The organism is Rhodococcus sp. IEGM 1302, assembly GCF_030056935.1.
In the GTDB taxonomy this organism is placed as follows: domain Bacteria; phylum Actinomycetota; class Actinomycetes; order Mycobacteriales; family Mycobacteriaceae; genus Rhodococcus_F; species Rhodococcus_F qingshengii.
The window spans coordinates 1-56,123 of sequence record NZ_JASHKY010000006.1; the positions used below are offsets into that span (position 1 = coordinate 1).

Annotated in this window: 59 protein-coding genes, 1 pseudogene and 2 riboswitches (1 of these 62 running past the window's edge); of the genes and pseudogenes, 23 read left to right on the top strand and 37 right to left on the bottom strand. The window is 62.6% G+C overall.

Translation table 11 applies throughout. From position 1 onward, the window contains the following. The 6 genes and pseudogenes from QM609_RS12165 to QM609_RS12190 form a co-directional block, all read right to left on the bottom strand. A pseudogene (locus tag QM609_RS12165) lies at nt 1-294 on the bottom strand (acetate kinase); the annotation flags it as partial. Beyond that, a complete protein-coding gene (gene pta / locus QM609_RS12170) occupies nt 291-2,375 on the bottom strand; it encodes a phosphate acetyltransferase (protein ID WP_042452123.1) in 2,085 nt (694 codons plus the stop codon). The pseudogene QM609_RS12165 and the gene pta, both read right to left, overlap by 4 nt. A 146-nt stretch (nt 2,376-2,521) precedes the next feature. After that, nucleotides 2,522-3,535, bottom strand: coding sequence for a glucose-6-phosphate dehydrogenase (coenzyme-F420) (fgd, locus tag QM609_RS12175; protein WP_054186924.1), 1,014 nt, complete (start codon nt 3,533-3,535; stop codon nt 2,522-2,524). A 95-nt stretch (nt 3,536-3,630) separates the two neighbouring features. After that, on the bottom strand, nt 3,631-3,978 hold the full coding sequence (locus tag QM609_RS12180) for a YidH family protein (RefSeq protein ID WP_003944317.1): 348 nt from the start codon (nt 3,976-3,978) through the stop codon (nt 3,631-3,633). Further along, a complete protein-coding gene (locus QM609_RS12185) occupies nt 3,975-4,448 on the bottom strand; it encodes an RDD family protein (protein WP_003944375.1) in 474 nt (157 codons plus the stop codon). Before QM609_RS12185 ends, QM609_RS12180 begins: the two co-directional genes overlap by 4 nt. After that, a complete protein-coding gene (locus QM609_RS12190; RefSeq protein WP_054827564.1) occupies nt 4,448-5,182 on the bottom strand; it encodes a hypothetical protein in 735 nt (244 codons plus the stop codon). The genes QM609_RS12185 and QM609_RS12190 overlap by 1 nt, the downstream gene beginning before the upstream one ends. Before the next feature lie 115 nt (nt 5,183-5,297). Here QM609_RS12190 and QM609_RS12195 point away from each other — a divergent pair, with 115 nt between their 5' ends. Continuing rightward, nucleotides 5,298-6,239: an alpha/beta hydrolase gene (locus tag QM609_RS12195; RefSeq protein WP_054827563.1), complete on the top strand. Its 942-nt coding sequence runs from the start codon at nt 5,298-5,300 to the stop codon at nt 6,237-6,239. A 30-nt stretch (nt 6,240-6,269) separates the two neighbouring features. On the opposite strand, the gene QM609_RS12200 is transcribed toward QM609_RS12195, so the two are convergent. From QM609_RS12200 to QM609_RS29275, 16 genes are all read right to left on the bottom strand, one after another. Beyond that, nucleotides 6,270-6,767 carry a nucleoside deaminase gene (locus QM609_RS12200; protein ID WP_076948810.1) on the bottom strand — a complete coding sequence of 166 codons (498 nt, stop codon included), beginning with the start codon at nt 6,765-6,767 and terminating at the stop codon, nt 6,270-6,272. A 28-nt stretch (nt 6,768-6,795) separates the two neighbouring features. After that, nucleotides 6,796-7,938 (bottom strand): LLM class flavin-dependent oxidoreductase, encoded by a 1,143-nt coding sequence (locus QM609_RS12205; protein ID WP_076948809.1) that lies wholly within the window; start codon nt 7,936-7,938, stop codon nt 6,796-6,798. Next, nucleotides 7,935-8,759, bottom strand: a complete 825-nt coding sequence (locus QM609_RS12210; protein WP_042452128.1) for a DUF1684 domain-containing protein — start codon at nt 8,757-8,759, stop codon at nt 7,935-7,937. Before QM609_RS12210 ends, QM609_RS12205 begins: the two co-directional genes overlap by 4 nt. Then, entirely contained in the window at nt 8,756-10,126 is a 1,371-nt protein-coding gene (locus QM609_RS12215) for an NtaA/DmoA family FMN-dependent monooxygenase (RefSeq protein ID WP_058038522.1), read from the bottom strand. The genes QM609_RS12210 and QM609_RS12215 overlap by 4 nt, the downstream gene beginning before the upstream one ends. Before the next feature lie 24 nt (nt 10,127-10,150). Continuing rightward, nucleotides 10,151-11,269, bottom strand: coding sequence for an LLM class flavin-dependent oxidoreductase (locus tag QM609_RS12220; RefSeq protein WP_063314817.1), 1,119 nt, complete (start codon nt 11,267-11,269; stop codon nt 10,151-10,153). Then, entirely contained in the window at nt 11,256-12,878 is a 1,623-nt protein-coding gene (locus tag QM609_RS12225; RefSeq protein WP_076948808.1) for a dipeptide ABC transporter ATP-binding protein, read from the bottom strand. The genes QM609_RS12220 and QM609_RS12225 overlap by 14 nt, the downstream gene beginning before the upstream one ends. Beyond that, the gene (locus QM609_RS12230) at nt 12,875-13,765 is read right to left on the bottom strand and encodes an ABC transporter permease (protein ID WP_042925872.1); all 891 of its coding nucleotides are present in this window, start codon (nt 13,763-13,765) and stop codon (nt 12,875-12,877) included. Before QM609_RS12230 ends, QM609_RS12225 begins: the two co-directional genes overlap by 4 nt. Next, the gene (locus tag QM609_RS12235; RefSeq protein ID WP_003944382.1) at nt 13,758-14,756 is read right to left on the bottom strand and encodes an ABC transporter permease; all 999 of its coding nucleotides are present in this window, start codon (nt 14,754-14,756) and stop codon (nt 13,758-13,760) included. Before QM609_RS12235 ends, QM609_RS12230 begins: the two co-directional genes overlap by 8 nt. A 2-nt stretch (nt 14,757-14,758) precedes the next feature. After that, nucleotides 14,759-16,396: an ABC transporter substrate-binding protein gene (locus QM609_RS12240; protein WP_003944291.1), complete on the bottom strand. Its 1,638-nt coding sequence runs from the start codon at nt 16,394-16,396 to the stop codon at nt 14,759-14,761. A gap of 137 nt (nt 16,397-16,533) precedes the next feature. Then, nucleotides 16,534-16,638: a putative leader peptide gene (locus tag QM609_RS29210; protein WP_019749498.1), complete on the bottom strand. Its 105-nt coding sequence runs from the start codon at nt 16,636-16,638 to the stop codon at nt 16,534-16,536. Then, a riboswitch (SAM riboswitch) is annotated at nt 16,632-16,726 on the bottom strand. Its footprint overlaps the gene before it by 7 nt. Nucleotides 16,727-16,743: 17 nt before the next feature. Further along, on the bottom strand, nt 16,744-17,334 hold the full coding sequence (locus tag QM609_RS12245; RefSeq protein WP_054826010.1) for a GNAT family N-acetyltransferase: 591 nt from the start codon (nt 17,332-17,334) through the stop codon (nt 16,744-16,746). Between the two features lie 8 nt (nt 17,335-17,342). Continuing rightward, nucleotides 17,343-18,452: an FAD-dependent oxidoreductase gene (locus QM609_RS12250; RefSeq protein ID WP_064443279.1), complete on the bottom strand. Its 1,110-nt coding sequence runs from the start codon at nt 18,450-18,452 to the stop codon at nt 17,343-17,345. A gap of 10 nt (nt 18,453-18,462) precedes the next feature. Continuing rightward, nucleotides 18,463-19,434: an ABC transporter substrate-binding protein gene (locus QM609_RS12255; RefSeq protein WP_007726832.1), complete on the bottom strand. Its 972-nt coding sequence runs from the start codon at nt 19,432-19,434 to the stop codon at nt 18,463-18,465. Between the two features lie 34 nt (nt 19,435-19,468). Then, complete coding sequence (locus QM609_RS12260) at nt 19,469-20,254, bottom strand: amino acid ABC transporter ATP-binding protein (RefSeq protein WP_076948807.1); 786 nt, start codon at nt 20,252-20,254, stop codon at nt 19,469-19,471. Then, entirely contained in the window at nt 20,251-21,225 is a 975-nt protein-coding gene (locus QM609_RS12265; protein ID WP_003944440.1) for an amino acid ABC transporter permease, read from the bottom strand. Before QM609_RS12265 ends, QM609_RS12260 begins: the two co-directional genes overlap by 4 nt. Nucleotides 21,226-21,335: 110 nt before the next feature. After that, complete coding sequence (locus QM609_RS29275) at nt 21,336-21,413, bottom strand: putative leader peptide (protein ID WP_350318888.1); 78 nt, start codon at nt 21,411-21,413, stop codon at nt 21,336-21,338. 7 nt (nt 21,414-21,420) lie between these two features. Beyond that, nucleotides 21,421-21,515, bottom strand: a riboswitch (SAM riboswitch). Between the two features lie 199 nt (nt 21,516-21,714). Between QM609_RS29275 and QM609_RS12270 the strand changes: the two genes are divergently transcribed. The 9 genes from QM609_RS12270 to QM609_RS12310 all read left to right on the top strand — a co-directional run bounded on the left by QM609_RS12270 (nt 21,715) and on the right by QM609_RS12310 (nt 28,192). After that, entirely contained in the window at nt 21,715-22,482 is a 768-nt protein-coding gene (locus QM609_RS12270) for a sulfite exporter TauE/SafE family protein (RefSeq protein ID WP_003944404.1), read from the top strand. Nucleotides 22,483-22,519: 37 nt separating this feature from the next. Further along, nucleotides 22,520-23,335 (top strand): HAD-IIA family hydrolase, encoded by an 816-nt coding sequence (locus QM609_RS12275; RefSeq protein ID WP_003944345.1) that lies wholly within the window; start codon nt 22,520-22,522, stop codon nt 23,333-23,335. Nucleotides 23,336-23,625: 290 nt separating this feature from the next. Further along, the gene (locus tag QM609_RS12280) at nt 23,626-23,850 is read left to right on the top strand and encodes an alternate-type signal peptide domain-containing protein (RefSeq protein WP_179090794.1); all 225 of its coding nucleotides are present in this window, start codon (nt 23,626-23,628) and stop codon (nt 23,848-23,850) included. Next, a complete protein-coding gene (locus QM609_RS12285) occupies nt 23,772-24,182 on the top strand; it encodes an alternate-type signal peptide domain-containing protein (RefSeq protein ID WP_179090793.1) in 411 nt (136 codons plus the stop codon). Before QM609_RS12280 ends, QM609_RS12285 begins: the two co-directional genes overlap by 79 nt. 4 nt (nt 24,183-24,186) lie before the next feature. Next, complete coding sequence (locus QM609_RS12290; RefSeq protein WP_054186917.1) at nt 24,187-24,753, top strand: hypothetical protein; 567 nt, start codon at nt 24,187-24,189, stop codon at nt 24,751-24,753. Continuing rightward, a complete protein-coding gene (locus QM609_RS12295; protein ID WP_054186916.1) occupies nt 24,750-25,403 on the top strand; it encodes a signal peptidase I in 654 nt (217 codons plus the stop codon). The genes QM609_RS12290 and QM609_RS12295 overlap by 4 nt, the downstream gene beginning before the upstream one ends. Further along, entirely contained in the window at nt 25,387-25,989 is a 603-nt protein-coding gene (locus QM609_RS12300) for a SipW-dependent-type signal peptide-containing protein (protein WP_054186915.1), read from the top strand. The genes QM609_RS12295 and QM609_RS12300 overlap by 17 nt, the downstream gene beginning before the upstream one ends. Before the next feature lie 5 nt (nt 25,990-25,994). Next, a complete protein-coding gene (locus QM609_RS12305; protein WP_179090792.1) occupies nt 25,995-27,596 on the top strand; it encodes a S24/S26 family peptidase in 1,602 nt (533 codons plus the stop codon). Further along, complete coding sequence (locus QM609_RS12310) at nt 27,596-28,192, top strand: alternate-type signal peptide domain-containing protein (RefSeq protein ID WP_047269470.1); 597 nt, start codon at nt 27,596-27,598, stop codon at nt 28,190-28,192. Before QM609_RS12305 ends, QM609_RS12310 begins: the two co-directional genes overlap by 1 nt. Before the next feature lie 43 nt (nt 28,193-28,235). Here the strand turns inward: QM609_RS12310 and QM609_RS12315 are convergent, their stop codons facing one another. Genes QM609_RS12315 through QM609_RS12325 form a run of 3 tightly spaced genes read right to left on the bottom strand, consistent with a single transcriptional unit; the run spans nt 28,236 to nt 30,356 of the window. Then, a complete protein-coding gene (locus QM609_RS12315; protein WP_172403504.1) occupies nt 28,236-29,459 on the bottom strand; it encodes an O-succinylhomoserine sulfhydrylase in 1,224 nt (407 codons plus the stop codon). Then, the gene (locus QM609_RS12320) at nt 29,456-29,884 is read right to left on the bottom strand and encodes a rhodanese-like domain-containing protein (protein ID WP_007726822.1); all 429 of its coding nucleotides are present in this window, start codon (nt 29,882-29,884) and stop codon (nt 29,456-29,458) included. The genes QM609_RS12315 and QM609_RS12320 overlap by 4 nt, the downstream gene beginning before the upstream one ends. A 46-nt stretch (nt 29,885-29,930) precedes the next feature. Next, nucleotides 29,931-30,356, bottom strand: coding sequence for an Rv0361 family membrane protein (locus tag QM609_RS12325; RefSeq protein WP_007726820.1), 426 nt, complete (start codon nt 30,354-30,356; stop codon nt 29,931-29,933). Nucleotides 30,357-30,586: 230 nt separating this feature from the next. Between QM609_RS12325 and QM609_RS12330 the strand changes: the two genes are divergently transcribed. Continuing rightward, a complete protein-coding gene (locus QM609_RS12330; protein WP_003944405.1) occupies nt 30,587-31,984 on the top strand; it encodes an FAD-dependent oxidoreductase in 1,398 nt (465 codons plus the stop codon). Between the two features lie 109 nt (nt 31,985-32,093). Further along, entirely contained in the window at nt 32,094-32,933 is an 840-nt protein-coding gene (locus QM609_RS12335) for an amidohydrolase family protein (protein WP_223304639.1), read from the top strand. Here the strand turns inward: QM609_RS12335 and QM609_RS12340 are convergent. The 6 genes from QM609_RS12340 to QM609_RS12365 all read right to left on the bottom strand — a co-directional run bounded on the left by QM609_RS12340 (nt 32,837) and on the right by QM609_RS12365 (nt 37,302). Further along, nucleotides 32,837-33,319, bottom strand: a complete 483-nt coding sequence (locus QM609_RS12340; RefSeq protein ID WP_007726816.1) for a DUF456 domain-containing protein — start codon at nt 33,317-33,319, stop codon at nt 32,837-32,839. The genes QM609_RS12335 and QM609_RS12340 overlap by 97 nt on opposite strands. Beyond that, nucleotides 33,316-34,551, bottom strand: a complete 1,236-nt coding sequence (gene purT, locus QM609_RS12345; protein WP_003944342.1) for a formate-dependent phosphoribosylglycinamide formyltransferase — start codon at nt 34,549-34,551, stop codon at nt 33,316-33,318. The genes QM609_RS12340 and purT overlap by 4 nt, the downstream gene beginning before the upstream one ends. A gap of 40 nt (nt 34,552-34,591) precedes the next feature. Further along, nucleotides 34,592-36,097 (bottom strand): GGDEF domain-containing protein, encoded by a 1,506-nt coding sequence (locus QM609_RS12350; RefSeq protein ID WP_218960350.1) that lies wholly within the window; start codon nt 36,095-36,097, stop codon nt 34,592-34,594. A gap of 240 nt (nt 36,098-36,337) precedes the next feature. Continuing rightward, nucleotides 36,338-36,484, bottom strand: coding sequence for a hypothetical protein (locus QM609_RS12355; protein ID WP_007726811.1), 147 nt, complete (start codon nt 36,482-36,484; stop codon nt 36,338-36,340). A gap of 362 nt (nt 36,485-36,846) precedes the next feature. After that, entirely contained in the window at nt 36,847-36,969 is a 123-nt protein-coding gene (locus QM609_RS12360) for a hypothetical protein (RefSeq protein ID WP_019749478.1), read from the bottom strand. 210 nt (nt 36,970-37,179) lie between these two features. Next, on the bottom strand, nt 37,180-37,302 hold the full coding sequence (locus QM609_RS12365; protein ID WP_003944443.1) for a hypothetical protein: 123 nt from the start codon (nt 37,300-37,302) through the stop codon (nt 37,180-37,182). Nucleotides 37,303-37,622: 320 nt separating this feature from the next. Between QM609_RS12365 and QM609_RS12370 the strand changes: the two genes are divergently transcribed. The 3 genes from QM609_RS12370 to QM609_RS12380 all read left to right on the top strand — a co-directional run bounded on the left by QM609_RS12370 (nt 37,623) and on the right by QM609_RS12380 (nt 42,627). Beyond that, a complete protein-coding gene (locus QM609_RS12370) occupies nt 37,623-39,356 on the top strand; it encodes an ABC transporter ATP-binding protein (protein WP_021333951.1) in 1,734 nt (577 codons plus the stop codon). Further along, nucleotides 39,353-41,419 (top strand): ABC transporter ATP-binding protein, encoded by a 2,067-nt coding sequence (locus QM609_RS12375; RefSeq protein WP_003944426.1) that lies wholly within the window; start codon nt 39,353-39,355, stop codon nt 41,417-41,419. The genes QM609_RS12370 and QM609_RS12375 overlap by 4 nt, the downstream gene beginning before the upstream one ends. A 107-nt stretch (nt 41,420-41,526) precedes the next feature. Further along, nucleotides 41,527-42,627 (top strand): CaiB/BaiF CoA transferase family protein, encoded by a 1,101-nt coding sequence (locus QM609_RS12380; RefSeq protein WP_042924245.1) that lies wholly within the window; start codon nt 41,527-41,529, stop codon nt 42,625-42,627. A 60-nt stretch (nt 42,628-42,687) separates the two neighbouring features. On the opposite strand, the gene QM609_RS12385 is transcribed toward QM609_RS12380, so the two are convergent. Beyond that, a complete protein-coding gene (locus tag QM609_RS12385; protein ID WP_003944389.1) occupies nt 42,688-43,791 on the bottom strand; it encodes a class I SAM-dependent methyltransferase in 1,104 nt (367 codons plus the stop codon). 47 nt (nt 43,792-43,838) lie between these two features. Then, on the bottom strand, nt 43,839-45,314 hold the full coding sequence (gene yczR / locus QM609_RS12390; RefSeq protein WP_019749471.1) for a MocR-like transcription factor YczR: 1,476 nt from the start codon (nt 45,312-45,314) through the stop codon (nt 43,839-43,841). Nucleotides 45,315-45,375: 61 nt separating this feature from the next. Between yczR and QM609_RS12395 the strand changes: the two genes are divergently transcribed. Together QM609_RS12395 and QM609_RS12400 are read left to right on the top strand one after the other, a co-directional pair. Further along, a complete protein-coding gene (locus QM609_RS12395; RefSeq protein WP_283337285.1) occupies nt 45,376-45,606 on the top strand; it encodes a hypothetical protein in 231 nt (76 codons plus the stop codon). A 45-nt stretch (nt 45,607-45,651) separates the two neighbouring features. After that, entirely contained in the window at nt 45,652-46,122 is a 471-nt protein-coding gene (locus tag QM609_RS12400) for a 5' nucleotidase, NT5C type (protein WP_054186913.1), read from the top strand. A gap of 51 nt (nt 46,123-46,173) precedes the next feature. Here the strand turns inward: QM609_RS12400 and QM609_RS12405 are convergent, their stop codons facing one another. Next, nucleotides 46,174-47,463 carry an adenylosuccinate synthase gene (locus QM609_RS12405; protein WP_003944351.1) on the bottom strand — a complete coding sequence of 430 codons (1,290 nt, stop codon included), beginning with the start codon at nt 47,461-47,463 and terminating at the stop codon, nt 46,174-46,176. Nucleotides 47,464-47,746: 283 nt separating this feature from the next. Between QM609_RS12405 and QM609_RS12410 the strand changes: the two genes are divergently transcribed. The 3 genes from QM609_RS12410 to QM609_RS12420 all read left to right on the top strand — a co-directional run bounded on the left by QM609_RS12410 (nt 47,747) and on the right by QM609_RS12420 (nt 49,747). Continuing rightward, the gene (locus QM609_RS12410) at nt 47,747-48,421 is read left to right on the top strand and encodes a hypothetical protein (protein WP_080726714.1); all 675 of its coding nucleotides are present in this window, start codon (nt 47,747-47,749) and stop codon (nt 48,419-48,421) included. Next, nucleotides 48,418-49,188, top strand: a complete 771-nt coding sequence (locus tag QM609_RS12415; protein WP_076948804.1) for a site-2 protease family protein — start codon at nt 48,418-48,420, stop codon at nt 49,186-49,188. Before QM609_RS12410 ends, QM609_RS12415 begins: the two co-directional genes overlap by 4 nt. A 70-nt stretch (nt 49,189-49,258) precedes the next feature. After that, complete coding sequence (locus QM609_RS12420) at nt 49,259-49,747, top strand: GNAT family N-acetyltransferase (protein ID WP_007726792.1); 489 nt, start codon at nt 49,259-49,261, stop codon at nt 49,745-49,747. Between the two features lie 100 nt (nt 49,748-49,847). Here QM609_RS12420 and QM609_RS12425 read toward each other — a convergent pair whose 3' ends face one another. Then, nucleotides 49,848-51,086, bottom strand: coding sequence for an HNH endonuclease signature motif containing protein (locus QM609_RS12425; RefSeq protein ID WP_283337286.1), 1,239 nt, complete (start codon nt 51,084-51,086; stop codon nt 49,848-49,850). 92 nt (nt 51,087-51,178) lie between these two features. Continuing rightward, nucleotides 51,179-51,676 carry a winged helix-turn-helix transcriptional regulator gene (locus tag QM609_RS12430; protein ID WP_003944415.1) on the bottom strand — a complete coding sequence of 166 codons (498 nt, stop codon included), beginning with the start codon at nt 51,674-51,676 and terminating at the stop codon, nt 51,179-51,181. Between the two features lie 58 nt (nt 51,677-51,734). Here QM609_RS12430 and QM609_RS12435 point away from each other — a divergent pair, with 58 nt between their 5' ends. Both QM609_RS12435 and QM609_RS12440 read left to right on the top strand, forming a co-directional pair. After that, complete coding sequence (locus QM609_RS12435; protein ID WP_042452157.1) at nt 51,735-53,150, top strand: MFS transporter; 1,416 nt, start codon at nt 51,735-51,737, stop codon at nt 53,148-53,150. Further along, entirely contained in the window at nt 53,147-54,316 is a 1,170-nt protein-coding gene (locus QM609_RS12440; RefSeq protein WP_283337287.1) for a thiolase family protein, read from the top strand. Before QM609_RS12435 ends, QM609_RS12440 begins: the two co-directional genes overlap by 4 nt. Nucleotides 54,317-54,344: 28 nt before the next feature. On the opposite strand, the gene QM609_RS12445 is transcribed toward QM609_RS12440, so the two are convergent. Further along, nucleotides 54,345-55,001: a class I SAM-dependent methyltransferase gene (locus tag QM609_RS12445; protein ID WP_042452162.1), complete on the bottom strand. Its 657-nt coding sequence runs from the start codon at nt 54,999-55,001 to the stop codon at nt 54,345-54,347. 240 nt (nt 55,002-55,241) lie between these two features. Between QM609_RS12445 and QM609_RS12450 the strand changes: the two genes are divergently transcribed. Continuing rightward, nucleotides 55,242-56,123, top strand: partial view of a DUF808 domain-containing protein gene (locus tag QM609_RS12450; RefSeq protein WP_007726787.1) — the 5' portion only. The gene runs 60 nt beyond the window's last position; only the first 882 of its 942 coding nucleotides appear in the window; its start codon is at nt 55,242-55,244; its stop codon lies beyond the right edge, outside the window.

Genomic DNA, 56,123 nt, shown 5'->3' on the forward strand with positions numbered 1-56,123 from the left:
GATGTCACCACCGTGCACGACTCGGTGACCGACTGCGATGATTCCGGCCTCACTCAGCGGCCGCCCGACCTCGGCGACGATGTCGAGCACCATCTTCAGACCTGCGCGGTGATCGGCGATCGGAAGGCTCCGGTCTTCGACTCCGGTGCGGTGGTTGTAGACGATGTGGCCGTCGGGCTCACCGATGCGCTCGATGAGACCGTGCGCCACCGATTCCGCCGTATCCGGATGCACGAGTTGAAATTTGATGGATGACGAGCCGGAATTGATGACCAGTACGGTGCCGTCGCTCACGCTTGCGCTCCCTGTGCCTGTATTGCCGTGATAGCCACGGTGTTGACGATGTCCTGGACCAACGCTCCACGCGAGAGGTCGTTGACCGGCTTGTTCAGTCCCTGCAGAACCGGCCCGACGGCGATAGCACCGGCGCTACGCTGCACTGCCTTGTACGTGTTGTTGCCGGTGTTCAGGTCCGGGAACACGAACACCGTTGCTTTGCCCGCCACCAGCGAATCCGGCATCTTCTTGTCGGCGACACTCTGCTCGACGGCGGCGTCGTACTGAATGGGCCCTTCCACCAACAGATCCGGTCGACGCTCGCGCACCAAAGCGGTCGCGGTGCGAACCTTGTCGACGTCGGCTCCGCTGCCCGAATCGCCGGTGGAGTACGAGAGCATCGCGATGCGCGGATCGATCCCGAACTGCGACGCCGTCTGTGCGGACGAGATCGCGATGTCCGCCAACTGCTCCGACGTCGGGTCCGGAACCACGGCGCAGTCACCGTAGGAGAGAACGCGGTCGGCCAGGCACATCAGGAAGATGCTCGAGACCGTCGAGACACCGGGGGCGGTCTTGATGATCTCGAACGAGGGTCGAATCGTGTGAGCGGTGGTGTGGGCGGCACCGGAGACCATGCCGTCGGCAATTCCCAAGTGCACCATCATCGTTCCGAAGTACGAGATGTCGGCGATCACCTCGCGGGCCCGCTCGATGGTCATGCCCTTGTGAGCACGCAGCGCGGTGTATTCCTGTGCGAAGCGCTCGGTGTACTCGGACTGCGCGGGTGCGAGTACCTGCGCGCCGCTGATGTCGACGCCGAGTTCCGCTGCGCGTCGACGCACACTGGGTTCGTCACCGAGGATCGTCAGGTCGGCAACCTGGCGCTGCAGCAGCCGGCCGGCCGCGCGCAGGATCCGGTCGTCGTCACCCTCAGGCAGGACGATGTGCTTGCGATCGCGTCGAGCACGATCGATCAGCTTGTACTCGAACATCTGTGGGGTCACGACGGACGGGATCGGCAGTGCCAGTCGGTCCATCAGGACGTCGGCGTCGACGCGCTGTTCCATCAAGCTCAACGCGGTGTCGACCTTGCGCTGCGAACCGACTGCCACGCGTCCGCGGGTTTGGGCTGCGGCGCTTGCGGTGTCGAAGGTACCGAGGGTTGTCGTCAGGATCGGAAGACGCTGTTTGAGGCCGGCCATCAACGCCGCGATGGCCGGGTGCGGCGTGATCCCGCCATTCATGATGATGCCCGCGAGCGACGGAAATCCCTCCGCCTCATGCGCATTGAGCAACGCGAGCAGTACGTCCGAGCGATCGCCCGGTGCGATGACGACCATGCCCTCGACCAGACGCTCGAGGATGTGCTCGGCGGTCATGCCGCCCACCATCACCTTGAGCGCTTCGCGGTGCAGCAGTTCCGGGTCACCCGAATACAACTCGCCGCCGGTGGCCTCCATCAACTCGGCCATCGTGGGTGAGACGAGCAACGGAATCTCCGGCAGGCTCCACGTCGGAACACCGATGTCGGACAGCGCTGCGGTGACCTCGTCGAGCTTGTCGGGATCGCAACGATTGGCGACGACCGCGAGCAGATGAGCGTGGTTGGCGGCCAACTCGGCGGCGCATAGATGCGCGAGCTGGGCGACCTCCTCGACACTGCGCCGAGCGCCGCGTACCGCCAGCAGAACCGGCGCGCCGAGGTTCACGGCGATGCGGGCGTTGAAGCTCAGCTCGCTCGGGCTTGCTACGTCGGTGTAGTCACTTCCGATGATGACGACGGCGTCGCACTGCTCGGCCACGGTGTGGTACTTCGCGACGATGTCGGCCAGCGCGGCTTCAGGATCGGCGTGAACCTGCTCGTAGGTGACGCCGAGTGCGTCGGCGTAGGAGAGATCGGCGGTGGTGTGCTCGAGCAGCAGTTCGAGGATGTAGTCGGTTTCCTCGGTAGAGCGGGCGATCGGGCGGAAGACACCGACCCGGGCGACGGTCGCGCACAGCATCTGCAGCACGCCAAGCGCGATGGTGGATTTTCCGGTATCACCTTCAGGAGAGGCGACGTAGACACTCGACACGGCAGCGGGCGCTTCTGGCATGCCCAACAGCCTAGTGTGGGCCGCCGCCCACCTTGCCACTGATCGTGGTCACGCTCACGCTCGTGCCGACAACCGGCGGCTACGAGAAAGACGAACGGTGCCTGCCACACGTCGAGTGGCAGACACCGTTCAGTTGATCTCGAGGATCAGCCCAGAGCACGCAAGCGAGGCGCGAGGTCACGCTCGAACAGTTCGAGGAACCGGCGCTGATCATGGCCCGGTGCGTGGAACACCAGGTGATTGAGACCGGCATCGACGTAGGCCTTGACCTGCTCGACGGCGTCGTCCGGATCGGAAGCGACGATCCAGCGCTTGGCCACCTGCTCGATGGGCAGAGCGTCGGCAGCGGCTTCCATTTCGATCGGATCCTCGATGCTGTGCTTCTGCTCCGGCGTCAGGGACAGCGGAGCCCAGAAGCGGGTGTTCTCGAGTGCAGCCTCCGGATCGGTGTCGTAGCTGATCTTGATCTCGATCATCTTGTCGATGTCGGCGACGTCGCGCTCGGCCTTGGCTGCGCCCTCGGTAACGGCTGGAAGCAGCTTCTCGGTGTAGAGCTCCATGCCCTTTCCGGAGGTGCAGATGAAGCCGTCACCGGCACGTCCCGCGTACCGGGCGACAACGGGTCCGCCGGCCGCGATGTACACGGGAATGCCACCCTCGGGAACGTCGTAGATCGACGCGCCACGAGTGGTGAAGTACTCGCCTTCGAAGTCGACACGATCGCCCAGCCACAGCTCACGCATCAACCGCACGGACTCACGCAGCCGCGCGAAGCGTTCCTTGAACTCGGGCCACTCGCCCTGGAAGCCGGTGGCGATCTCGTTGAGAGCCTCACCGCTGCCGACGCCGAGCATGATGCGTCCCGGGTAGAGACATCCCATCGTCGCGAACGCCTGAGCGATGACTGCCGGGTTGTAGCGGAACGTCGGCGTCATCACGGACGTGCCGATCTGCACGCGCTCGGTGCGCTCACCGACGGCGGTCATCCAGGCGAGCGAGAACGGTGCGTGGCCACCGTTGTGGCGCCACGGCTGGAAATGATCGCTCACCGCAACGGAATCCATGCCGTGCTGCTCTGCCAGAACTGCCAGCTCTACCAGTTCGCGAGGGCCGAATTGCTCAGCCGATGCCTTGTATCCGAGCTTGAGTTCCTGCGCCACCGTGCACTCCCTTGTCGTCTGTTTCGTTTACTTCTCTGACATGCTTCACGTTCTTTGCAGACTATCCAGACACCGCTCGGACTTCTCTGCGTATCTCAGCGAGCGAGGCTGGTGACCACCGTTGCCACGCCGGCTGCGACGGCAACCCCGGCCAGTGCCAGTGCAAACAGCCACAATGCGTGCGGTTCCGGCATCGCCGCTCCGTCCTCGAGCGCCTTCTTCACCTGTAGCCAGCGTCGCATACCTACCAGTGCGGCCGCCGCCGCGAGTGCGATAAGGGTCAGACCGAGAGTCGTGCGAACCCACCCGGTACTCCATTCCGGTACCAACTGGACGACGGCGATGCCTCCGGCCAGCAGGGCGAGTGAGCTACGCATCCAGGCGAGGAAGGTGCGCTCGCTGGCAAGGGTGAAGCGCTCGTCCGGGCGGTTCGGTTCACTCATGCGTGCTCACCTCCGTGCGGTGCCACCAGATCCGGGTCCTGACGCCAGTCGTAGACGACCTCGGTGCGCAGAACGATGTCCTGCAACGAACGTCGTCGTCGATCGACCGCCGACCACAGCAATCCGAAGGCGAAGAGCACGCAGAGCACCGCACGGATGAAGGCCAACGGCCAGCGCACGAGGCGATGCCCGGACGTGATCACCCGCAGCCCCATCACGAGGGACCCGACGGTCCGACCGGTGGTCGCCCAGCAGGCGGTCAGATACGCCACCGAGACACCGAGAAATGCCGTCGTGGACAGGAAGATTCCCGGTTCCGAGAAAGTGAAACTCTGTGGCGAGAAGAGCAGTCGGACGAAGGCGAAGCCCACGTACACGGAACCCATCAGGAGCAGGACGACGCCCAGGTCGATCAGTCCGGCGAGTCCACGGGTGACGATGCCGGCTGGGCCGGAACTCTCCTGGGCCACTAGCGTTCGCCTGCGTTCGTCTTCGGATCGGTCTCTGTCGACGGTTTTTCTGGTGAAGGTTTATCTGATGACGGTGCGCTGTCGCGGCCGAAGAGTCGCCCGACGAAGCCGGCGACAGCGTCGTCCGCCTGCATGCCCTGCACTCGAGCTCCGTGCACGGCTTCCGTGGAGAGTGAACCGGTCGATTCACGAATCATCTGGGGCAGGTCGACGCCCTCGATGACCTGGTCGGCGATCTTGACGAGGTCGATGCGGTTGACCTGGCGTTCGAGGTCGACCGTGTCGACTATCCCGTCGAGATCGAGGCGATCGATCACCGCTTTGACGTCGAGGCGGCTTGCGATCTCGTCCACGTCGACCCGGTCGATGATCGGTTCGAGCGAGACCCGTTCGGCAATCTTGTCCACGTCGATGTTCTCGGCGATCTTGTCGATGTCCACGTGGTCGACGACGATCTTGGTGATGTCGACTTCGGACAGAGCAGCGTCGACGACAGCTTTGATCACCGTCCGCAAGGTCGAGTCGGCGAACTCCACGGTCGAGTGCATCGCTTCCGTGCCGCGAGTGGTGACCTGGGTGATCGCGCCGTCGAGTGCGTCACCGACGACAGGGATCCGCTGCACGGAATCAAGTGCGAGACCAGCGGTTCTGCGCGCCGCACCAGCCGTGATCGCGGCCAGCCCGAAGGCCAGCCGAATCACGTCGGATTCGGGGTGGTGCGACTGCGATCCCACGCAATTGTCTCCATCTTCTTATACGACTGTTACCCGGACATTCGTCACTCCTCTTCGCATTGTGCCACTGTTGGAAGGCACAAATACGCTGTCCGGCTTGCGCCTGGGGGGAAATATGAAGACACGTCGTTTCACGGTTCGGCTGACGATGGCGGTGGCCATGGCCGCCGGCTTTCTCGGCCTCAGCGCGCCGACCGCGAGCGCGGATTCCGTGGTCAGTCGCATCGACGTCTACTCCCCCTCGATGGACCGCTGGATCGCCAACGACGTGATTTCGCCGGCCGGAGGAGGCCCGGCCCCGACCTTCTATCTGTTGACCGGTGTCGGCGGCGGCGAGGACGGGATCTCGTGGTTCAACAACACCGGAGTTCGTGACTTCTTCGACGACAAACACGTCAACGTGGTCATGCCGGTCGGCGGCAAGTTCAGCATGTACACCGACTGGAACGCCGACGATCCGGTGCTGGGCCGTAACAAGTGGCAGACGTACCTCACCAAGGAACTACCGGCGGCGGTCAACGCTCGGTACAACACGACCGGTGTCAACGCACTCGGTGGTGTGTCGATGGCCGGCGGACCGGTTCTGGACCTCGCGATCCAGTCGCCGGGCACCTACCGCGCAGTCGGCTCGTACAGCGGCTGTCCGCGCGCCGGCGACCCGCTCGGCCAGGCAGCGGTGCGCTCGATGGTCGAGATACTCGGCGGCGGCAACGCGGCCAACATGTGGGGGCCGTGGGGTAGCCCGCAGTGGGCGGCGCACGACCCGTTGATCAACGCCGAGAGACTGCGTGGCACAGCGCTGTTCATCTCGACCGGCAACGGCCTCCCCGGCCCGGTGGACGGAATCAACTCGCTGGCGATGGCCGCCGGCGTCGTTCCCGGCGCGGTCCTCGAAGGCATCACCAACATGTGCACCGCTGCCCTGCAGGGGCGATTCGGTCAGCTCGGCATTCCCGCGACGTTCAGCTTCCGACCCGAAGGCACCCACACCTGGGGGCTCTTCGAAGCCGACATGCGCGCGTCGTGGCCGATGATCGCGGGCGCTATCGGGGCGTGAGCCTCACGGCCCTCCTTACAAGCCATGGCGTCAGGTGAGACTGCGCGCCCAGTCCCGCATCCCGGCGGGGCCAGTGCCTGTGGCGTATTCAGCGAACAGATTTCGCGCTTCGTCACGGCGGATGCCGCCGAGGACTTCACGCGGCTTACAGAAAAACGGAAGTTCCACAGGCGGCGCCCACAGCTGCACGAGTTCCGCCGCACCGTCGTTCGGGGATTCGAGAGCGAACCACACCCGGGTCACGCCGAGCGTGATCGCGGCACCCATACACATGAGACATGGTTCGAGATTGACCGCCAATGTCAATTCACCGGACGCTCGAGTGAATCCGAGAGCCTCGTCGGCCTGCAAGAGCGCTTGAAGGTCCGCATGGACTACCCGTCGGCCGAGTGCCCGTTCTTGCGTATACGCCCGCCCGAGCACACGGTCGTCGTCGAACACGACTGCGCCGATCGGCATCTCCCCGAGCTCCATGCCCTCACGCGCTACGTCAAGAGCAACCGCAAGGGCATCTCGAGGTGAAAACATCACTCGACACTAATGGACCAAGGCAAACTCACGCTGCCAGTAGTGCGGGTAGTCCCCATTCCTTGGCAAGCAGCTCGTACGAGCGCAGACGATCCTCGTGCCGATGGGTCACCCCGGTGATTACCAATTCGTCCGCTCCGGTGAGCTTCTGCAAACTGTCGAGCCTGTCGGCGACGGTAGACGGTGAACCGACGAACTGCGTGATCAGCCGATCCTCCACCACTGCTTTGTCGGCGTCGGAAAGTGGGAGCGCTGTCGCGGGATCGGGGTACGGGATGGCGCCGTGTCCGCTGCGAATGCTGTGCGTCCAGTGCGCGAAGGTCGACGCCAACTCTCTCGCCGTCGCATCGTCTTCCGCAGCAACAACATCCGCGGACACGACGACATACGGCTCCGACAGGACGTCCGACGGACGGAATGCTGTGCGGTATGCCTCGACGGCATCGAGCGTACTCGACGGCGCCACATGGTAATTCGCACCGAACGGCAATCCGAGTCGTCCGGCGAGCTCGGCACTGGGGCCCGCGCTGCTTCCGAACACCCACAGTTCGACGTCGGCATTCTCGCCGGGACTGGCGTGCAATTCGATGCCGTCGCGGGTTCTGTAGGTACCGTTCAGGAGCGAGCGTATGTCGTCGACCTGCTGCTCGAAATCGGGCGCCTGCGCGCCCGGAAACGCCAATGCCTCGAACGACGCCTGCAATCGCGGTGACGTGAGAAGACCGGTTGGATCGACGGGCGCCGGGATCACGACGCCGTCGCGTACGACGTTCTCTCGCTTCGATTCTGCCGGCGCAGGCGTTCCGGCAGCGACCGCGCGAAGTGCCTCCACCCGACGCTGTCCGCTGCGCCCGATGCCGAGATCGATACGACCCGGATACAACGCTTCGACGGTACCGAAGGCCTCGACCACCTGAGCCGCCGTGTTGTTGCCCAGCAGCACGGCGGCCGAGCCGACGCGAATGGTGTTGGTGGCGGCCGCGATCAGCCCGACAAGCACTGCTGGCGACGAAGAGGCAACACCGACGAAGTGGTGTTCGGCGACCCAGTAACGCTTGTATCCCCACGCTTCGGCAGAACGAGCGAGGTCCAGCGAGTTCCGCAAAGCCTGGCGGGCCGTTCCGCCCTCACTGATCGGCGAGAGGTCGAGTACGGACAGCGGCGCGCTCACCTCGGTCCGCTTTCGGAGCGGGTGTCTGGTGTCTTCTCGCCGGCTTCCACCGCGAACGCCAGGCGGTTCTCGGCGGGGGCCACCGGGCACGTCGCGTAATCGGTGAACGCGCAGGGCAGGTTCGACGCCCGATTGAAATCGAGGACTACCGCGCCACCGGGTTCAGGTGCGCTCACGTGCAGCGAGCGGGCGGCCGGGTAGGTGGACACACCACTGGTCGCGTCGGTGAACAGGATGTGAAAGCCGTTGTCCCTGCCCGCGAACGCAATCAGCGTATGCGTTGCACCGTCGTGTTCGAAGCTGATGGTTCCGCGGGCGTCGTGATGATGCTCGAGGCGCTCGACGACCGCACCTGTCGTCACCGTGCGAGCCTCCTCGAAGGCTGTGAAGACACCCTCGATGCGCCACTGCGGGTTCGGCTCGAAGGTCGGGATACCACTGAACTGCGCCAATGCCGGGGCCGACGAATCGTGGATCCGCAGAGCCACCTCGCCGGTGCGGCGGATGACCTCGACCAACCGCGCGCCCTGCTTGACGATCAGTCCCGGCGCCCCCTCGATCGGATTCAGAGTGGCCGAACCGTCCACTGCGACGCCGTCGATCGAGAGGTCGTCTGCGGGCGTCGCGGTGACGACAACGGCATTCGCGTCGGCGCGCCATGCACCGGGCAGGTCCGCGAAGGTGGAATCGGTGTCCACCAGCCAATGCAACGCAGTCAGGCTCAGCCAGCCGAGGGGTTCGCCGAAGGTGGCGTCGCGCGAGGCGTGCCAGGCATTCCAATCGCCGGTGAAGGTGCTGGTGGAAGTGTCGGTAACGGTCATGATGCGCGGACTCCTTCAGCCTGCTCGTGCGGGTGACGCAGCCCGAGATGGCTGCGCAGGGTGGTTCCTGAGTACTCGGTCCGGAAACTGCCGCGGTCCTGTAGTTCCGGTACGACGGTGTCGATGAACTCGTCGAGGCCCGCGGGGGTGATGTGGGGAACGAGGATGAATCCGTCGCTTGCGTCGCCCTGGACGTAGCTGTCGATCTCGGCAGCGACCTCGGCGGCGCTACCCACGAACTGTTGGCGGGCAGTCACTTCGATGATGAGTTCACGGATGCTGAGGTTTTCGGCCTCGGCCTTGGCACGCCACTGATCTGCGACCGCTCGCGGATCCTTGACGTGGCGGACGCGTCCGCGGGTGATGTTGACGTCGTCCGACGGATCTTCCTTCGGCAACGGGCCGTCGGCGTCGTACTGGGAAAGGTCTCTGCCCCAAACCTGTTCGAGAAAAGCGATGGCAGTCTGGGGTCCGACCTGCTGCCGCCGGATGTGATACGCCTTCTCCTGTGCGTCCGCGGCGTTGTCACCGAGCACGAAGGTGGCGGCGGGGAGAATCTTGAGGTCTGCGTGCGTGCGTCCGTACTTGGCCAGGCGTCCCTTCACGTCGGCGTAGAACGCCTTGCCTGCTTCGAGCGTTCCGTGCCCGGTGAAGATCGCGTCCGCCTTGGCGGCTCCGAACTCGCGTCCTTCGTCGGAATCACCGGCCTGCAACAGAACTGGGTGCCCTTGGGGACTCCGAGGAACTTCGAAGCGTCCGGTGATATCGAACTGCTTACCGGCGTGGTGGAACTGACCGACCTGCTGGTCGGTGGCAAAAACGCCGCGCTCACGGTCGACGATCGGACGATCGATGCTCCAACTGTCCCACAGCGTCCGTACTGCGTCGACCAACTCGTTGGCGCGTGCATACCGCTCGGAATGCTCCAGATAGCCACCGCGGCGGAAGTTCTCGCCGGTGAAGGCGTCCGAGGAGGTGACCAGGTTCCAGGCGGCGCGGCCGTCGGAGAGATGATCGAGCGTCGAGAACTGCTTGGCCAACTCGTACGGTTCGTTGAATGTGGTGTTGATCGTCCCGGCCAGGCCGAGATGCGTTGTCACACCGGCAACCGCATTGAGAATGCTGAAGGTGTCCGGGCGACCGACTACGTCGAGGTCGTGAATTTTGCCCTGATGCTCGCGTAGGCGCAAACCCTCTGCGAGGAAGAAGAAGTCGAACAATCCGCGTTCGGCACTGCGGGCGAGATGCTCGAACGAGCTGAACTCGATCTGACTCTTGGACGCCGGATCGGTCCACACCGTGGTGTTGTTCACGCCGGGAAAGTGAGCGCCCAGATGGACTTGCTTGCGAATCCTGTTCTGTGTCATCGGTGTTCCTGTTCTCTACTCGCGCTACGCGAACTGATTGACGGGCAACTGGAAGCCCAACCGCTCGCGCAGCGTCGGGGCGGTACTCGGTCGCGGATTGAGAGTTGGCACTACGTCCGTCGCGATCTTCTCCACGGCGGCGGCCAGCGCCAGTGGACGCAGAACCACACCGTCGATCCCGGCGAGCCCACCGATCTCACGCAGCAGCGCAGTCAAACCCGCGCTGTCACCGCGATAGAACAGCGAGTGCGGGGCATACGGCGCTCCCGCCCATTCCTCGAGTTCCGCCAAAGCGTCGTCGGCGGCACCGCGATCGGCGCCGAGGAGCACGTCGACGTCGAGGAGAACCCGCACGCTGCGCCCGAGGGCGGCGGCACTCGCGTGGACCAGCTTGGCCGTAGTTTTGGCCTCGGCGAGATCGGTTGCCGAGATCCGAATCAGATCTCCGCGCGCAACCGCGAGTTCGCGAGCCTCCGGCCTGCTCGCGTCGACGGCGATCAGCGGCTGCCCCTGCGGGGAGCGCGGCGTGATGGACGGGCCCTTGACGGAAAAGTTCTTTCCCTCGAAGTCGATGTAGTGCAGCTTGTCCCGATCGATGAATCGTCCGCTCGCAGCGTCACGTATCTCGGCGTCGTCCTCCCAGCTGTCCCACAGCCGACTGACCACCTCGACAGCCTCGGACGCTTCCTCCCACGCAGACTCAGGACCCTGCACTGTCTTTCGGCCGAACAACGCCGCCTGCTCGGCGGTGTCGGACACCGCGACCTGCCAACCGGCCCGCCCAGCAGACGAGTAGTCGATACTCGCGACGGCCTTGGAAATGTGGAACGGCTCGGTGTGCGTGACTGTCGCAGTGGGGATCAGACCGATGCGCGAGGTCACGGCACTCAGCCGCGCCGCAGTTGCCACCGCCTCCAATCTCCCGCGCACTGCGTGCCGGCCTTCGGATTGCAGTCCGAACGAGTCAGGGAGGAACGCCAGATCCACCCCACCCCGATCCGCGGTGGTCACCAGGTCCACCCAGTACGACGGTGTGAATAGATCTTCGGCGCGTGAGTCCTCGCGTCGCCAGGAGTACGGATGAGCTCCGGTGCCCTCGAATTCGAGACCGACCAGGAATGCTCCGGAACTACGCTCGGACATGTTCGGCCTTTCGTGTCGAATGATCCCGCCCGGGGATCGCCTCGAGAAGTGTGCGTGTGTACTCGTTTCGGGGATTGTCGAAAATCTCGGTGGTAGTGCCAATTTCGAGCAATCGCCCGGCCTGCATGACGCCGACGACGTCGCTGATCTGGCGAACAACCGCCAGATCGTGGGAAATGAAGAGATAGGTCAAGCCCAGTTCTCGCTGCAACTCGTCGAGTAGCGCCAGAATCTGCGCTTGCACCGAGACATCGAGAGCGGAGACGGGTTCGTCGAGAACGAGCAGATCCGGCTTCAACGCGAGCGCACGAGCGATCGCCACCCGTTGACGCTGGCCGCCCGAGAGTTCGGCCGGTTTGCGGCTCAGGAACTGCTCGGGAAGTGCAACCTGATCGAGCAACTCTGCTGCACGACTCTGCTGCTGGCTGCGTCCACCAACCTTGAAGGCCCGCAGCGGCTCCGCAACGATGTCCTGGACCGACAATTTCGGGTCGAGGGATGCATAGGGGTTCTGATACACGAGCTGGATCCTTCGGCGCAGCTCACGCAGGTCGCTGCCCTTGACCTTCGTGATGTCCTGGCCGTCGAAGGTGATGGTGCCTGCGTCCGCCTGCTCCAATCGCACGGCAATGCGTGCGGTGGTCGACTTGCCGGAGCCCGACTCCCCCACCAGCGACACCGTCTGACCCCTCGGAACAGTCAGCGACACTTCGTTCACCGCGGTTATCGAACTCCCGCGTCCGACGTTGAAGTGCTTGGTGATTCCCGTCAGGGTCAGCAGCGGGCTGGTGTCCTGGCGGACCGGGCGAACGACTGGTCCCGAGGACAGGCTCGGCGCAGAGCTCAGAAGTTTCTTCGTGTACTCGTCTCGCGGGTTGTCCAGAATATCCGCGGTGCGGCCGGATTCGACGATCCTGCCGCCCTGCATCACCAGGATCCGGTCCGCGCGGTCTGCGGCCACACCCAGGTCGTGCGTGATCAGGAGCACGGCAGCACCGGATTCGGCAATCCGCTCGTCGAGATGGTCGAGAATGCGCCGTTGAACCGTGACGTCCAGAGCACTGGTCGGCTCGTCGGCGATTACGAGGGCCGGGTTCGCGACAAGCGCGATACCGATCAGAACGCGTTGCCGCATACCGCCGGAGAGCTCGTGCGGGTACTGGCGTGCTCGGATTTCCGGCCGGTCGATACCCGCGCGCTCGAGCACCTCGACGGCGTCCAACCGGGCTTTGCGACGGTCTGCGAGGCCGTGGATCCGGAGGACTTCTGCAACCTGGTCGCCGATCCTCGTCACCGGGTTGAGCGAGGTCGTCGGATCCTGCGGCACCAAACCGATACGCGCGCCGCGGATTCGCTGCCACGCACGGTCGGAATACGAGTCGATCTGTTCACCCTCGAACTCGACGGTCCCGCCGGTGACGTGGCCACTGCCGGCGAGCAGACCCAATATCGCGTGGGCCGTGGTCGACTTACCGGAACCCGATTCCCCGACCACCGCAACTACTTCGCCCCGACCGACGGTGAAGCTCACGCCGGATACCGCGGGCTCGGCGCCGTAGGCGATCTGTAAGTCGGTGACGGAAAGCAACTGTTCCTCGGTCGTGCTCATCGCCGGTTGTTCCTTTCGATCTCGTGGCCGATACGGTGTGCCGAGATGACCACGGCGACAATCGCGAGACCGGGAAGTGTGGTCATCCACCAGGCATTGGCGAGGAAATTACGTCCCTCGGATACCAGCGATCCCCATTCCGGGGTAGGCGGAACGGCGCCGAATCCCAAGAAGCTCAGTGCCGACACCGCCAGTACTGCCTGCCCGAACTCGACAGCGGACAGCGCGACCACCGGCGCGTAGGAGTTGGGAAGCACGTGCCGACGCAGGACACCGAGCCACTGCACACCCGAACTGAACGCGGCCTCGACGTACTGAGCTCCGCGCACCCGCATCACTTCGGCACGCATCACTCGCGCGAAATTGGCGACCATACTGACGCCGACAGCAATGGCGACGTTGATGGTGCCGAAGCCGAGTGCGGTCACCAGTGCCAACGAGAGCAGCAGCGCCGGAATGGACAGCAGCACGTCGACGATGCGCATCAGCACGGCGTCGACGACGCCACCGACAAAGCCCGCGAGCAAACCGATTATCGATCCCGCCACCAATGCGATTCCGACCGCCACCAAGGTTGCGGTCAGGGACAGCGCGGCGCCGTGCACGAACCGTGTGTACAGGTCACGACCGAGATTGTCGGTTCCGAACCAGTGAGCCAGGCTCGGGCCCTGCAGTTTGTCCGCCGGGACACCGGACAACGGATCGCCGCTGGCAAAGAATCCGGGTGCGACGGCAAAGCCGATGGCAAGCAACACGATCAACACCGGAATCACCAAGCCGGGCTTTCGGATCCAGCCGATGGCCGTGGACTTTCGGCGCGAAACAACAGGTGCCTTCGCCTCGACGGTCGGATCGAGGAGTAGGGGTTCGATCAATGTGTCAGACATGAGCCGGCTCCAGATCGGTCGAGCTTTCGGTATTCGACTTTTCGGTGTGACTCTTCTTCGTCTGGATGATCCGTGGATCTATCAAGGGGTAGAAGAGGTCGACCGCGAGGTTGACGAGCACGAACACGAGAGAGGCGAACACAACGACTCCCTGCACCACCGGGATGTCCTGCGCCATCACCGACGTCTGTGTCAGACGGCCGACGCCCGCGCGAGAGAACACCGTTTCCACAACCACCGAGCCCGCCAGCAGCGTGCCGACCAGTACACCGGCGATGGTGAATGCCGGAATGCTCGCCAGTCGCAACGCATGACGGGTCTGCACGCGCCAGCGGCTGGCGCCCTTGGCATACGCAGTCTCCACGTGCGGCGAACGCAGCGTCGACTGCAGGCTGGTCGTGAGTACCTGCGCGATCACCGCGCCGGTCGGGATCGCCAAGGTGATCGCCGGAAGAATCACCGTTGCGAATCCCTTGTCTCCGAATGCCGGGAAGATGTGCAGACGGAACGAGAAGAGTTGCAGAAGAATCAGGCCCACCCAGAAAGTGGGCACTGCCACACCCAGCGGCGGCAGCGAGAACAACAGATTCGCGAGCCACCGCTTGCGGGTGTAGGTAGCGAAGAACGCGATCGCCACTCCGAACAACACGGCCAGAACCAAAGCGGTGGTTGCCAAGACCAGAGTGCTCGGCAGCGCCGAGAAGATGGCATCCGTCACCGACTGACCGGTGGAGATGGACGTACCGAAATCGCCGCGAAGAGCATTCGTCAGCGACGTCCAGTACTGCACCCACACCGACTGGTCCAAGCCGTACCGTGCCCGAAGCTGATCGAGCGCAGCCTGATCCACTGCAACACCCTGACCGGACGAGTCGGCAGCCATGCTGACGGGATCACTGGGCAGGAGGAACAGAATCACGAACGAGATGGTGAAGGCGGCCCACAGAACCACTGCGGCCTGGCCCAGTCGGGTGAGTACGTATCGAGTCATGATTACTTACCCGACAACCATGCGTCGTAGAACTGCAGGCGCGAGGAGGCTTCGAAGTTCAGGTCCTGCACACTCGATCCGGCGCCGATGGCCTGCGAGAGCTCGATGGTGGGGATGGAGAGTCCACGGTCGAGGATCAATTCCTGTGCGGTGGATACCAGTTCGCCGCGTTGGCCGTTGTCCGTGGCTGCAAGCTGGTCTGTGAGTACCTTGTCGAGCTCCGGATCTGCGCCGCGACGGTTCAGGTTGCGGCCTTCGGTGCTGAACGATGCCCGCAAGATGTCGGCGTCCGCGCGAGTGCTGTTGTAATACAGCGAATCGTAATCACCCGATACTCCCTTCTCGGTCCATTCACCGTTCGAGACCAGGTTGAGCTGCAGGTCGACGCCGACCTTCTTGAGCTGCTGCTGCACGAGCTCGAGGATGGCCTGGTTACCCGAGAACACCGGACTGAAGGTGACGCTGAAAGTGAGCTTCTGCCCGTCCTTCTCGCGGATACCGTCGCTGCCGGTCTTCCAACCAGCCGCGTCGAGGAGTTTCGCCGACTTGTCGGCGTCGTACGTCACGACACTGGATTCGTCGCTGTAGAGCGGAGTGGTGTGAGCCAGCGGGCTCGTGGCCGGGAAGAACGACGGATCCAGAACGGTGTCGACGAGTTCTTGGCGGTTGATCGCGGGAATGATGGCCTGACGAACAGCCTGATCAGCGAGAACGCCGCGACTGACGTTGGGCTGGAAGAAGAAGCTCACACCCGGGTTCGGCCTTGTGAGGATTCGTCCACCCGCGCCCTCGATTTGCGGCGCATCCTGCGGAAGCGCATCGCTGACCGCATCGAGCTGGCCGGAGGCCACGCTGCCCGCCCGCACACCGGATTCGGGAACCACCGTGAAGTCGACGCCATCGAGGTACGCCTCGCCCTGATGCGCGACCGCATCCGAGGCCCAGTTGTATCCCGCACGCTTGGCGATCTTGACGCTCTTGTCCTGCTGCCAGTCGGTGTACACGAACGGTCCGGAGGCGATCACCGCTGCACCGGGGCAGCGCTGCTCGGATGCCAGCGCGGTGGTGGAATCGGCGAGGATTCCGAGCTGTGGTGTCGAAGTTGCCTGCAGGAACTGAACATTGGGTCCGGAGAAATTGATCTTCGCCGTGTGAGCATCTACGACGTCGGTACCGGTGTACGAGGACAGGTAACTCTTCGCCAACGACGCGTTCGGTCCCAGGTTCTTGACCGAGTCGAAGGTCTTCTTCACCGAATCCGCCGTCACCGGGGTGCCGTCGCTGAAGGTGGCGTCGTCGCGAAGGACGAACGTGAAGCTAGCGGCGTCGGGGCTGATCTCCCAGCTCTTGGCGAGCCACGGGGTGATCTCTCCGGTGTCGGGATTTTGATCGGTCAGCGAATCCACCACGGTCCGAGTGACATACACGGTCTGGTTACTGCCGGCCTGGGCCGGATCGGCGCACGTCGGCGCCTGCGACAGACCGTAGCGAAGGGTTCCGCCGGACTGGGCGGGGCCTGCGTCGGCAGCACTGTCACTCCCGCTGCTGCAGCCGGCGAGGACGGTGCCGAGAACCGAGACAGCACCGATACCGGCGATTACGGTCGCGCGTTTGCGGGCACCGAATGAGGGCGAAGACACCAAGAACTCCTAAAGAGGCATGCCGAAGAGCGCACCCGTCGCCTGAGACGAGAAAGGCGATCGAGCACGAATCACTTGTGAGAGAAGAGAAAACAGACTTGTCGACGACTCGCCTGAGTGTGAATGACTGACCGAGGTCAGTTGGTACAGAAAGATCCCGCGGTGCGGCACAGGTCTACGTGACGACGCGACCAGGCGGTATCGAAACCGCCTTCGACTGCCTTCATTTCGTGTTCCTCCATCGGTCCTGGCGGTAGCACCCGCACCCGATCACTCGGGGGGTTGCTGCGACTTCAATGAGCCAGGTCTCTCGGTCGCTCTGGATGGTCGTTCGCAAGTGTACGAGGTCAAACCCGGGTGTTGTCAACCCGGTCGGTAGGAATTGCTGCTCGAGTCACATTTTCGAGCACCCGAAGCTGCTTCTCGAACGGGTGGACGCCCACTTCTTCGGGCGAGAGCGAAGCGTCGTAAAGCGGTGTGTATCCACTGGACAGATACAGCGCGACGGCCTCGGGTTGCCGAGGGCCCGTCGTGAGAAACACCCGGTTGTATCCACGAAGTTCGATCTCTCGTTCCAACTCGCGAACGACGGCCTTGCCGAGGCCGCGCTTCCGATAGTCGACCGATGTCCAGATTCTCTTCAGTTCGGCAGTGGTGGAATCGAATTGACGAAACGCACCACCGGCGATCGGCAGACCGTCGTGGGTGAGCACCAGAAGCGCACCCTGCGGGTAGGCAAATTCTTCTGCCGGATACGTCGTGAGATCCTCGAGCATCGCTTCGCGAGTCCCGCCGTAACGCGAACTGTATTCGAGTGCCAACTCCGCGATCAGTGGAGCTGCCAAGGGATCGTCCTGCGATACCGAATAGACCTCTACCGCTCCGACACCCTCGAGCTGTCGAGTTCCGAGCTCCAGTGCCACAACACTTTCCTCCATGAATCTGGTCAACGCTCCCCCAGCCTGAAAACTTCCGGAGCGAGGGTGGTTCCGTCGACGAGGTCCGCCACAAGTTCACCCAAGGCCGGACCGAACTTGAACCCGTGCCCCGAGAATCCCGCCGCCACCGTGACGGCGCCGACTCGGTCGATGACGAAGTTACTGTCCGGCGTGCTCGTGTACAGGCACGTGATCGACTCGACACGGGTGGAATCGACGCCGGGCAACCACGACTCGGCGTACTGGGCCAATCGCCGCTCTCCGTCGACGTCAGGGGTGTAGTCACGGGTCTGCGGAGTCACCACCGGCCCGGTCGCGTGTTCGCCGATCTTGATCCCGTCCTCGGAACCGAGCCCGTAGATCCCCGCGGTCTCCAATTCTGCGCCGGTGTGGTGAACGAAACTCGGCCACTCGACTCCGGGATCGAGCGGTGCGAAGTGTGCTGGTTGTTCCTGTGTCGTGCGCAGTGTCGGCAATACGATCTCGGAGCCGAGACCGCTGTCTGCGATCAGGTCCGCAGTCCACGCACCGGCCGCGATCACGACCTGACGAGCTGCGAGCGTTCCACTGTCCGTCACCACGTCCACGCCGTAGGACGCTCGCGCGAGTGCCAACACCCGAACATCGTGACGGACCTCGGCACCGGCAAACACCGCTCCCGCCTTCAGAGCGGTCACGGCGCGGTCCGCGTGCAACCGGCCTGCGTCGGGGTGATGGAGCACCGTGGTGTCGAATCGCAGCCCCGGCCAACGGGCGGACGCCTCGGCAGGAGTGAGGATCTCACCCTTGATGCCCGCCTCGCGAAGTATCTTCGCCTTGGACTGCACTGCCTGCGGCAGGCCGTGATCGACGGCACCGGTGAGTTCCAGGAACCCGATGTCCGTCGTGGTCTCCAACTCCCGCCACAGCGGCAGCGCGCCGGCCGCCAAACCTGTGTACAGGTGATTGTCGTACGCCTGCCGGTAGATACGCGAAGTACCGTGCGACGCACCGTGCTTGTGACTCGGCCCGAACTGTTCCAGCTGAACTACGCTACGTCCGCGTGCCGCGAGCCGCCATGCGGCGGAGGACCCGACGAGTCCTCCGCCGATGACGATCACATCGAGAATCTCACTCATGGACGAGAGCTCACTTGGTCTTCGGAAGGCCGGGCGGGTTGATCAGGGACGTGTCGACGGCTTCGCTGGTGATGTTCCAGCGCTCGAGGATCTGCTGGTACGTGCCGTTCTCGATCGTGTGGTTGATCGCGTCGTTGATCGCCTTGATCAGGCCGTTGTCCTTCTTCACCAGCACCGCGATCTGCCCCTGCAGGGTGTCGCCGGCCCCGGAGAACTCACCGACAACCTCGGTCTCCCCCGACTGCTTGGCGTGGAACTGCGACGACGGGTTCGGGCCGAAGTAGGCGTCGATCCGGCCGGACTGCAGCGGGAGGTAGTAGTCGGTGGTGTTCTGGTAGTAAGAGATGTCGGTAGGCGCCAGGCCGGCCGCGACGTTCTGCTCACTCCACTTGACCAGCAGCGCTTCCTGATTGGTGCCCGAGGAGACGGCGATCTTCTTGCCCGCGACGTCCTTGGGTTCCTTGATGGAGATTCCGGCACCCTTCTTGGCTTCGAAGGCGAGGGTGTCGAGACGGTAGGTCGCGAAGTCGTACTTCTCCTTACGCTCTTCTGTGACAGTCACATTGGAGAGGAAGGCGTCGGCCTCACCGGAGTCGATCCGGACGAAGTTCTGTGCCCAATCTGCTGTCTGCAGGTCGACCTTCAAGCCGAGAACGTCACCGATCAGATAGGCGAAGTCGGTCTCGGAACCGATGAGGGTGGTGTCGTCGTCGGCGTAGAAACGGAGCGGCGGAGCGGAACCGGCACTACCGGTGACGCGCAGCGTGCCACGATCGCGGATGTCCTGAGGTAGCTCGGCGGCGATTGAATCCACCTTGTCGGTGGTGATGCGGTTCTGATCGGCCGTGAGGTTGTAACCCGCAGCAGCGGTGACCTGGGCGCCGTCGGACTCGGCGTCCGCGCTGCTGCATGCAGCGCTGAGCAATCCGACGGTGGCAAGCGCCGAGATCAGAAAAGTCGCGCGACGGGATGTGGAGAACATCAATTTTTCCTTCCGGGAATGAGTCTGGGTCGCGTCAGAGGACGCGGGAGAGAAAGGCTTTGGTCCGTTCGTGGACCGGATTGTCGATCACCTGCGAAGGCGGGCCCTGTTCGACGATGACGCCGCCGTCCATGAAGACCGCAGTGTCCGCCACTTCCCGAGCAAATCCGACCTCGTGTGTGACGATCACCAAGGTGGCGCCGTCACGGGCCAGCTGAGCCAGGACTTCGAGAACCTCGCCCACCAGTTCCGGGTCGAGCGCCGACGTCGGCTCGTCGAAGAGAATGACCGCCGGCCGCAGTGCCAGCGCTCGCGCTATCGCGACGCGCTGTTGCTGGCCACCGGAGAGTTGGCGGGGATACTCGTCCGCCTTCTCCCCCACTCCCACTCGCTCGAGCAGTGCGCGGGCCTCGCGGTACACCTCGTCACGATCACGCTTCTGGGCCGAGAGCGGCGCTTCCACCACGTTTTCCAACGCGGTCAGGTGCGGAAACAGGTTGAAGTTCTGGAACACGAATCCGATGTGCGAACGCTGTTTCAGGATCTCGCGGTCACGCAGTTCGTGGAGTCGATTTCCCTTGCGCCGGTATCCGATCAGCTCTCCGTCGATCCGTACGGTTCCGCGGTCGACCTTCTCGAGGTGATTGAGGGTTCGCAGCAAGGTGGACTTACCGGAACCCGACGGACCGAGAATGACGGTCACTTCGCCCTTGCGGACCAGGAGATCAACGCCGGCAAGTACTTCCAGCGTGCCGAAGGACTTGTGAATTCCGCGCGCTTCGACGGCATACACCGTCTCTTCGGCCAGTTCTGCGGTCATCGGGTCGCACCTCTCGGAATATCGAGACGCGCATCGCGAATCTCTTCGAACTTCTTGCGCGCCTTCTGTACCGGAGTCAACGGAAGCGCACGGGCGGATCCTCGTGCATAGTGGCGCTCCACGTAGTACTGACCGATCGAGAGCAACGTCGTGAGGATGATGTACCAGATCGTGGCGACCATCAGCAGGGGCACGACTCGTCCGTTGCGGCCGAAGATGACCTGCACCTGGTAGAACAGTTCGGCGATTGCCATGGTGGAGACGATCGACGTTCCCTTGAAGAGTCCGATGACCTCGTTGGCGGCGTTGGGGAGGATCGCTCGCATTGCCTGCGGGAGAACGATCTTGAAGAACTGGCGACTGCGCGGAATACCGAGCGAGTGAGCAGCTTCGATCTGACCGTGATCCACCGAGATGATTCCGGAGCGGATGATCTCGGCCGAGTATGCAGCCTGGTGCAGCGCCAAACCGATGACTGCCGCGGTGAATCCGCCGATCACACCGCTGACCTGGAAGGTGAAGAACTCGGGCCCGAAAGGTATTCCGAGAGAAAGCGTCTGGTACAGGTATGTGATGTTGAACCAGAAGAGCAGCTGCACGATGAGTGGAATCGAGCGGAAGGCCCAGATGTAGGTCCAGGCGATCACCTGCAGGACCGGGTTTTTCGACAACCGACCGAGTGCCAGGAAAACACCGAGACCGAATCCGAGGATCGTCCCCCACAGGGTCAGTTTGATCGTCATCCACAGCGCGGCGAGCACTGATTTCGCGGTGAAGTACTGCGCGAACGTCGGCCAGTCCCAGCCGGGGTTGACGACGAGCCCGTGGATGAACTGAGCAAGCAGGACCAGCACGACCGCACTGATCACCCAGCGCAGCGGGTGCCAGGTGCGAGCGACGACAAGCTCCGAGTCGGGTAGTTGCGACTCGGACACCGACTTTTCGGGGCGGACATCGGTGGGCGCGCTCACGGCGCGCTACCTGACGGAGTGGACATCACGAATAGACCTTTCGGGGAAATGGGAACGCAGCTGTGTCCTCGAGTTGGTGTGCTCGAGTTGCGAAGACGACGAGAGTTCGGTCAGCGACAGTGACACGAAGCGGTGCGGCACAGATCGATGTGACGTCGCTTGTGCGCAGCGTGCGAAGTGGTACCCATGTGATGCCTTCCATCGGTCCTGGCGGTAGCACCCGCTCCCGATCACTCGGGGGGTTGCTGCGACGTCGACGAGCCAGGTCTCTCGGTCGCTCTGGATGGTGAGCAAAGACTAGACGCGAAATGTCGAGTCGTCAAATGTTGTATTTCCCTGCACTGCAAGGGAAATGAAGGGTCCACGATGTTGAAATCGCATTGATTCCAACGGTGTCCGAAGCCGCGTTCGGCGTGTTGAATGGAGCGTTCGAATGAAGACCGGGACCGCCGTCCGGACTGACTTTTCCTCTGCCGTACCGTCTGCGGAGTGAGTGGACTCGACGCTTTCTTCATCTTGTTGGCCGGTATCGGCGCGGGCGCGATCAACGCCGTGGTCGGCAGTGGAACGCTGATCACGTTTCCCACCCTGGTCGCCTTCGGCATGCCGCCCGTGACCGCAACCATGTCCAACGCGGTCGGGCTCGTCGCCGGCGGAGTTTCGGGTACCTGGGGCTACCGACGTGAGCTGTCCGGACAGTGGGACCGACTGAAGTGGCAGATTCCGGCGTCCCTCGCCGGAGCACTACTCGGTTCGTGGTTGCTCATGCACCTACCCGAGAAACTGTTCGAGACCATCGTTCCGGTGCTCTTGGTCCTCGCTCTCGCGCTCGTCCTCCTCCAACCACGCATCCAGGCGTGGGCCAAGAAGCGTTCCACCGAAGAAACGACGCTGTCCACCAAGAGGCTGATGCTCCTGACCGCCGGCACTTTTGCAGTCGGCATCTACGGCGGATACTTCACTGCCGCGCAGGGCATCCTTCTCATCGGTGTGATGGGTGCCATCCTCCCGGAAACCCTCCAGCGCATGAACGGCGCGAAGAACCTGCTGTCGCTGCTCGTCAACATCGTTGCAGCAGGGATGTACATCACTCTGGCATTCGATCAGATCAATTGGGCAGCAGCCGGTTTGATCGCCGTCGGCTCACTCGGTGGTGGCGTCCTCGGCGCCCGCTACGGACGGCGCCTGTCCCCCACTGCATTGCGCTACACGATTGTCGTCGTCGGCCTGATCGGCCTGTGGCGCCTTCTCGCTTGACCGCCCACATCGGGCGCCACCCGCACATACTGGAGTAATGACCAGTACAGAAGATCAGACCGGTTGGACCTACCTCATGGACATGGACGGGGTTCTCGTCCACGAGGAGCACTTGATACCTGGAGCGGACACGTTCCTGGCAGAGCTGGCGTCGAACGACATCCCGTACATGGTGCTCACCAACAACTCCATCCGCACCCCGCGTGACCTGCGAGCACGCCTGCTCAATTCGGGACTCGACATCCCGGAGAAGTCGATCTGGACGTCAGCGCTCGCAACCGCGACGTTCCTGGCCAACCAGCGGCCAGGCGGCAGCGCCTACGTGGTCGGCGAATCGGGCCTGACCACTGCCCTGCACGACATCGGTTACGTCCTGACGGACAGCGACCCCGACTACGTCGTCCTCGGCGAGACGCGAACGTACTCCTTCGAGGCAATCACCACCGCCATTCGCCTGGTCGAGCGTGGATCGCGGTTCATCGCCACCAACCCGGACGCCACCGGGCCGTCGCGTGACGGCTCGCTGCCGGCCACCGGCTCGGTCGCGGCACTCATCACCAAGGCAACCGGACGCGATCCCTACTACGTCGGCAAGCCCAACGCCTTGATGATGCGCTCAGCCCTGCGGTCCATCGGCGCTCATTCCGCCAATACGTTGATGATCGGCGACCGCATGGACACCGACATCGTCTGTGGCCTCGAAGCCGGACTGCAGACGATTCTGGTGATGACCGGGATCTCGACCCGCGCGTCGGTAGAGCTCTATCCCTACCGCCCGACCATCGTCCTCGAGTCGGTCGCCGATCTTGTGGGAACAACAACCGATCCATTCCGTAGCAACACAAACAATTGATTCAAATTGCAAAACAAAACCGAAACTCGGTAATTAACTGGTAAAAAACAGCAGATTTGCCAAGTTCCGACTCGTCCGCTTTGTCCAACTGAACAAACCAACGGTTTTATTCGCACCAAACTTACAAACGAGTAGTTAGACGCAGGTCAAAGATCATTTCGACACCGAGTGACAGTTGGACTCCAGTCGTAAAATTGATTTTTCGAAAAGTGGTAACGAATCGTTTGCCGTGTCTGATACTCATGTCTGAATGGCCCCATTTCGGGTCCCAGACATGAAATGAGATTTTCATGAAGAAGCAGACCAAGGGTGCGATCGCTGCTGCGGCGGCCGGTGCCCTCCTCCTCGGCGGTGCCGGCTCGCTCGCAGTCTGGAGCGATTCGGCCGACGTCAGTGGCGGCGGGCCCGTCACGTCCGGCGCCCTCGACCTGAGCTCTTGCGCACCGGTCGGTGGCGGTGGAACTCCCTCAACCCGACGAAGACCGCGATCACCAACATCTCGGCTTACCGAATAGTCACCACCGAGAGCATCGAATACACCTGCGACGTCACTGTGACCGCAGTGGGCGATCGTCTCGCGGCTGTTCTGACCGCTGATACGGCCGGAATCGTTCCGGGTGCGAACAGCGCCGAGCTTGCCGCTGCTGTCGTGCCCGTGACGACAATCAAGGACACTGGCGGCAACCCGATTTCGCAGATCACCAAAGCCCAGAACGGAACGATCGTCCACGTCGGAGTCCGGCTGAACTTCAACGAGGTGGCCAATCAGGTCGCGCAGAACCAGTCGCTGAACTTGTCGGCGATGAAGTTGGTCGTCACTCAGACAGCACTGACACCGGCCCCGTAATTTCATGAGGAAAAAGGTCTGGGGAGCGATCGCAGTCGCGGTGGCTGCTGTAGCGGTGTTTGCATCGTCACAGCAGTCGCTCGCGCTGTGGTCCGATTCGGCGAGCGCGAATGGCGGTACGGCGACAGCCGCCAGCGTCAACCTCACGGTTGGTACATCTGCCGGAACCAGTGCGGCGTACACCCTGGCGAACTTGACGACGGCCGCGACGCCCGTTGTCCCGGGAAACACGGTGCAAGCACCGCTCACCGTCAAGAATTCGGGGGCTGATCCTCTGCAATGGCGAATGCAGTCGACGACCGCATTTACGGGATTCACGTTGACCACGTACGGAGTCGCCAACGAAGGCGCCTGCCCTGCCGGCGTCAACACCGCGGCTCCGGCAGTGACCCCACTGACGTCCGGATCGATGAATGCATCGCTGCAGTACCCGGTTTCACCGGCGTACATGCCGAGTCCGCTGGTCTCAGGCGGTACGTACATTCTGTGCTTGCGACTCACGGTAGGCGTCGGGGCGGTCTCAGGTGCAACAAGCACCACGACCTTGACCTTCCAGGCAGGTCCGGTATGACAAAACACTCCACGAAGCGCACCGATCGCACCGATCGCACCGGCCCACTCTGGTGGATCACCTCTATCGTCAGTTGGACACTGCTGCTGGCAATTTCGGCAGTCATCGTCGCAACCATTGTCGTTCCCTTCTTTGCCGGAGCACAGCGCTTCACGATTCTGACCGGTTCGATGCGCCCGACGTACAACCCTGGATCACTGGTAGTCGTCAAACCTGTCGATCCGTCCGAACTGGGGATCGGTACACCTATTACGTACCAGCTGGAATCGGGTCAGCCGACCGTCGTCACGCACCGGATCATCGCCACAAGTGAAAACCAGAAGGGTGAAAGAACTTTCATCACCCAGGGCGATGCGAACGGTGAGCCTGACGAGAAGGAAGTACGGCCGGTGCAGATCCGGGGAAAGGTCTGGTACAGCCTGCCTTATCTCGGTTACGTGAACACCTGGCTGACGGGAGAGCAGCGCACCGTGATCGTGGTGATCGTAGTGACCGCTCTACTGCTGTACGCGTCGTACATGATGATCAGCGGCATCCGTGACGGCCGGAAGGAGCGAGCTCGAGCCCGATTCGCTCCTGACCCTGCAACTTTCGCGCCCGCAGACTCCGCCCAGATCGAGAAAGGCCAGCACGATGCCCTCGCGCCCTGACCGTCCGGCCCACCGGATTCGTCACCTGTTGACCAGCACGCGTTTTCGCGCGCTGCTCGCACTGGGGATGGTGCTTGGCGTCGGCGGTGTGACCACGCTCGCGGCCTGGACGTCTTCCGCCACGGCAACCTCGGGCAACATCACGACGGGTTCCATCAATCTGCAGTTGAACAGCATTGCCCAGCCCATTCTGACCAGGTCTCTGAATTTCAGTGAGCTTGGCAAGTCCGGAATGATTCCCGGCGATTCGAATACCGCTCTGATCAAGGTCAACAACCTGGGCACAGGGACAACTGTCCCGCTGAAGTACACGATCACGTCTACGAGTAGTGGTGCGTTGACGACCTCTCTACGAATGACGGTTTCCTCCAACGGAACTGTTGCCAACAAGTGCACTGACGGCGCCAACGTGGTGTCCTCGCTCGCGCTGACACTCACCGCGAATCAAGCCATCGGTAGCCCCGACCGCCCACTGGTGGTCGGGGCTACCGAGAATTTATGTGTCTCGGTGCAGCTTCCGACAACACCGACACCGCCGACGAACAGCACGTCGAACATCGTCCTGACCTTCGCGGCAAAGGTGTGATGGCAATGGCCCGACACACGAAAAAACATGCAAAGGCCTCGATGCCGAACCGGGTACGGGAAGTCCTACTCAGTCTGGGAGCCCTCGCAGGCTTGGTATCCATCATCATTTTCATCGCCGGTCTGGCTTTCGGTATCACCCCGCTGATCTTTCGGAGTGGATCGATGTCACCCACGATCGATACCGGTGCTCTCGCATTCGCGCGCACCGTGCCTGCTTCGGAAGTGCTGGTCGGTGACATCGTCAGCGTCTCCGACAGCCAAGGCACGCGCACCACCCATCGTGTGGAATCAATAGATCAGCAGGGCAACAACCTTGCCGTCGCACAACTGCGTGGTGATGCAAATCCGATCGCCGATCCCGATCCCTACGTCATCACCGAAGCCGATCGCGTCTTCTTCAGCATCAACCGCCTCGGCTACGTGGCAGTCTGGCTGTCCGGACCGAGTGGGCTTGTGCTTGGTGCGATTGCCGTCGGCGGGCTCCTGTACATCGCGTTCCGTCGACGTGAGGCTTCCGACGCGGAGGAACCTCAGCGGGATCGTCAGGACATACGCGGCGACTCCCATGCCCTCAAGGCCATCGTCGCCTTGGCTACGGTCGGTCTCACGGTGGTCGGTGTGTCCCAGATCGGTGGTACCAAGGCGGGGTACACCGACACAGCCACGGCAACAAGCATTCAGTTCGGCACTGCTGCAACCTTTCCCACGTCGCCAAGCACAGCCAGTTGCGCGGTGAATTTTGCGCTCGTTGTTCCGGTCGCGGTGACAATCACCTGGCCCGCGACTGTCGGAAGCTCATACCGTCTAATTGCCCGCGATAGCAACGGATCCTTGTTGGGATCGAATGACTACACCGCAACGTCTACTACAGGCTCCATGAGATACGGCTCGGGCGGTACAACAGTCGCGTTCCCGCTCATAGTCGGCACCTACAACATCGAAATCCATGGACTGAGCGGCACGTCGGTCACGCCGTCGTACTCCGGCTACCAATTCAGCATTCTCGTCGGCCTGCTCTACTCGTGTGGCGGTCCGATCAGCGGGACATCTGCTCTCAGTCGATCGGCAGCGCCGGCACTGGCGGCAGACGCTCCGAGCACTCCTACTACGGCCGTCACTTCCACGACCGCCTCATCCACCACGCCCACCACGACATTGGCGCCGGCTGTGACAACCACCAGCACAACTGCACCGTCGACAACCACCAGCACAACTGCACCGTCGACAACCACCTCGTCACCGGCTACAACTACGGCGCCCCAGACGACGACCGCTACAACGACAACGACAACGACAACGGTGCCACCAACTACGACCACCCCGAGCGAGGTTCCCGTCGACGCCCCGGCGACCACGACCGGTCTCAGCGCCCAGAAGCTCTCGACTTCCACTGGAACCGTTGTGTCCGTGTCGAATTCATCAGGTACTGAAGTCTATCGAGGTACCGTCGACAGCGACGCTGTCCTGCATTGGCTCACCGGTACCGATCAGCTATACGTAATCACCCCTTCCGGAGTCGCCGTCATCGACACGTCAACGGGAGTCTGGGCCGAATCTCCTACCCCGAGCGAACTGCCGGACGAGATCAAGGCGCTGGTGCCGTGATGAGAAAGACAACGAAAGCTGCCATGGCAGTTGCCGCGGCCGGAGCCGTATTGCTCGGCGGTTCGGGCACATTGGCGAAGTGGACCGACAGTGCGACCCTGACAAGCGCCGCTGTCCAGTCCGGGACCCTGGATCTGGGAGCGTGCGTGACCACGAGCGGCGGGGGCTGGTATTCGCAGGTCTACGTCAACGCGCCCACCAATCCGAATCCACTCGTATATATCCCGGACATCACTACCTACCGGCTCAAGCCCGGATTCAACTACACGTATTTCTGCGATTCGAAGGTGATGGCCACCGGCCCACGTCTGAAAGCGAACGTGACAGTCGACAAGACCAAGTTGAGCGGCGGGCTCGCAGCCGCCAACATCGACCTTCGCACGTACGTCACGGATCAGAGCAACAATCTGCTGTACGACAGCACAGCACCGACGCCGAACCTCATCGCGGTCACGTCGGCGCTGAACAACACCAATCTGACGGCGCAGGTGTTGTTCACGATCTACCCCACCGACACGACAAGCTCAGGTCTCACACTGAATACGACGGCGTTGACGATCGACGTCAAACAACTGGGTCTCACGCCCGCACCGTAGAACGCCTTGCCGTCGGAAGTTCGAGGCAAGGCGCTCCAGCGATTCAGCCGAGTGCTCGCTTCAGATCAGCCAACAGATCAGCCGTGTCTTCGAGCCCGACGGACAGACGGACAACGCCGTCTGTAAGACCCACTGCTGCACGGCCTTCCGGACCCATGGCCCGGTGCGTTGTCGTGGCGGGGTGAGTGATCAACGACTTGGAATCTCCCAAGTTGTTGGAGATGTCGATGACGCGCAGACCGTTGAGAACCTCGAACGCCCGCTTCTTGCCCTCTCCGTCAGGCGCATCGAGCTCGAACGTGACAACCGTTCCGCCACCGCTCATCTGAGACTTCGCGAGCTCGTGCTGCGGATGCGACGTCAGGTACGGATACTTGACCCACTTGACGCCGGAGTGTCCTTCGAGGAATTCGGCGATCTCGAGTGCCGAAGCCACGGAGTGCCGAATACGGACCGGCATCGTCTCCAGGCCCTTGAGCAGAGTCCACGCATTGAATGGACTGAGCGCAGGACCGGTGTGCCGCATCAGTTCTCGAACGGGACCGCTGATGTATTCTTCGGTACCGAGGATCGCGCCACCAAGCACGCGGCCCTGACCGTCGATGTGCTTGGTGCCGGAGTACACCACGACGTCGGCGCCCAGATCGAGGCTGCGCTGCAGAAGCGGCGTCGCGAAGACGTTGTCCAGCACTACCTTTGCACCGGCTGCATGAGCAAGCTCCGACACCCGTCGAACGTCGACGAGAGATTGCATCGGGTTGGACGGAGTCTCGAAGAACACTGCCGTGGTAGGCACGGACAGCGCCTCTTCCCACTGCGCGTTGTCCTCACCGTCGACGAAAACAACCTCGACCCCCCAGCGCGGAAGGATCTCGTTGCACACCACGAAGCAGGATCCGAAGAGGCTGCGCGCGGCAACCAATCGGTCGCCGTTCGCCAACAGTGCGCCCAACGCCGTGAAGACTGCCGACATTCCGCTGGCCGTCGCAAAGCACGCTTCTGCACCTTCGATGAGACGCAGACGCTCTTCGAACATCTTGACGGTCGGGTTGCCGTAGCGGGAGTAGACAAAATGATCCACCTCGCCGGTGAAGGCTTGTTCGGCGGCTTCTGCACTCTCGTAGACGAATCCGGAGTTGAGGAACAGCGCTTCGGAAGTCTCCTCGAACCCGGTACGCATCAGTCCGCCGCGAACACCGAGAGTGCCGAGACCGACGTCGTCCGGCAGCGCCCGTTGAAATGCGCCACCCTGGGGAATTCCGCTCACTGCTGCCTCCACGGCAAGCCGATGGCCCGCCAACCTACAAGTCCGCGATGTCCGTCGGCACCCAATGCGCCTTCGAACCCGTCGAGCACGTTGTACGACGGGCCGATGCCCGCCGCAGTCGCAGCTTCCGCCGCACCGATGGAACGCTGTCCGGATCGACACAGGAAAATCACCGGACGCTCCGACCCGGAGGAATCAGCAGTGATGCCGGCTTCCTTCAACTGGTCGACGAAGTTGTCATTGCGCGCGCCGGTCGGGTGGCTCACCCATTCGATCAGTGCGGCCTGCTTGCCGAGGGAGGACACATCGGGGACACCGACGTACTTCCACTCCGCATCGGTCCGCACGTCGACCAGCACGGCGTCGGGGTTTTCGCGGAGCAGCTCCCAGGCTTGCTCCGGCGTCAGATCGCCTGCGTAACTCACGTAGTCCATGTTTTCACAAGACTGCCGTGAGCGCCTGAGCGGGCCGTCAGTTGCAGACGACCCAACGGTTGCCGTCACGGGTCAGGGCCCAGGTCGAGACTCGCTCGCCCGCTCCGCCACCGGTGATCGTCACGTCGGCCCGGGCGCGATCGCCGTTGACCGCGACCCCGTCCACACCCTTCAGCTCGACCGTCCCGTCGACGCCGGCCATAGGACCGTTGCTCGAATTGAAGCTCGCGCAGGTCAGGGTCTTGATCGTCTCCGCGTCATTCCGATTCTCGGCATCGACGTAGTCGGTGACGGAGCGGCTCACGCGGTCCGACTCGGTGACGTTCTCCTCGGCCGGCGAGATCCACGATGCGACGAAGATTCCACCCAGGATCAAGGCGACGATGGCGACAGCCAAGAGGAACGGCCCCGCAGACGCCTTCTTGCCATCGATGTTGTCGGATTCGCGCAGCTCGTCACTCATAACGCCAATAGTCCCCCACAACTTGAAATTGTGGCCCGTCAAGGATCAGGCCCCTACCCCGGATACCCGAGACAACAGGAGAATGGGAGGAAAGAATAGGTTTACCCACAACCGATCGAGTGAGAGTGTGGATCCGTTCGGCCGCAACCGAGGCACTGTGCTTAGGTTCGGCTAAATTGGATACTTGTCGATATGTTGTCCGAACTTCGAAGAAGGTAGCTGTCCTCACGATGACTGACTCCAACCGCCCACTCCGGGTCGCGATCGTCGGCGCCGGCCCCGCCGGCATCTACGCCGCCGACGCCCTCATGAAATCCGACACCGCAGTTTCCGGCCGCGGCGTCAGCATCGACCTCTTCGAGCGCATGCCCGCGCCCTTCGGCCTGATTCGTTACGGCGTCGCGCCTGATCATCCGCGCATCAAGGGCATCATCACCGCCCTGCACAAGGTGCTCGACAAGCCTCAGGTACGCCTGCTCGGCAACATCGACTACGGCACCGACATCACCCTCGACGACCTGCAGTCGTTCTACGACGCGGTCATCTTCTCCACCGGCGCCAACGCCGACCGTGCGCTCGGCATCCCGGGCATCGAACTCGACGGCAGCTACGGCGCGGCCGACTTCGTCTCCTGGTACGACGGCCACCCCGACGTACCGCGTACGTGGCCGCTCGAAGCCGAGAAGGTCGCCGTCCTCGGCGTCGGCAACGTTGCCCTCGACATCGCCCGCGTTCTCGCCAAGACCGGCGACGAACTGCTGCCGACCGAGATCCCCGCCAACGTCTACGAGGGCCTCAAGAACAACAAGGCCGTCGAGGTTCACGTCTTCGGACGCCGCGGCCCGGCCCAGGCCAAGTTCACCCCTCTCGAACTGCGCGAACTCGACCACTCGCCGACCATCGAGGTCATCGTCGACCCCGAGGACATCGACTACGACGAGGGTTCCGAGCAGGCTCGCCGCAACTCCAAGCAGGTCGACATGGTTGCGAATACGCTGCAGGACTGGGCAATTCGCGACGTCGGAGCCCGTCCTCACAAGCTGTTCCTGCACTTCTTCGAATCTCCCACGGAGATCCTCGGTGAAGACGGTAAAGTCGTCGGCCTGCGCACCGAGCGCACTCAGCTCGACGGCACCGGCAACGTCAAGGGCACCGGCACGTACAAGGACTGGGATGTCCAGGCCGTGTACCGCGCCGTCGGTTACCTCTCGCAGAACATCACGCAGTTGCCGTTCGACGACCAGGCCGGCACCGTCCCCAACGACGCCGGACGCGTCGTCGCCGACGACAACGCCGAGGGCGCAGCCCGGTTCATGCCGGCCACCTACGTCACCGGCTGGATCAAGCGCGGCCCCGTCGGCCTCATCGGCCACACCAAGGGTGACGCCAACGAAACCGTCGCGAATCTTCTCGAGGATTCCGTCGACTTCGCGGGCGCCGCGAACCCCGACGAGAACGCAGTCATCGAGTTCCTCGAAGGCAAGCAGGTTCCGTACACGACCTGGCAGGGCTGGTACCGCCTCGACGCGCACGAGCGCAGCCTGGGCGAGCCCGAGGGCCGTGAGCGCATCAAGGTCGTCGAGCGTCACGACATGCTGAAGGCATCCGAGCCCGACCGCGCGAACTGAGTGCGCGGAAGTAACTGAACAGAAGCCCTCCACCGGCCCGACGCGACCCAGGTCACATCGGGCCGGTGGTGTGTGCAGGGACCCAGGGCAACAGGGCAAAATAGACCCCGTGTTTGACGCCCATGTGCATATCATCGACCCGCGCTTCCCGCTGGTCGAGAATCACGGGTACCTGCCTGAGCCCTTCACCGTGGCCGATTACCGGGCCCGGATTGCCTCGCTGAAGGGCCTCAGCGTTGACGGCGGCGCGGTGGTGACCGCGTCGTACCAGGGCAATGACCAGGAATACCTGAAAGCTGCCTTGTCCGAACTCGGTGAAGGCTGGGTGGGCGTCACTGCTTTGCCGCTCGATGCGACGGATGAAGACATCGTTGCTCTGGACGCACTGGGAGTACGTGCCGTCCGGTTCAACCTGCGCCGCGGCGCCACCGACCTGCGTCTGCTCGCCGATCTCGCCAACCGCGCTTTCGATCTGGTCGGCTGGCACGCCGAGTTCTACGTCGATGCCACGCTGTTGCTGTCGTTGGAACCGGTCTTCGCCAAATTGCCCGCGGTGAGCATCGACCATTTGGGAATGTCCACCCGCGGACTGCCGTATCTCCTCAACCTCGTCGACCGCGGAGTGCGCGTCAAAGCCACCGGGTTCGGCCGCACCACCATCTCCGACGTCAGCGATGTGCTGCGCCAGATCCACGCGGTCAATCCCGCTGCGCTGATGTTCGGCACCGATCTACCCGGCACACGGGCACGTCGAGCGTTCGAGGTCCACGACCTGGACGTGATCGCCGACGCTGTCGGCGACGACCTGCCCGCGGTCATGTGCGACAACGCCCGCTCCTGGTACCGCTGCGCTCAGGTGAACGCAACGGCTCCCAGCCACAGCCCCGCCGCGATCAGCGCTCCGAACAGTTCCACCAGCATGGACAATCCGACTGCCTTCACCGCGTGAAGCGTCGACGACCAAGCGATGTCGTAACGGCGCAGCCGCGCTAGTTCCGCGAAATACGTTCCGACGATGAATCCGAGGAACAACCCCACGACCGGAATCACGAAGAACCCGATGATGCCGACGACGCCGCCGACCACCACCGACAGGTTGGGCACTCCCCCGGACTTCATCCGCTTGCCCGGCCACGTGTACTTCACGATCCCGGTGACCACCAGTGCCAGCGTGGACAGCGCGAACACCGTCCACGCCGTGGCACCACCGGTCATGATCGCCCACACCAGAATTGCACCGAAAACGAGAAGCGTCCCCGGGAGAATCGGAACGACGACACCGATCAGACCGACCAGGATGACCAGCCCGACGAGGACCTCGGCCGCTGGACTCATCCGACGGGACGCACCTTCGACGCAGCCTCGCGAGCACGGTCGCGTGCAGTAGGCACATCGGCGGCCGTCGACACTGCAACACCCATGCGACGACGCGTGAAGCTCTCCGGCTTGCCGAAGAGCCGCAGGTCCGTCTCGGGAACCGCGAGCGCCTCGGCGACGCCGTCGAATCCGATCCCCTTTGCCTCCACTCCGCCGTAGATCACTGCCGATGCTCCCGGAGACGTGAGCGTCGTGTCGACCGGCAAGCCCAGGATCGCGCGGGCATGCAGTTCGAACTCCGAAAGTCGCTGCGTCCGCAGAGTCACCAATCCGGTGTCGTGCGGCCGTGGGCTCACTTCGGAGAAGAAGACGTCGTCGCCCTTCACGAATAGCTCGACGCCGAAGATGCCTCGCCCGCCCAGAGCCGTGGTCACCTTCTCGGCGACGTCTCGGGCCGAGGCGAGGGCAACCGCGGACATCTGCTGCGGCTGCCACGATTCGATGTAGTCTCCGGCCTCCTGCAGGTGCCCGATCGGTTCGCAGAACGACGTCTCGACCTGACCGCTCTCACCGACGGCTCGAACTGTCAATTGCGTTATCTCGTAATCGAAATCGACAAAGCCTTCGACGATCACCCGGCCGTGATTCACACGACCTCCGGCCATCGCGTAATCCCATGCGGCGTCGAGATCTTCGGCGGATCGAACCGTCGACTGTCCCTTCCCCGACGAGGACATGACTGGCTTGATGACGCACGGGAAACCGATTCGGTCTGTCGCTGCCTGCACTTCGGCAAGCGAGTCCGCGAAAGCGTACGGCGAAGTGGGCAGGCCCAACTCCTCGGCCGCGAGCCGACGGATTCCCTCACGGTTCATCGTGAGCTGGGTGGCTCGGGCGGTCGGAATGACCACCGCACCCCCGCGTTCTTCGACGAGTGCAAGCGCATCCGTCGCGATGGCCTCGATCTCGGGAACCACGAAGTGAGGCTTTTCCAACTCGATGACGGCAAGCAGTGCTTCCGGATCGGTCATGTCGACAGTATGAGCACGATGAGCCACCTGGTGCCCAGGGGCATCGGGATACCGATCCACCGCAATCACTTCGACGCCCAGACGCTGCAGCGCGATGACAACTTCCTTACCCAACTCGCCTGATCCCAACATCATCACGCGGATGGAGTTCTCGGTCAGTGGGGTTCCGAATCGGAGCGGAAGCGTCGGCAAGGGCGAAGGCGTCGAATCAAGCTGCATGGGTGCGACTATATGCCAATCCCGATGCAGGTCAGCGCGGTTATCGGCCGTCCACCACACCTTCGTGGCCAAATCCTCGCCGGATCGTTCGGGGTACCGCAGGTTTGCGATAGGTGCGGGTGGCAGTATCCGGCTCGGAATTCCGTTGCGGCACGGTGTCGTTGCCGACGCGGTGCACTTTCACGAGGTTGCGCCCAGCACGCTTGGCGTCGTACAGAGCCTCGTCTGCGACGCTCATGAGGGTCGACAGCGCCGGCGTCGCATGATCGACCCACGCGACGCCGACGCTGACGGTGCTCGTCACATCTGATTCGGCCGAGTACTCGACTTGCGCGCCGCGGACCGCCTCGGCGACATCGATTGCTCGCGCGTAGCTGCAGTCCGGAAGCAGAACGGCGAACTCCTCGCCGCCGAGCCTTCCGATCAGATCGCCGTCCGACAATCGGTCAGCGGCCCGCTCGGCGAAGTTCGCGAGAACGCTGTCACCGGTCATATGTCCATGCGTGTCGTTGATGCTCTTGAAGTGGTCCAGGTCGAGCATCAGCAGGCCGACCGGAGATTGTGTGCGAGTCGCGTCGGCAAGTTCCGCTTCCGCGTGGCCGAGGAACGCACCACGCGAGAGGACCCCGGTCAGATGGTCGAATTCGACGGCAAGGAAGAGCTCACGCTCGGCAGCACGGCGTTCCTCGGTCGCACAGGCAACCGCTATCGGCCCCAACGCGATCAGTGTGACCGCTATGGATGTGATGACGTCCTCGTTCCACGTCGAGGCGGCTTGATCTCCGATGTCGAGTCGACCGCTACCCGCCATCATGAGTGACCACACCGACCAGACCACTGAAACGAAGGCAGTGCTCGGAACCGAGATGCGAGTGGCACACCAGAGGAGAGCTGGAATCGGCAAGACCAGCGCAATCGGCCCTTCGATACTGAGGGCGATCGGCACGCAGGCTGCAGTGGCGAGTAGCGGAACGCTCAGAGCGGCGACAGTTCTGGCGGTCAGTTTCCTGCGGAACTCGGCAAGGCTCGACGGGATGGTGAGAGTGAGAATGAGAGGAAGGATCAGCAGGTACGCCATGACCTCGGTGGCACCCCAGTGGAAAAACGTGTCGGCAAAGGACTGACCGCGTAAGAGCCGGTCCAAGGCGCCGGCCGTGGCCGCGGTACCAGTCGCCGCGACGAACGAAACGAAGACCATCCATACCAGCGACTGCGAATCGACCAATCGGAACGGTGTGCGCTTCAAGTAGTACAGAACGAGAACACCGAGCGTCACTCCGGCGAGGTTGGCCCCGTTCAGCTGCAGGGCAAGCGACAGCGAGTTGCCCGTAATCAGGTCAGCGCAGACGTATCCGACGGCCGCGGCGATCCACGTCCGCCATTCGATCAGGACCGGCCATCTGACCATCATTCCCAGCAGAATGGCGTTGGCGCACCAGAAAGTCGCGAGCAAACCTGGTGGGCGCGTGAGGATGCCGATCAACGATGCCGCAAGTACGACGGCCAGCACTAGGAGAAGGCGCAGAAAGCGACTCGTCCCTACCATGCGTCACCTCGCGGTCGGCTACCTCTGAATTCGGGAGCACCGGACGTCGCGGTGACCGTATGCCGATGTCGTCGAACCATCGTACGCAGGTGCTGCCACTCGCAGTTCTGTGTTCACATGCCAAAACGGCAGCTGCGACCATCTCCGCAAACGCGAGTGCCCTCCGGCCACGACAGTGGACAGAGGGCACCTGCATGCAATCCGATCGGCAGAGCCGAATGGACCTGCCGGAAGGGATGACTACTCGGCGGATCCGCTGGACAGACCCGAGAGTGAACCGGTGGACGAGCCCTCGCCCTTGCCGGACAGCGATTCGGTGGGAACGGACTTGAGGAAAGCTCCGAGCGCGGTGAGCAGGGGTCCGAGGGTGCTGAGTGATCCGAACATAGGAGGTTCTCCTGTATGTGAGGTGGTGTGATGTTCCAGCGCCATTCCGGCCGCAGGCGGTGGCCGAGATGGTTCGGGAACTTCTGCCGCACGGATGGCTGAACCGCCCCCCGAACAACATCCCGAGCTGTGATGTAGTGCACTTACTTGGCGCTGCCTGCATTTATAGACCGGCTTTCCACACTTGTCTAGCTACCTAATAGCTATCAATGCAGACTTTCAGGCACACCTTTACGGATAATTGCAGTTCAAAGCGCAAATCCACCCTCTAGAATGTCCCATAATGTGATTTAGCTCACAGTGAAAAGCCGAAAAGTGTGACCCGCAGACAACTGCGAGCCACACTTTCGGACAAACTGGACTTACTTATCGGCCGCCGATCCCGTCCCAGGGGTGAGAGAGCCACCACCGAGTGCCGTGAACAGGTCCTTGAGCACCGGAATGAACGTCTTGACGACGCCGCTGAAGTCTTCGAATGAACCCATGTCGGGCCTCCTTTTGTCGGAATGCAGTTGAGATGAAGTGAGGACCGAGAACTACTCGGCGGCCGAACCGGCCGAACCCGAGCCGTCTGCCGATCCCGCGTTCAACTTGGTCACGAATGCAAGAACGCTCTTGAGGAAGGCGTCGAGATTCTGAATCGAGGTCATGCGACTACTCCTGTGTTGTTTCGGAAGATTTCTCGAGGTCGAACGTCAGGAGTTCGAGCTCGCGGTGTCCAGCCCCTGAAGGGTTTTGAGCATGTTGACCAGGGGCAGAAGCTGGAGAATGCCCCAGCCCATACCGTTGGCCTTGAGGAGGTTTCCGAGGGATCCCATATGTGACTCCTTGCATGAATATCTATGACGCGGCGCACGTTTTGTTCGCTGCACGTCTTTGTAGCCAAGCTAAATACGTACGTCCAGTTTGTTTCTGTTCAATCGAAAACGTGACACATTGGATGAATATGTAAACCTGCAGTTCAGGTGCTGTGACCTGAATCCAATCTCGAATTCGAGTGTGTTCGAGATCACAGTCAATTAGGACAAAAGGATGCAATCGTCAGAGTCGGTGCCAACCTCGACCGCGATCTGTCATACCGTGTGCGTGTGATCAATCGCGAACGAGCGGCAACCGAGGCAACTCACCGGGAACCGTCGTGCTAGCAAAACTCCTCAAGACGTACCTGCCGCCGTACCGCTGGTTGCTTGCCGGGGTCCTCGCACTGCAACTCTTCGGGGCCATCGCGTCGTTGGTCCTCCCCACACTCAACGCGCGGATCATCGACGACGGCGTCGCCCGAGGCGACACCGGATTCATCATGTCCACCGGCGGGATCATGCTCCTGGTCTCGCTTGCGTCGATCATCGCGTCGGTCGCATCGACCTATCTGGCTGCAAAATCGTCGATGGGCTTCGGCCACGACGTTCGAGGCGCCTTTTACAAGGCAGTCGGCAGTTTCTCGGATCGCGAATTCAACAGTTTCGGTGCGCCGACGCTGATCACACGCAACACCAACGACGTCCTGCAGATCCAGGCCCTGGTCATGCTGACGTCCTCGATGCTCGTCAGCGCCCCACTTATGTGCATCGGCGGCATCATCATGGCTCTGCGCGAGAACCTGCAGATGTCCTGGCTCCTGACGATTTCGGTACCACTGCTCGGCATCACCGTCTCGGTCGTGGTGGCCAAGCTGATCCCGCATTTCCGGACGATGCAGACGCGGATCGACAACATCAATCGATCACTGCGCGAACAGCTCACCGGTATGCGTGTCATTCGCGCCTTCGTTCGCGAACCCGACGAAACGATCCGCTTCGACAAGGCCAACAAGGAACTGACCGACACTTCGCTCCTCATCGGCCGGTACCAGGCGGTTCTGCTGCCCACCGTCATGTTGATCGCCAACCTGTCGAGCGTCGCGGTGCTGTGGTTCGGCGCGCATCTGGTCGATACCGGAGACATGCAGATCGGCCAGATCAGCGCCTTCCTCGCCTACGTCATGCAGATCCTGATGTCCGTGGTCATGGCGACCATGTTGGCCGTCGTGATCCCCCGCGCGGCCGTGTGTGCCGACCGCATCACCGAAGTACTCGACACCGAGCCGACCGTGCCCGCGCCGGCCCAGCCCCTTCGCCCGACCAGCCCCTACGGCGTTGTCGAGTTCGGTGGAGCCGGATTCACGTATCCGGGAGCTGAAACGCCGGTCCTGTCGAATGTCTCGATGCGATGCATGCCAGGAACGGTCACCGCGATCGTCGGCAGTACCGGTAGTGGCAAATCGACCCTCGTCTCACTCATCCCCCGACTGTTCGACGTCACGGCCGGCGCCGTCTTGGTCGACGGCTTGGACGTCCGTGGCTGGGATCAGGACGAACTCTTCGCCAACTTCGGATACGTGCCCCAGAAGGCCTATCTGTTCGCCGGCACGATCGCGAGCAATATCCGCTACGGAAACCCGACCGCCACCGACGACGACATCTGGGCAGCCCTCACCATCGCCCAGGCAGACGACTTCGTCCGGGAGCTGTCCGACGGTCTCGAGTCACCGATCGCCCAGGGCGGCGGCAATCTCTCGGGCGGACAAAAACAACGTCTCGCCATCGCCAGAGCGGTGGTCCGCAGACCCCGGATCTTCGTCTTCGACGATTCGTTCTCCGCTCTCGACATGCATACGGACGCCGCGGTCCGACGCGAACTCCGGACGGTTTCGACTCATTCGACGGTCATCATCGTGGCTCAGCGCGTCGCATCCATCATCGATGCCGACCAGATCATGGTCCTCGAAGACGGTGCGCCGGTCGGCCTCGGCGACCATCAGTTCCTTCTGGCCAACTGTCCGACGTACCAAGAGATCGTGGCTTCCCAGATTCCCGCGGAGATGAGCGCATGACCAGCCCGCAGGACCCGACATGGGGCGGCCCCAACAGCCAGTACTTCGACGATGCCCCGACGGTGGTGTTCGCCAAGATCCCGAGCGAACCTGAATCCGCGGACGGGGATGCGAAGTCGAGTAACCCCGAGACCCCCGACAAAGAGCCGAAGCCCGCGCTGACCGCGACGGACACCAAACCTCGCCACTTCAAGGCGACGATGAAGCGGCTTCTCTCGCTTCTGCAGCCGCACAAGTTTGCGGTCTTCTGTGTCGTCGTTGCGACGATCGCCAGCATCGCACTCTCCGTCGCAGTGCCGAAGATCCTCGGTCACGCGACAGACCTCATCTTCGCCGGGTTCATCGGCAAGAGCCTGCCCGCCGGACTCACCCGCGAGCAGGCCGCAGACGCCATCCGGGCATCAGGGAATTCGACGTTCGCCGATCTTGTCGCCAACTCGACCGACGTCGTTCCCGGTGTGGGTCTGAACTTCGACGCCATCGGCAAGGTCGTCATGCTCGCGATCGGCGTGTACTTGCTCTCGTCGCTGCTTGCCTGGTTGGAAGCATTCCTCCTCAACATCATCGTCCAGAAGACCATCTACAACCTGCGTGCCTCGGTGGAGGCGAAGCTTCACCGTCTCCCCCTTCCGTATTTCGACAAGACACCGCGCGGCGAGATCCTCAGCCGCGTCACCAACGACATCGACAACATCTCGTCGACGCTGTCGTCGACGTTGACCTCGCTCCTGACGTCGGTGCTCACCGTCCTCGGCGTCCTGACGATGATGTTCGTCATCTCTCCGATGCTCGCCCTGATCGCACTGATCGCGGTGCCGGTATCGGTGCTCCTCGTTGCCAGGGTCGCCAAGCGAGCACAGGTGTTGTACAAGGCTCAGTGGACCGAGACGGGCAAGATCAACGCGCAGATCGAGGAGAACTACAGCGGTCGCGACCTGGTACGCGTGTACGGGCATCAGGCCGAAGCCGAGCGTGAATTCGCCGAGCAGAACAAGAAGCTCCTCGACGCGTCCTTCGGCGCACAGTTCCTCTCCAGCCTGATCATGCCGGTCATGAACTTCGTCGGAAACATCACCTACGTGCTGCTCGCTGTGGTCGGCGCTCTCAAGGTCGCCAGCGGCAACATGTCACTCGGTGACGTTCAGGCCTTCATCGTCTATTCGCGCCAGTTCAGCCAGCCACTGACGCAGATCGCGTCCATGTCGACCAGCCTGCAGTCCGGAGCCGCGTCGGCGGAGCGGGTCTTCGAGCTTCTCGACGAACCCGAGCAGTCGCCCGACATCGACGTGCCGCTTCTCCCCGAGCCCGCCGGACGTCATCGCAACGTCGGTCACATCGAGTTCGAGAACGTCTCGTTCCGGTACGAGCCGGACAAGCCGTTGATCGAGAACGTGTACCTCACGGCCCGGCCCGGGCAGATGGTCGCCATCGTCGGGCCCACCGGTGCCGGCAAGACCACCTTGGTCAACCTGCTCATGCGCTTCTACGAAGTCGACTCCGGCCGAATCACTCTCGACGACGTCGACATCTCGCAGATGCGCCGCTCCGACTTGCGCAAGCACGTCGGCATGGTTCTGCAGGACACCTGGCTCTTCGGCGGCACGATCCGCGACAACATCGCATACGGCCGACTCGACGCCAGCGAATACGAGATTCACGAAGCCGCACGCGCTGCCTTCGTCGACCGCTTCATCCACACCCTCCCGGACGGGTACGACACCGTGCTGGACGAGGAGGCGTCGAACATCAGCTCCGGCGAGAAGCAGCTCATCACGATCGCTCGTGCATTCCTGTCGGAGCCGTCGCTGCTGATTCTCGACGAGGCGACGAGCTCGGTCGACACACGTACGGAACAGCTTGTGCAGCAAGCAATGTCCGCGTTGCGCGTCGGGCGGACCAGCTTCATCATCGCGCACCGGCTCTCCACCATCCGTAACGCCGATCTGATCGTCGTGATGGAGGCGGGCAAGATCGTCGAGCAGGGCACACACGACGAACTCATCGCAGCGGCGGGCGCGTACTTCCGTCTCTACAACGCTCAGTTCGAGGGTGCCGCCGTCTAGTGATCGGCGCCTCCCTCGGTGGACACAGTGCCCCGGAGCACACCTGATCGATTCGACACGTTACCGTCGGGTCAGGAGTGTTGTCACCGTCTGAATTGGGAGTGCGTGTGTCTGCAGAAGCTGTGGAGAAGAAGGGCCCGCTCGCGGGCATTCGGATCGTGGAATTCGCTGGATTGGGACCGGGCCCGCACGCCGCGACACTGTTGGCGGACATGGGCGCCGACATCGTCATCGTGCAGCGCGCAGGGCAGATTCCGCAGGACTCGAACGCAACCGACCAGATCAAGCGCGGCCGCCGCATCGTCGAGGCCAACCTGAAGGACCCGGCCGACGTCGCGAAAGTGCTCGATCTCCTGGGCCGCGCCGACGTCCTCATCGAGGGTTTCCGCCCCGGCGTCATGGAACGCATGGGACTCGGACCCGACGTGGTCTCGGAGCGCAATCCGCGCCTCGTCTACGCCCGTATGACGGGCTGGGGACAGGAAGGACCGCTCGCCAACGCCGCCGGTCACGACATCAACTACATCTCACTGACCGGTGTCCTCAACGCCATCGGACGCAAGGGTGAACGTCCCGTCCCGCCGCTCAACATGGTCGGCGATTTCGGCGGCGGTTCCATGTTCCTGATCTTCGGCATTCTGTCGGCTCTCGTCGAGCGCTCGACGTCCGGTAAGGGCCAGGTCGTCGACGCGGCAATGGTCGACGGAACCCTCGCGCTCTCCCACATGATGTGGGCATTCCGCGGTCGCGGCGTCTGGTCCGACGAGCGCGGCGTCAATCTCCTCGACACCGGCGCTCCGTTCTACGACACCTACGAGACCTCCGACGGCAAGTACATGGCCGTCGGATCCATCGAACCGCAGTTCTACGCATTGCTGCTCGAGGGCCTCGAACTCGATCCCGCGACGCTCCCTCACCAGATGGACACGTCCAAGTGGGACGACATGAAGAAGCTCTTCACCGAAAAGTTCCTGTCCAAGACTCGCGACGAGTGGGCCAAGATCTTCCTCGGCACCGACGCCTGCGTCTCCCCTGTCCTGACTTTCGCCGAGGCTCCGTCCAACGAACACATCGCGGCTCGCGGTTCGCTCATCGAACTGGACGGCGTCACCCAGCATGCTCCCGCACCGCGCTTCTCGCGCACGCCCACCACGACGCCTGCTGCGCCGGCGCGTGAGGCGACGGATATCGATACGGTCTGGACCTAGGGCCTTCGGCCCCTGTGCGCCTTTTTGGTAGTTACTGCAACCAAAAAGGCGCACGGGGCGTCAGCCCAACCTGTAGAACCTGAACATCTCGTGCTCGATCGGCAGCACGTCCACCCGCTCGAAACCTGCCGCCTTGGCATAGCTTTCGAGTGTCGAGTGCCTCATCACCGTCCCGGTGGCAATGCTTCCCGGATGCGAAAGACTGTCCGGTAGGCAGCAGGTCAGCGAAAATCCGTACAGCAATTGCTCGATCGGACCCGCCTCGGGATCGAACTCATCCGCCGTTCGTTCGTCCATCACGATCACCGGAGCGCCCGGCTGGGCAATCGCCCGAGCCGTGGAAAGAAAACCCACCGGATCCGGAACGTCGTGAAGGCACTCGAAAGCGAAGACGGCGTCGTAGGTCCCGGCATCGGCTCGCCCGGCCTCAGGAGCCTGTCCGGCGACGTCGACCAACGAGAAATGCACGCGGTCGTCCACCCCCCGATCATGAGCGTTACGACGGGCAGCGTTCACCGACGCCGCGTCGACGTCGAAGCCGTGCACTTCGATCTTCGGGTATCCGAGGGCGAGCGCGATCGACGACCAGCCCTCCCCCATCCCGAGATCAGCGACCTGCCCGCCGTCCGAAAGTGTGGCGTGCAGGTCGGTGACTACCGGCAGAAACTGCTGACAGAGCTGATGGAGATACATCGGCCGATTCAGTAGCGCCTGACCCTCGCGAGCATCGGGGCCCATCGATTCCCACGTGACTCCCCCACCGTGACGATAAGCGTCGAGTAGACGTGGCATCGACGACGTCGTCGCGACGAACAGCCTCGCCAGCGGCGCCAGGAAAAGTAGGTTCTCGTCGTCGACCAGAACATCGGCGTGAGCCTGCGGCAGGCTGTACCGGCGATCGGCATCCGAATTGACGTCCACATAACCGGCGACGGCCTGCTGCTCGAGCCACTCCCGCGCATATCTTTCGACGGTCCCTGTCCGGTCCGCCAGCTCCGTCGACGTGAGCGGGCCGTGATCGCTCAGCGCGCGGTACCAGCCCAACCGGTCGCCCAGATACACGGCCTGCAGCTCCGATGCCCCGAGCGTGGCCGCGAACAATCGTTCTGCGAGCGCTTCCGCCGCACTGGTTCCCGCTGCGCCTGTACCGTCTACCGCCGTCATGCCCTACCTCCTGGTTTCACACCACTTTCAGGGTGTGTACCCAGTTCTCAGACGACGACCATTCGTTGGTCTGCCGTGTCGCGATCCGTCGCGAGAGTGTCGTACGCAGCGGCGATGGATGCAACGCCGCGAATGAGGTCCTCGGGAGAACGTGCGTACGGCACGCGGATGAATCGTTCGAACGCACCTTCTACGCCGAAACGGGGGCCGGCGGCAAGGAGTACGCCGAAGTTGGGTGCCACCGCCGCCAACGCCGTCGAGACGGGCGCGGACATTCGCATCCAGACCGACATTCCGCCGGAACCGATGGTGGGACGCCAGTCCGGCAGATGCTCGGCCACCGCACCGAGGAGTACCGCACGCTGTTCTCGCAGAACTTCGCGACGCTGTTCGAGCAACGAGCGGTCGTCGGCGAGCAAGTAAGCGGCTGCCAACTGATCCATGACGGGAGTACCGAGGTCGACCGCGGCACGCGCCCCCACCAACTGGGTGATGAGCGCGGCATCGGCGCGAATCCAACCGACACGTAGCCCGCCCCACAGCGACTTCGCGGTCGAACCGAGCGTCACCACTTCGGTTTTCGCTGCGCCTCGCCCATGTGAGGCGACCGGCGCCGGCGGTGGTGCGTCGAGCCACAGATCCACCATCGTCTCGTCGACGACCAGAGTCATTCGCGTTTCGTGCGCAATCTTCGCAAGCTCGGCGCGGCCGGAAGAGTCCATGCAGAGGCCGGTCGGGTTGTGAAAGTCGGGGATCAGGTATGCCATTCTGGCAGCGGTTTGCCTTGCTGCACTACGAATCCCGTCGAGATCCCAGGCTCCGGCGGCCGCGAACTCCGGTCGGACCGGAACCGGTACGGGCCGAGCGCCGTTTCGCCGAATCGCTTCCAGCGCATTGGGGTACGTCGGATGATCGACCAGCACTCGCTCGCCGGGTGAGGTGAGCACCGACAGCAACAATCGAAGCGCGTGCTGCGCACCCGAGGTCACCATGATCTGTTCGGCGGTGGTGGGAAGACCCCGCGCCGTGTAGCGCTGCGCGATCACGTCACGCAAGTCGGCGATCCCGACCGGTTCCATCCCGTGTGTGGGAAGGAAGTTCGGAAGTTCCTGCAGCGCAGACGCATACGCCAGTTCGACCTGAGCGGCGGGAGCTGCCATCGCCGCGTAACTGAGGTCGACGACGGGTCCACTCGGCCCGGGTTGATGGGAGCGGAACATCAACCCGTTCGGCCGCGCGCCGGCAGGTAATGCCACGGTGCTTCGCGAACCCTGCCGGCTGATCAGGTACCCCTCGTCTCGCAGCACCGAGTACGACGACGTGATCGTGGTTCGACTGAGTTCGAGTACCGCCGCAAGTTCACGCTCACTCGGCAGTGCGACTCCCAGCGGAACGCGACCGTCGTGCACGAGCAGGCGGATACCGTCGGCAAGCGCACGGTACGCGGGCCTGCGTCCGGACTCTTCCTGCCAGGATCCCAGATCGCGCGCAAGCGAACGGGCACCGAGAACTCGAGTCATCATGCAGTCCAGTATCGACAACTTGGCTATGTAACTCAATACCAGTCGAGTTGATCATATGTCCATGACTACCTACGCAACCCTGATCGGAATCGGACTCTTCGTGGCACTCGTCTACTTCTTCGCGCCCGCCGAAGGTGAAGGTACATACATTCGTTTGGAGCAGTTTCGCCTGGCAGCACCCCTCGGCGGCATCTTCCACGACAAGACTTCAGACCGCGAGAATGACGCTGTCAGACCCCCGTGCGATTGTGATCAGGGGGAAGAATTCACTGATCTCAGTCCAGTTGCGTGAAACTGGACTCTTTTCGCACTCAGAAAGTCTCCAGAGAGGGTTCCCATGCCGGCTTCCAAAAGGATTCTCTACGTCGATCTCGACAACACCTTGGTCAACTTCCAGTCGGGCATCGATCGCCTGACCGACGGCGTCCGAGAGAAGTACAAGAACGACCTCGATGAAGCGCCGCACATCTTCTCTCGCATGGATCCTCTCGACGGCGCTATCGACGCCTACCACCAACTGGCACAGCAGTTCGACACCTACATCCTCTCGACAGCGCCGTGGAAGAACGCCACAGCCTGGCACGACAAGGTTCTGTGGGTCCAAGAGCACCTCGGCATGGAGGAGGGCAGCGTCGCGTACAAACGTCTGATCCTCTCGCACCACAAGCACCTCAATCGAGGCGATTACCTCGTCGACGACCGCGGAGCAAACGGCGCAGATCGTTTCGAGGGCGAGTGGATCAAGTTCGGCAGCACCAAGTTTCCCGACTGGAAGACCGTCACCGCGCACTTGTCGAAGCTGGCTTGAAACACGAATCCCCGCTCCTGCTTGCAGGAGCGGGGATTTCGAGGAAACGAACTAGCGGACGATCTCGCGCCGGACGATCGTCTCGTCGCGGCCGGGACCGACACCGATGCAGGAGATGAATGCACCCGAAAGCTCTTCGAGCCTAAGCACGTAGTTCTGCGCATTCTGCGGCAGTTCCTCGAAGGTGCGAGCCTCCGAGATGTCTTCCCACCAGCCGGGCATCTCTTCGTAGATGGGCTTGGCGTGGTGAATATCGCTCTGTGACATCGGCATTTCGTCGTGGCGGACACCGTCCACCTCGTACGCGACACAGATCGGCACGGTGTCGAGGCTGCTCAGCACGTCCAGCTTGGTGAGGAAGTAGTCGGTGATGCCGTTGACGCGCGTCGCGTAGCGCGCGATGACAGCGTCGAACCATCCCGTACGACGAGCGCGTCCGGTGGTGACACCGACCTCGCCGCCCTGCTTCGCCAGGTATGCGCCGTGATCGTCGAACAGCTCCGTCGGGAACGGACCGGAACCGACACGCGTCGTGTACGCCTTCAGGATGCCGAGCACTGTGGTGATCTTGGTGGGACCGATTCCCGAACCGACCGCCGCACCACCCGAAGTGGGGTTGGACGAGGTCACGTACGGGTACGTGCCGTGGTCGACGTCCAGCAGAGTGCCCTGCGAACCTTCGAGCAGAACGGTCTCGCCGCGCTCGAGGGCGAGGTTGAGCTCCAGGCGCGTGTCCGAGATGCGGTGCTTGAAACCCTCGGCCTGCGTCAGTACCTCTTCGACGACCTGCTGCGGGTCGAGTGCCTTGCGGTTGTAGATCTTGACCAGCACCTGGTTCTTGAATTCGAGTGCTGCTTCGACCTTCTGGGTCAGGATCTTCTCGTCAAGGACGTCCGCGGCACGGACACCGACACGGGCGATCTTGTCCTGGTAGCACGGGCCGATACCGCGGCCGGTCGTGCCGATCTTCTTCGCTCCCAGGAAGCGTTCGGTGACCTTGTCGATGGCCACGTGGTACGGCATGATCAGGTGCGCATCAGCAGAAAGCAGCAGGCGGGACGTGTCCACGCCGCGCTCTTCCAGGCCTGCCAATTCGGTCAACAACACACCCGGGTCGACGACGACACCGTTACCGATGACGTTGTTGACGGCGGGGGTGAGGATTCCGGACGGGATGAGGTGCAGTGCGAACTTGTCACCGTTCGGCAGAACCACGGTGTGTCCGGCGTTGTTACCGCCCTGGTATCGCACGACCCACTGAAGCTGCTCGCCCAGTAGATCTGTAGCTTTGCCCTTACCTTCGTCGCCCCACTGGGCGCCGATCAGGACGATTGCCGGCATGACGTTGTCTCCTACGGTCGACGTGCAGCAGTTGTCCCGCCGCATTGGTACTGCCTGGCTTCCGCGCACATGATGCAGCGCCGAACTGTTGCAGTGACCGAAGGAGCAGTCTAGCCCAGAGCATCAGACCAGACCTGACGGTCCAGAATTTGGCCGGTGACCATCACGATTGCGAGTCGACACAGAGACTCGCACTAAGATCGTCGGCAGTGATTCGGACGGCCATTTCGGGGAAGGGTGGCGAGGTCCCACTACCCGTGAAGAAGTCTTGATCGAGCTAGGAGTGGCTTTGACCCCTGTGGTGCTCAAATGTGGCGATTCGCCGGTTCCACTCCCCCTGGGTGAACTCACGTCGTTCACCGTCCCTGAACTTCCGGAGAAGCAAGACTTCGACGAGGCCCTGTCCCAACTGCAGGTCGTGACGGAGCCTCGCTTGATCGTCGTGGGTAACGACGGCGCGTTTGCCGCGGCATTGACGCGGTTGATGCGATTGGAGCGACTCAACGTCGAACTCGCCTACGTCACCGAGAACAGGTCCGACGCAACCGACGCGTACAAACTCGCGACCGGTGCAAGAGCTGCGCGCGCGGCCTTGAAAGGCACAGTCCACACCGTGCCGCTCATTCGCGACGACGCTGGAATCGCGCTGGTAGGCGCAGCAACTGTCACGGGTCCGGCGGATGCAGACGAACTGATCGGCGAGGCCTACGTCGACGACAACAAGCTGTTCTCCGGCACAGTCCCCGGCATCCGGATAGTGCCGAGCCCCAAGCTCCCCGGGATCAAGGCATCAGTCGACCGCAAGAGCCGCTGGAGCGGGCGACGCTGGCTGGAAGGCCGAGCCATTCAACTGGGCTCGCCGGCAGCGCGACTGGTTCGCGATGGGGTGGCCAACCCACGCGATCTTAAGCGTTCGACCTTCTACCGGCACGACAAGACTTGGTTGTTGGTCAGGTGAGAACCGGAGCAGCACGGTCGGCGGTTCGGCCGAGCCCTGTCTTCCTCGGCGTAGTTGCGATCACTGTCATCGCCGGAATCGTCGCTTGGAACTCGACGTGGGGTTCCATCGCGGGCCGCGCGGGTGTTTTTGTCCTCGTGGTTGCCGGCTGGGTGGTCACGCTCTGCTTGCACGAATTCGCGCATGCCTATCTGGCGTGGCGTCATGGAGACACCGACGTCGAGGCTCGTGGCTACCTGACGCTCAACCCGCTCAAGTACAGCCATCCGATGCTCTCGATCGGTCTGCCGGTGCTGTTCATCGCATTGGGCGGCATCGGGCTTCCCGGCGGCGCCGTGTACCTGCGCACCGGGATGTTCCCGCCCAAGGTGCAGGCCCGAATATCGCTGGCCGGTCCGTTCACGAATGCCGCCGCCGCCGTGATCCTCCTCGTCGTCATACGTACGTACGGCTCATCGGCCGAGCATCTGACGTTCTGGGCCGGCCTCAGTTTCCTGGCTTTCTTGCAGGTCATGGCAACAGTTTTGAACCTGCTCCCAGTCCCGGGTCTGGACGGTTACAACGCGCTGGAGCCCTACCTCACACCCAATACACGGCACCAACTCGACCAGTTCAAGCCGTACGGACTGCTCCTGCTGGTTGCGCTCCTTTTCGTCCCACAGATCAATGTCGTCTTCTTCGACGCGATCTACTGGATCTTCGAATTGAGCGGTGTGTCCGACTACTACGCCATGCTCGGTAACGCCCTCATGCGTTTTTGGACGTGATCGAGTGCGCTGGAGGAGACTCGTGAGAGTCTGACATTTCAGACATTCATTCTTCTTCAGGGGAGCATCGATGATTGCGACGTCATTTCAGTCCGGCGGAGTGGAGTACACCCTCACGCGGGCCGAGATTCGACACGTGGAGGCACTGATCGACTTGCTCGCCGACGACCCGATCGGCAGCACCCGGGAGACGACCAACCCCGAAGCCCGAACGATCTACGAGGACGCGTTCAAGCGAATCGACGAGGATCCGGCTCAACTTCTCGTCACCGTTCTGGTCGGCGACGCGGTAATCGGCACAATGCAATTGACCTTCATTCCGGGTATGAGCCGGATGGGTGCCACGCGACTGCAGATCGAAGCTGTTCGCGTCCACGAGGACTACCGAAGTAAAGGCATCGGCAGTTCGATGATCCGATGGGCCTGCGAAGAAGGTGCCCGGCGCGGCGCGTTTCTGGCGCAGCTCACCTCGGATCAAACTCGCAAGGAAGCTCACGACTTCTACGAGCGACTCGGATTTGTGGCCTCCCATGTCGGGTTCAAGAAGTCACTGAGCTGACGCCCTGCCACAAAACTCCCAAACTCGGGGACTCCCAAACGCGAGCTCGAGCACCGGGGCATGGTTGTGCCCCGGTGCTCACGTCTTCAGTTGTCGCGATTCACGCCGCGGTGGGCGGACTGTTCCCGCCGATGGGCCGCTGGAACGGATCAATCGACATCGGTGGATAGAACACTGTTTTTCGGTCGGGGCCGATCTCGACCCGCCATTCGGTGTGGTGCAGCGTCCGGTGATGATGACCGCACAACAAGATCAGGTTGTCGAGATCTGTTGGGCCACCATCGTTCCAGTGAACGATATGGTGTGCATCGCACCACCCCGACGGTGTCCCGCATCCCGGAAACGCGCAACCACCATCACGAACCGCCAACGCCCGCCGCTGCGGAACCGTCGCCGTTCTCGCTTCCTTGCCGCAGTCGAGCGGAACACCATTCTCGTCCAGGAGGATCCGCGTCACGGTGCAGTCGCATGCCAACATCCGGGCGGTATCGATACTGATGGGGCCCACCCAATCCGCCCACGCAAACCCGAGTTCCTCCGTCGACGGCAGTAGATCCTTCAACGCTTTCAGGTCGGTCACGTCTTTCGCACTGGCGGTAACGGTGATGTGCGGTTTCACCCCGCCCTCGACCGGACCCAACCCCGCCCGCTCGTACCGCCGCAACAATTCGCAAAACCCGTCCGCACGCCGTAATGCAGGCGTGCGTGTGTCCTTCACGCCGTCCTTCTCCGGTGTCGGAGCAGACAGGCTCAACAGCAACGTGATCAACCGGGCCCCGTTCACCGCATCCAAATCACCCTTCACCGACACGCGCCCGTACAAGCCTTTCGAGGCGTAGAACTCGTTACGCTCCGAATCCTCACCCACCGGAACGCCGTCCTCACGCCTGCCGTACTGCTTCTCGATCCGCCGAATCGCCGCCCGCACCGCATCACAATCCGCAATATTCTTCGACGCCAACCCCAACAGAATCCCGCGAGCCTTGTCCACATCCGCCGGCGTCATGTTCTTCGGCGGATGCTGACAAAACGACGCCACCTGCCGCGCCTTCAACGCATCCACGTCACCACGGTGAAACGCATCGCCCACAACAGGTTCGAGCATCAACAACCGCGCCAACCCGACCAGCAGACTGCACTCACCGATCTCCAGATTCGTCGAACCATGCAACCACTGCGCGATCGCCCGAAAACCCTTCCCGCCGAGAACCTCACGGGAAAACATCTCCACGATCAGCAACACCATCCGCGACTGCAACTCGTGTCGGGCGCGCACCAGATCCAGAACCTCACCCTTGAGGTCCTCGCCATCCAGCTGCCACGCTTCCCGACTGTCCATACTCAAAGTTTAATCGAACATACTTTCTATAACCAGAGACAAACCGGACAACTTCAAGAAGACCTACACTCGAGAGCTGTTGAGATGCATCGCTATTCGCGCAACCGCCGACGCGATTCGTTGACAGAGACTCGCAACTCCCCCAAAGGCACTTCACGACCCGACTCACTGCGCACCTCGACGCGAACGCGCTCACCAGTAGCGTCGTCGGCCACCTCCAACGGTCCACCTTTTCCGCCGTGCAGATACTTGTCGCCCCACTGCATCAGCGCGAGAACCGCCGGCAGCAGGTCACGGCCCTTCTCGGTGAGCACATACTCGTGCCGCGTCCGCTTTCCAGGCTCCTTGTACGGCACACGCTCGAACAGTCCCGCCTCAGTGAGTTCTTTCAGCCTCGCCGACGCAACCGCCTCAGTGATGCCGACTCGCGACGCGAAGTCGTCGAAACGCGTTGTGCCGTAATAGGCCTCTCGCAGAATGAGCATCGCGGATCGAGTGCCGACCACTTCCATGGCCCGCCCGATCGAACAGTGCGTGGCCCGCCAGGCGTCGCGATCTTCGAGCACTCCGGTCAGTCGTACAGCGTCCATGCAATTCACCATACCCCCTGGCTTGCCATAACCATAGCCAGAGTCTAGATTGCTGACTATGGAACTTCATAGCCAGCCGGTGCGGACCGGACCCCTGCTCGCGATACTGTCGGGGGCGCCGTTTGTCGCCAGCCTCGATCTTTTTGTGGTCAACGTGGCCTTCGGCGACATCGCCAAGAGCTACCCAGGTCACTCGCTGGGCGAGTTCAGTTGGATCCTCAACAGCTACGCGATCGTCTACGCCGCACTGTTGATACCCCTCGGACGCTGGGCGGACAGGATCGGGCACAAGCGCGCCTTCATCGCCGGCCTCGCACTGTTCACCCTCGCCAGCGCCGCCTGTGCCTTCAGCCCGTCCTTGTGGGCACTGGTGGCCTTCCGTATCGTCCAGGCAGTCGGCGCCGCTGCGCTCACCCCGGCCAGCCTCGGGCTTCTGATCAATGCGCTTCCCGCCGCGAAACGTCAATCCGGCGTTCGCATCTGGGCAGCCGCCGGCGCTGCAGCAGCTGCATTCGGCCCTGTCGTGGGCGGCATCCTCGTAGAGGCCTCGTGGCGCTGGGTCTTCCTGATCAATGTTCCAGTGGGCATCGTGTTGCTCTACTTCGCAGTCCGACTCGTACCGGATACAACACACAAGGACCCCGATGCCGGTATCGACTTCGTCGGCGCTGCCCTCCTCACCGTCGGAATCGGCTCTCTCGCCCTGGCACTCGTCCAGGGTCCGGACTGGGGATGGACCGACAATCGCGTTCTGATCGCCTTCGCCGTGGCCGCCGTGACACTACTCTCGTTCTGGTGGAGCAACTCTCGTCACCGGACTCCGTTGATTGCTCCGGATCTTCTGAAGATCCGCTCGTTTGCCTGGTCCAACGTCACCGCCATCCTGTTCAGCGCAGCATTCGCCGCGGGTCTTCTCTCGAACATCCTGTGGCTCCAGGAAGCCTGGGGATACTCGGCTCTGCGAACCGGTTTCGCCGTCTCACCGGGTCCACTTCTCGTTCCGCTGTTCGCCATCGCCGGCGGATCGCTGACGCGCAGGTACTCGGCGGGACGCGTCGCCGCACTCGGCAGCCTTCTGTGGGCAGTCGGAACCGTACTCGTTCTCGTCTCGGTTGATACGACGCCCAACTACGCGACCGGACTCCTACCAGGCTGGATCATCGCCGGGATCGGTGTCGGTCTTGCCCTGCCGACCATTCTGTCGCAGGCCACGGCGGATCTGGCACCTGCCAGATCGGCCACCGGTAGCGCAATCGTCAGCATGAGCCGACAGATCGGAACCGTTCTCGGCGTGAGCGTTCTGATCGCGGTTCTCGGCTCTGCTGTCGACTACGACACCTTCCGCCAGGCCTGGTGGGTGATCTTTGCCGTCGCGCTTGTGTCTGCCCTGGCATCACTGGGAATGACGCCTGCGACCACACCCACCCCGGTTGTCCCTGTTGAATCCGCCATCCCTGAAAGGAATTTGTCATGAGAGACGCAGTTATCGTCGAAGCCGTTCGCACTCCGATCGGCAAGGGAAAGGCGAACGGCGCCCTGCACGGCATCAACGCCGTCGACCTCCTCGCCCACAGCCTCAAGGCGGTAGTCGAACGCACTGGAATCGATGCAGCACTGATCGACGACGTCATCGGTGGAGCGGTAAGCCAAGTCGGTGAACAGAGCCAGAATGTCACTCGCACTGCCCTTCTCGCCGCCGGCTACCCTGAGTCGGTACCGGGAACCACCGTCGACCGACAGTGTGGAAGTAGCCAACAAGCAGTTCATTTTGCCGCTCAGGGCGTCATTGCCGGTGCGTACGACATCGTTGTCGCTGCCGGAGTCGAGTCGATGAGCCGAGTCCCTATGGGCTCGAGCAACATCGGGCGCGAATCACTCGGCATGGGTTTCGAAGAGCGCTATCCGGATGGTCTGGTACCGCAGGGCATCAGCGCCGAATTGATTGCCTCCAAGTGGGGACTGAGCCGCACCCAACTCGACGAGTTCTCGGCGTCGAGTCATCGGAAAGCCGCGCTGGCAACCGAGAGTGGGTACTTCACCAAGGAACTCGCCACGCTCCCGCAGCTGTCGGTCGACGAGGCCATCCGCCCCGGCACCACGGTCGAGACCCTGGCCGGCCTACGGACCGCCTTCGAATCCGACTACTACGCACAGCGATTCCCACAGATCGACTGGTCCATCACCGCGGGCAACAGCAGCCCGCTTTCGGACGGCAGTTCGGCGGTGATGATCACGACCAGTGAGATCGCCGCGAAACTCGGCCTCACCCCGAAGGCACGATTGCACAGCTTCGCAGTTGCCGGCGACGATCCGCTCTACATGCTCACCGCGGTCATCCCGGCTACGCAGAAGGTCCTGGCCCGTGCGGGATTGACGGTCTCGGACATAGATCTGTTCGAGGTCAACGAGGCCTTTGCCCCAGTGGTCCTCTCGTGGGCAGCGGACACCGGCGTCGACCTGTCCAAGGTCAACGTCCACGGCGGCGCCATCGCGCTCGGCCACCCGCTGGGCGGCAGCGGAACGCGGATCATGACCACCCTGGTCAACGCGATGGAGCAGCGCGGCGCGCGCTACGGACTCCAGACCATGTGTGAGGCAGGTGGGTTGGCCAACGCGACCATCCTGGAGCGCCTGGGCTGAGCAATCCCCGATGGACGGCATTCCGACATCAGTGACCGAGTGCCGTCCATTCGGGATCCGGCTTGCGCGCAACGACCCGAAACACGATTCCGCCCCGGCCGCTGCGCTGCACCTCGTCGATCAGGAAACCGGCGTTTTCGAGGTATTCAACCGGTTCACGGGTGAGATGATCGGCACCGAACCGAACAAAAAGCGGTTCGACGACCTTCATCAACGTACGAGCAACAACGTTCTTGCTCGGTCCGTGCTCGGCGAGGACGAATCGACCACCGGGTACCAGGACTCGAAATGCTTCGTTCGCAACTCGGTCCGGATCGGGGATCGTGCAAAAGGCGTAGGTCGAGACCAACGTGTCCACGCACTCGTCGGGAACATCGAGTGCTTGCACGTCTCCGAGTCGTAGGTCGACTTCGGTCTTCACTCCTTCGGAGACCTTGAGCCTGGCCTGATCGAGCATCGCAGTCGAGATGTCCACGCCGATGACGTAATCGACGTCGTCTCCGTAGAGAGGCAGGTTCAGTCCGGTACCCACGGCGATCTCGACCACGCGGCCATGCGCCTGGTCCACGGCCCATTTCCGGGCGTCACCGAGCACAAAGCGTTCGAAGCGCCCGATCTGTCGGTCGTAGTGCGCCGCCATTGCGTCGAAAGTCTTGGCGACCTGTGCAGTGTCTGGTTCACGCATAGTGCCCCGTTTCGATCGATCTTCTGTGCAGTCTTACACGCGAGCACCGGGTCGGGAAGACCTTTCGTGACGAAGGGCAACCGACCTCGCGAGGTCGTCCCTGACGGATGCCCCCGGTATCGTTCCAGGTGACCTGACCTCACCTACGACGATCATGGATAGAGACCTCGTGCGATCAAGTAACTGCGTCACCGGTTCGGTCCGGCCACCTTTTTCCACTGATTCCACTGGAGGTCTGTGATGGCCGGCGGACTCTTCGCCCTGCTCGACGACGTCGCAGCCCTGGCTCGCATGGCTGCCGCCTCGATCGACGACGTTGCCGCCGCAACCGGTAAGGCGACCGCCAAAGCGGCCGGCGTGGTGATCGACGACGCAGCCGTCACGCCGCAGTACGTCCGTGGGCTCGCAGCCGAACGCGAGTTGCCCATCATCAAGCGCATCGCCATCGGATCGCTGCGCAACAAGCTGCTGATCATCCTTCCGATCGCTCTGCTGCTGAGTCAGTTCCTCCCCTGGCTGCTGACGCCACTGTTGATGGTCGGCGGCTGTTACCTCAGCTACGAAGCGGTTCACAAGATCTGGGGTGCAATCTTCGGCCACGGTGACCACCACGAGGCCGCTGACGAGCATCCTCGCGACGAAGAAGCAGTGGTTTCGGGCGCCGTCCGCACCGACCTGATCCTGTCCGCCGAGATCATGGTGATCGCACTCAACACCATCGCAGGCGAAGGCTTCTGGAGCCGATTGGTGATCCTTGCCGTCGTGGCGGTCGTCATCACCGTGGTCGTCTACGGCGTCGTCGGACTGATCGTGAAGATGGACGACATCGGATTGAAGATCGCCGAGACGTCGTCTGGCTTCACCCACAAGGTCGGCCGAGGCCTCGTTCGCGGCATGCCTCACGTGATGTCAGTGCTCTCGGTCGTGGGTACCGCCGCGATGCTGTGGGTCGGTGGCCACATCCTGTTGGTCGGCATCGACGAACTGGGCTTCCACCCGCTCTACGACGCCGTTCATCACGGCGAAGAAGCAGTCAGTGACATCGCCGGAGTCGGTGGCGTGCTGGCGTGGATCGTCAACACACTTGCCTCGGCAGCACTGGGCCTGGTGGTTGGCGCCGTT

Bases quoted from the DNA above. Each gene is read 5' to 3' on its own strand.
- pta (WP_042452123.1), bottom strand. From the start codon at position 2,375: ATGCCAGAAGCGCCCGCTGCCGTGTCGAGTGTCTACGTCGCCTCTCCT.
- QM609_RS12180 (WP_003944317.1), bottom strand. From the start codon at position 3,978: ATGAGTGAACCGAACCGCCCGGACGAGCGCTTCACCCTTGCCAGCGAG.
- QM609_RS12195 (WP_054827563.1), top strand. From the start codon at position 5,298: ATGAAGACACGTCGTTTCACGGTTCGGCTGACGATGGCGGTGGCCATG.
- QM609_RS12200 (WP_076948810.1), bottom strand. From the start codon at position 6,767: ATGTTTTCACCTCGAGATGCCCTTGCGGTTGCTCTTGACGTAGCGCGT.
- QM609_RS12210 (WP_042452128.1), bottom strand. From the start codon at position 8,759: ATGACCGTTACCGACACTTCCACCAGCACCTTCACCGGCGATTGGAAT.
- QM609_RS12215 (WP_058038522.1), bottom strand. From the start codon at position 10,126: ATGACACAGAACAGGATTCGCAAGCAAGTCCATCTGGGCGCTCACTTT.
- QM609_RS12220 (WP_063314817.1), bottom strand. From the start codon at position 11,269: ATGTCCGAGCGTAGTTCCGGAGCATTCCTGGTCGGTCTCGAATTCGAG.
- QM609_RS12225 (WP_076948808.1), bottom strand. From the start codon at position 12,878: ATGAGCACGACCGAGGAACAGTTGCTTTCCGTCACCGACTTACAGATC.
- QM609_RS12230 (WP_042925872.1), bottom strand. From the start codon at position 13,765: ATGTCTGACACATTGATCGAACCCCTACTCCTCGATCCGACCGTCGAG.
- QM609_RS12235 (WP_003944382.1), bottom strand. From the start codon at position 14,756: ATGACTCGATACGTACTCACCCGACTGGGCCAGGCCGCAGTGGTTCTG.
- QM609_RS29210 (WP_019749498.1), bottom strand. From the start codon at position 16,638: ATGGAGGAACACGAAATGAAGGCAGTCGAAGGCGGTTTCGATACCGCC.
- QM609_RS12245 (WP_054826010.1), bottom strand. From the start codon at position 17,334: ATGGAGGAAAGTGTTGTGGCACTGGAGCTCGGAACTCGACAGCTCGAG.
- QM609_RS12250 (WP_064443279.1), bottom strand. From the start codon at position 18,452: ATGAGTGAGATTCTCGATGTGATCGTCATCGGCGGAGGACTCGTCGGG.
- QM609_RS12255 (WP_007726832.1), bottom strand. From the start codon at position 19,434: ATGTTCTCCACATCCCGTCGCGCGACTTTTCTGATCTCGGCGCTTGCC.
- QM609_RS12260 (WP_076948807.1), bottom strand. From the start codon at position 20,254: ATGACCGCAGAACTGGCCGAAGAGACGGTGTATGCCGTCGAAGCGCGC.
- QM609_RS29275 (WP_350318888.1), bottom strand. From the start codon at position 21,413: ATGGGTACCACTTCGCACGCTGCGCACAAGCGACGTCACATCGATCTG.
- QM609_RS12275 (WP_003944345.1), top strand. From the start codon at position 22,520: ATGACCAGTACAGAAGATCAGACCGGTTGGACCTACCTCATGGACATG.
- QM609_RS12280 (WP_179090794.1), top strand. From the start codon at position 23,626: ATGAAGAAGCAGACCAAGGGTGCGATCGCTGCTGCGGCGGCCGGTGCC.
- QM609_RS12290 (WP_054186917.1), top strand. From the start codon at position 24,187: ATGAGGAAAAAGGTCTGGGGAGCGATCGCAGTCGCGGTGGCTGCTGTA.
- QM609_RS12295 (WP_054186916.1), top strand. From the start codon at position 24,750: ATGACAAAACACTCCACGAAGCGCACCGATCGCACCGATCGCACCGGC.
- QM609_RS12300 (WP_054186915.1), top strand. From the start codon at position 25,387: ATGCCCTCGCGCCCTGACCGTCCGGCCCACCGGATTCGTCACCTGTTG.
- QM609_RS12305 (WP_179090792.1), top strand. From the start codon at position 25,995: ATGGCCCGACACACGAAAAAACATGCAAAGGCCTCGATGCCGAACCGG.
- QM609_RS12310 (WP_047269470.1), top strand. From the start codon at position 27,596: ATGAGAAAGACAACGAAAGCTGCCATGGCAGTTGCCGCGGCCGGAGCC.
- QM609_RS12325 (WP_007726820.1), bottom strand. From the start codon at position 30,356: ATGAGTGACGAGCTGCGCGAATCCGACAACATCGATGGCAAGAAGGCG.
- QM609_RS12330 (WP_003944405.1), top strand. From the start codon at position 30,587: ATGACTGACTCCAACCGCCCACTCCGGGTCGCGATCGTCGGCGCCGGC.
- QM609_RS12340 (WP_007726816.1), bottom strand. From the start codon at position 33,319: ATGAGTCCAGCGGCCGAGGTCCTCGTCGGGCTGGTCATCCTGGTCGGT.
- purT (WP_003944342.1), bottom strand. From the start codon at position 34,551: ATGCAGCTTGATTCGACGCCTTCGCCCTTGCCGACGCTTCCGCTCCGA.
- QM609_RS12350 (WP_218960350.1), bottom strand. From the start codon at position 36,097: ATGGTAGGGACGAGTCGCTTTCTGCGCCTTCTCCTAGTGCTGGCCGTC.
- QM609_RS12355 (WP_007726811.1), bottom strand. From the start codon at position 36,484: ATGTTCGGATCACTCAGCACCCTCGGACCCCTGCTCACCGCGCTCGGA.
- QM609_RS12360 (WP_019749478.1), bottom strand. From the start codon at position 36,969: ATGGGTTCATTCGAAGACTTCAGCGGCGTCGTCAAGACGTTCATTCCG.
- QM609_RS12365 (WP_003944443.1), bottom strand. From the start codon at position 37,302: ATGGGATCCCTCGGAAACCTCCTCAAGGCCAACGGTATGGGCTGGGGC.
- QM609_RS12375 (WP_003944426.1), top strand. From the start codon at position 39,353: ATGACCAGCCCGCAGGACCCGACATGGGGCGGCCCCAACAGCCAGTAC.
- QM609_RS12385 (WP_003944389.1), bottom strand. From the start codon at position 43,791: ATGACGGCGGTAGACGGTACAGGCGCAGCGGGAACCAGTGCGGCGGAA.
- yczR (WP_019749471.1), bottom strand. From the start codon at position 45,314: ATGATGACTCGAGTTCTCGGTGCCCGTTCGCTTGCGCGCGATCTGGGA.
- QM609_RS12395 (WP_283337285.1), top strand. From the start codon at position 45,376: ATGACTACCTACGCAACCCTGATCGGAATCGGACTCTTCGTGGCACTC.
- QM609_RS12400 (WP_054186913.1), top strand. From the start codon at position 45,652: ATGCCGGCTTCCAAAAGGATTCTCTACGTCGATCTCGACAACACCTTG.
- QM609_RS12405 (WP_003944351.1), bottom strand. From the start codon at position 47,463: ATGCCGGCAATCGTCCTGATCGGCGCCCAGTGGGGCGACGAAGGTAAG.
- QM609_RS12420 (WP_007726792.1), top strand. From the start codon at position 49,259: ATGATTGCGACGTCATTTCAGTCCGGCGGAGTGGAGTACACCCTCACG.
- QM609_RS12425 (WP_283337286.1), bottom strand. From the start codon at position 51,086: ATGGACAGTCGGGAAGCGTGGCAGCTGGATGGCGAGGACCTCAAGGGT.
- QM609_RS12430 (WP_003944415.1), bottom strand. From the start codon at position 51,676: ATGGACGCTGTACGACTGACCGGAGTGCTCGAAGATCGCGACGCCTGG.
- QM609_RS12435 (WP_042452157.1), top strand. From the start codon at position 51,735: ATGGAACTTCATAGCCAGCCGGTGCGGACCGGACCCCTGCTCGCGATA.
- QM609_RS12440 (WP_283337287.1), top strand. From the start codon at position 53,147: ATGAGAGACGCAGTTATCGTCGAAGCCGTTCGCACTCCGATCGGCAAG.
- QM609_RS12445 (WP_042452162.1), bottom strand. From the start codon at position 55,001: ATGCGTGAACCAGACACTGCACAGGTCGCCAAGACTTTCGACGCAATG.